General features: G+C 71.7%; 51 protein-coding genes and 1 pseudogene (1 of these 52 cut by a window edge). 31 read left to right on the top strand and 21 right to left on the bottom strand.

Annotated elements, in window-relative coordinates:
• A protein-coding gene (aepY, locus tag ABD224_RS08980; protein ID WP_344048776.1) for a phosphonopyruvate decarboxylase crosses the window boundary here: on the top strand, window positions 1–324 show its end. 780 nt of this gene lie to the left of the window's left edge; the window shows 324 of its 1104 coding nt (coding positions 781–1104); its start codon lies beyond the left edge, outside the window; its stop codon occupies window positions 322–324.
• Window positions 325–408: 84 nt separating this feature from the next.
• Here the strand turns inward: aepY and ABD224_RS08975 are convergent, their stop codons facing one another.
• Both ABD224_RS08975 and ABD224_RS08970 read right to left on the bottom strand, forming a co-directional pair.
• Window positions 409–810, bottom strand: coding sequence for an ArsR/SmtB family transcription factor (locus ABD224_RS08975; RefSeq protein WP_344048838.1), 402 nt, complete (start codon window positions 808–810; stop codon window positions 409–411).
• 111 nt (window positions 811–921) lie between these two features.
• The gene (locus ABD224_RS08970; RefSeq protein WP_344048774.1) at window positions 922–2487 is read right to left on the bottom strand and encodes an MFS transporter; all 1566 of its coding nucleotides are present in this window, start codon (window positions 2485–2487) and stop codon (window positions 922–924) included.
• 787 nt (window positions 2488–3274) lie between these two features.
• Here ABD224_RS08970 and ABD224_RS08965 point away from each other — a divergent pair.
• The 8 genes from ABD224_RS08965 (at window position 3275) to ABD224_RS08930 (ending at window position 13734) form a co-directional block, all read left to right on the top strand.
• On the top strand, window positions 3275–3991 hold the full coding sequence (locus ABD224_RS08965) for a glutamine amidotransferase-related protein (RefSeq protein WP_344048772.1): 717 nt from the start codon (window positions 3275–3277) through the stop codon (window positions 3989–3991).
• A 111-nt stretch (window positions 3992–4102) separates the two neighbouring features.
• Window positions 4103–6622: a molybdopterin-containing oxidoreductase family protein gene (locus ABD224_RS08960; RefSeq protein WP_344048770.1), complete on the top strand. Its 2520-nt coding sequence runs from the start codon at window positions 4103–4105 to the stop codon at window positions 6620–6622.
• Window positions 6623–6671: 49 nt separating this feature from the next.
• Window positions 6672–7994, top strand: a complete 1323-nt coding sequence (aroA, locus tag ABD224_RS08955) for a 3-phosphoshikimate 1-carboxyvinyltransferase (RefSeq protein ID WP_344048768.1) — start codon at window positions 6672–6674, stop codon at window positions 7992–7994.
• The gene (gpmI, locus tag ABD224_RS08950) at window positions 7991–9526 is read left to right on the top strand and encodes a 2,3-bisphosphoglycerate-independent phosphoglycerate mutase (protein WP_344048766.1); all 1536 of its coding nucleotides are present in this window, start codon (window positions 7991–7993) and stop codon (window positions 9524–9526) included. Before aroA ends, gpmI begins: the two co-directional genes overlap by 4 nt.
• Window positions 9527–10050: 524 nt before the next feature.
• Window positions 10051–10287, top strand: a complete 237-nt coding sequence (locus ABD224_RS08945) for a hypothetical protein (RefSeq protein WP_344048764.1) — start codon at window positions 10051–10053, stop codon at window positions 10285–10287.
• A 40-nt stretch (window positions 10288–10327) separates the two neighbouring features.
• A complete protein-coding gene (locus ABD224_RS08940) occupies window positions 10328–11242 on the top strand; it encodes a phosphate ABC transporter substrate-binding protein (RefSeq protein WP_344048762.1) in 915 nt (304 codons plus the stop codon).
• 3 nt (window positions 11243–11245) lie between these two features.
• Window positions 11246–13057 (top strand): phosphate ABC transporter permease subunit PstC, encoded by a 1812-nt coding sequence (gene pstC / locus ABD224_RS08935; RefSeq protein WP_344048759.1) that lies wholly within the window; start codon window positions 11246–11248, stop codon window positions 13055–13057.
• A complete protein-coding gene (locus ABD224_RS08930) occupies window positions 13045–13734 on the top strand; it encodes an ATP-binding cassette domain-containing protein (RefSeq protein WP_344048757.1) in 690 nt (229 codons plus the stop codon). Before pstC ends, ABD224_RS08930 begins: the two co-directional genes overlap by 13 nt.
• A 26-nt stretch (window positions 13735–13760) precedes the next feature.
• On the opposite strand, the gene ABD224_RS08925 is transcribed toward ABD224_RS08930, so the two are convergent.
• Entirely contained in the window at window positions 13761–14231 is a 471-nt protein-coding gene (locus ABD224_RS08925; RefSeq protein ID WP_425580945.1) for an ArsR/SmtB family transcription factor, read from the bottom strand.
• A gap of 600 nt (window positions 14232–14831) precedes the next feature.
• Here ABD224_RS08925 and ABD224_RS08920 point away from each other — a divergent pair.
• Complete coding sequence (locus ABD224_RS08920) at window positions 14832–15290, top strand: ArsI/CadI family heavy metal resistance metalloenzyme (RefSeq protein WP_344048755.1); 459 nt, start codon at window positions 14832–14834, stop codon at window positions 15288–15290.
• A gap of 17 nt (window positions 15291–15307) precedes the next feature.
• On the opposite strand, the gene ABD224_RS08915 is transcribed toward ABD224_RS08920, so the two are convergent.
• Complete coding sequence (locus ABD224_RS08915) at window positions 15308–15529, bottom strand: universal stress protein (RefSeq protein WP_344048836.1); 222 nt, start codon at window positions 15527–15529, stop codon at window positions 15308–15310.
• Between the two features lie 943 nt (window positions 15530–16472).
• Here ABD224_RS08915 and ABD224_RS08910 point away from each other — a divergent pair.
• The 7 genes from ABD224_RS08910 to ABD224_RS08880 all read left to right on the top strand — a co-directional run bounded on the left by ABD224_RS08910 (window position 16473) and on the right by ABD224_RS08880 (window position 23574).
• On the top strand, window positions 16473–17126 hold the full coding sequence (locus tag ABD224_RS08910) for a CBS domain-containing protein (protein ID WP_344048752.1): 654 nt from the start codon (window positions 16473–16475) through the stop codon (window positions 17124–17126).
• 451 nt (window positions 17127–17577) lie between these two features.
• Window positions 17578–17817 (top strand): hypothetical protein, encoded by a 240-nt coding sequence (locus ABD224_RS08905; protein WP_344048750.1) that lies wholly within the window; start codon window positions 17578–17580, stop codon window positions 17815–17817.
• A gap of 4 nt (window positions 17818–17821) precedes the next feature.
• Window positions 17822–18280 (top strand): CBS domain-containing protein, encoded by a 459-nt coding sequence (locus ABD224_RS08900; protein WP_344048748.1) that lies wholly within the window; start codon window positions 17822–17824, stop codon window positions 18278–18280.
• Entirely contained in the window at window positions 18270–21119 is a 2850-nt protein-coding gene (locus ABD224_RS08895) for a cation-translocating P-type ATPase (RefSeq protein ID WP_344048746.1), read from the top strand. Before ABD224_RS08900 ends, ABD224_RS08895 begins: the two co-directional genes overlap by 11 nt.
• On the top strand, window positions 21116–21775 hold the full coding sequence (locus tag ABD224_RS08890) for a potassium channel family protein (protein WP_344048744.1): 660 nt from the start codon (window positions 21116–21118) through the stop codon (window positions 21773–21775). Before ABD224_RS08895 ends, ABD224_RS08890 begins: the two co-directional genes overlap by 4 nt.
• Window positions 21772–22443 carry a potassium channel family protein gene (locus ABD224_RS08885; RefSeq protein WP_344048742.1) on the top strand — a complete coding sequence of 224 codons (672 nt, stop codon included), beginning with the start codon at window positions 21772–21774 and terminating at the stop codon, window positions 22441–22443. The genes ABD224_RS08890 and ABD224_RS08885 overlap by 4 nt, the downstream gene beginning before the upstream one ends.
• 312 nt (window positions 22444–22755) lie before the next feature.
• Window positions 22756–23574 (top strand): universal stress protein, encoded by an 819-nt coding sequence (locus tag ABD224_RS08880; protein WP_344048834.1) that lies wholly within the window; start codon window positions 22756–22758, stop codon window positions 23572–23574.
• A 195-nt stretch (window positions 23575–23769) separates the two neighbouring features.
• Here the strand turns inward: ABD224_RS08880 and ABD224_RS08875 are convergent.
• The 3 genes and pseudogenes from ABD224_RS08875 to ABD224_RS08865 form a co-directional block, all read right to left on the bottom strand.
• Window positions 23770–24445 (bottom strand): annotated as a pseudogene (locus ABD224_RS08875) (CBS domain-containing protein).
• A gap of 198 nt (window positions 24446–24643) precedes the next feature.
• Window positions 24644–24922 (bottom strand): SHOCT domain-containing protein, encoded by a 279-nt coding sequence (locus ABD224_RS08870; protein ID WP_344048740.1) that lies wholly within the window; start codon window positions 24920–24922, stop codon window positions 24644–24646.
• 297 nt (window positions 24923–25219) lie between these two features.
• On the bottom strand, window positions 25220–27550 hold the full coding sequence (locus ABD224_RS08865; RefSeq protein ID WP_344048738.1) for a heavy metal translocating P-type ATPase: 2331 nt from the start codon (window positions 27548–27550) through the stop codon (window positions 25220–25222).
• A gap of 861 nt (window positions 27551–28411) precedes the next feature.
• Between ABD224_RS08865 and dhaK the strand changes: the two genes are divergently transcribed.
• The 3 genes from dhaK to ABD224_RS08850 are packed head-to-tail and all read left to right on the top strand — an operon-like array spanning window position 28412 to window position 30483.
• Window positions 28412–29404, top strand: coding sequence for a dihydroxyacetone kinase subunit DhaK (gene dhaK / locus ABD224_RS08860; protein ID WP_344048736.1), 993 nt, complete (start codon window positions 28412–28414; stop codon window positions 29402–29404).
• 46 nt (window positions 29405–29450) lie between these two features.
• Window positions 29451–30056, top strand: coding sequence for a dihydroxyacetone kinase subunit DhaL (gene dhaL, locus ABD224_RS08855; RefSeq protein WP_344048734.1), 606 nt, complete (start codon window positions 29451–29453; stop codon window positions 30054–30056).
• Between the two features lies 1 nt (window position 30057).
• Window positions 30058–30483: a PTS-dependent dihydroxyacetone kinase phosphotransferase subunit DhaM gene (locus ABD224_RS08850; protein ID WP_344048732.1), complete on the top strand. Its 426-nt coding sequence runs from the start codon at window positions 30058–30060 to the stop codon at window positions 30481–30483.
• Window positions 30484–30516: 33 nt separating this feature from the next.
• Here ABD224_RS08850 and ABD224_RS08845 read toward each other — a convergent pair whose 3' ends face one another.
• Window positions 30517–31416 (bottom strand): glycoside hydrolase family 75 protein, encoded by a 900-nt coding sequence (locus tag ABD224_RS08845; RefSeq protein ID WP_425580943.1) that lies wholly within the window; start codon window positions 31414–31416, stop codon window positions 30517–30519.
• A gap of 389 nt (window positions 31417–31805) precedes the next feature.
• Here ABD224_RS08845 and ABD224_RS08840 point away from each other — a divergent pair, with 389 nt between their 5' ends.
• Together ABD224_RS08840 and ABD224_RS08835 are read left to right on the top strand one after the other, a co-directional pair.
• A complete protein-coding gene (locus ABD224_RS08840) occupies window positions 31806–32813 on the top strand; it encodes a fibronectin type III domain-containing protein (protein WP_425580942.1) in 1008 nt (335 codons plus the stop codon).
• A gap of 316 nt (window positions 32814–33129) precedes the next feature.
• Entirely contained in the window at window positions 33130–33672 is a 543-nt protein-coding gene (locus tag ABD224_RS08835; protein WP_344048730.1) for a hypothetical protein, read from the top strand.
• A 49-nt stretch (window positions 33673–33721) separates the two neighbouring features.
• On the opposite strand, the gene ABD224_RS08830 is transcribed toward ABD224_RS08835, so the two are convergent.
• A complete protein-coding gene (locus ABD224_RS08830) occupies window positions 33722–34285 on the bottom strand; it encodes a PadR family transcriptional regulator (RefSeq protein WP_344048728.1) in 564 nt (187 codons plus the stop codon).
• Window positions 34286–34375: 90 nt separating this feature from the next.
• Window positions 34376–36391, bottom strand: a complete 2016-nt coding sequence (locus ABD224_RS08825; protein ID WP_344048726.1) for an oxidoreductase — start codon at window positions 36389–36391, stop codon at window positions 34376–34378.
• Between the two features lie 425 nt (window positions 36392–36816).
• Between ABD224_RS08825 and ABD224_RS08820 the strand changes: the two genes are divergently transcribed.
• Window positions 36817–37185: a hypothetical protein gene (locus ABD224_RS08820; protein ID WP_344048724.1), complete on the top strand. Its 369-nt coding sequence runs from the start codon at window positions 36817–36819 to the stop codon at window positions 37183–37185.
• A 213-nt stretch (window positions 37186–37398) separates the two neighbouring features.
• Here ABD224_RS08820 and ABD224_RS08815 read toward each other — a convergent pair whose 3' ends face one another.
• Window positions 37399–38262: a putative protein N(5)-glutamine methyltransferase gene (locus tag ABD224_RS08815; RefSeq protein ID WP_425580941.1), complete on the bottom strand. Its 864-nt coding sequence runs from the start codon at window positions 38260–38262 to the stop codon at window positions 37399–37401.
• Window positions 38263–38576: 314 nt separating this feature from the next.
• Complete coding sequence (locus tag ABD224_RS08810) at window positions 38577–39422, bottom strand: universal stress protein (protein WP_344048720.1); 846 nt, start codon at window positions 39420–39422, stop codon at window positions 38577–38579.
• A 447-nt stretch (window positions 39423–39869) separates the two neighbouring features.
• On the opposite strand from ABD224_RS08810, the gene ABD224_RS08805 reads away from it, so the two are divergent.
• On the top strand, window positions 39870–41036 hold the full coding sequence (locus ABD224_RS08805) for a serine hydrolase domain-containing protein (protein ID WP_344048718.1): 1167 nt from the start codon (window positions 39870–39872) through the stop codon (window positions 41034–41036).
• 129 nt (window positions 41037–41165) lie between these two features.
• Complete coding sequence (locus ABD224_RS08800; protein WP_344048716.1) at window positions 41166–41957, top strand: GntR family transcriptional regulator; 792 nt, start codon at window positions 41166–41168, stop codon at window positions 41955–41957.
• Window positions 41958–41988: 31 nt separating this feature from the next.
• Here the strand turns inward: ABD224_RS08800 and ABD224_RS08795 are convergent, their stop codons facing one another.
• Window positions 41989–42714: a class I SAM-dependent methyltransferase gene (locus tag ABD224_RS08795; protein WP_344048714.1), complete on the bottom strand. Its 726-nt coding sequence runs from the start codon at window positions 42712–42714 to the stop codon at window positions 41989–41991.
• 301 nt (window positions 42715–43015) lie between these two features.
• On the opposite strand from ABD224_RS08795, the gene ABD224_RS08790 reads away from it, so the two are divergent.
• Complete coding sequence (locus ABD224_RS08790) at window positions 43016–44272, top strand: D-alanyl-D-alanine carboxypeptidase family protein (protein WP_344048712.1); 1257 nt, start codon at window positions 43016–43018, stop codon at window positions 44270–44272.
• A 107-nt stretch (window positions 44273–44379) separates the two neighbouring features.
• Here the strand turns inward: ABD224_RS08790 and ABD224_RS08785 are convergent, their stop codons facing one another.
• Window positions 44380–45216, bottom strand: coding sequence for an undecaprenyl-diphosphate phosphatase (locus ABD224_RS08785; protein ID WP_344048710.1), 837 nt, complete (start codon window positions 45214–45216; stop codon window positions 44380–44382).
• Window positions 45217–45532: 316 nt separating this feature from the next.
• Here ABD224_RS08785 and ABD224_RS08780 point away from each other — a divergent pair, with 316 nt between their 5' ends.
• Window positions 45533–45922: a MarR family winged helix-turn-helix transcriptional regulator gene (locus tag ABD224_RS08780; RefSeq protein ID WP_344048708.1), complete on the top strand. Its 390-nt coding sequence runs from the start codon at window positions 45533–45535 to the stop codon at window positions 45920–45922.
• A gap of 51 nt (window positions 45923–45973) precedes the next feature.
• Here ABD224_RS08780 and ABD224_RS08775 read toward each other — a convergent pair whose 3' ends face one another.
• Together ABD224_RS08775 and ABD224_RS08770 are read right to left on the bottom strand one after the other, a co-directional pair.
• Entirely contained in the window at window positions 45974–46381 is a 408-nt protein-coding gene (locus ABD224_RS08775; protein ID WP_344048706.1) for an SseB family protein, read from the bottom strand.
• 228 nt (window positions 46382–46609) lie between these two features.
• Entirely contained in the window at window positions 46610–47371 is a 762-nt protein-coding gene (locus ABD224_RS08770) for an ANTAR domain-containing protein (protein ID WP_344048704.1), read from the bottom strand.
• A gap of 143 nt (window positions 47372–47514) precedes the next feature.
• On the opposite strand from ABD224_RS08770, the gene ABD224_RS08765 reads away from it, so the two are divergent.
• Window positions 47515–47838 carry a helix-turn-helix transcriptional regulator gene (locus tag ABD224_RS08765; protein WP_344048702.1) on the top strand — a complete coding sequence of 108 codons (324 nt, stop codon included), beginning with the start codon at window positions 47515–47517 and terminating at the stop codon, window positions 47836–47838.
• On the opposite strand, the gene glpK is transcribed toward ABD224_RS08765, so the two are convergent.
• Window positions 47832–49367: a glycerol kinase GlpK gene (gene glpK, locus ABD224_RS08760; protein ID WP_344048700.1), complete on the bottom strand. Its 1536-nt coding sequence runs from the start codon at window positions 49365–49367 to the stop codon at window positions 47832–47834. The genes ABD224_RS08765 and glpK overlap by 7 nt on opposite strands.
• An 84-nt stretch (window positions 49368–49451) precedes the next feature.
• Window positions 49452–50216, bottom strand: coding sequence for an IclR family transcriptional regulator (locus tag ABD224_RS08755; RefSeq protein ID WP_344048698.1), 765 nt, complete (start codon window positions 50214–50216; stop codon window positions 49452–49454).
• Between the two features lie 175 nt (window positions 50217–50391).
• Between ABD224_RS08755 and ABD224_RS08750 the strand changes: the two genes are divergently transcribed.
• The gene (locus ABD224_RS08750; RefSeq protein WP_344048696.1) at window positions 50392–50817 is read left to right on the top strand and encodes an ATP-binding protein; all 426 of its coding nucleotides are present in this window, start codon (window positions 50392–50394) and stop codon (window positions 50815–50817) included.
• A 32-nt stretch (window positions 50818–50849) separates the two neighbouring features.
• On the opposite strand, the gene ABD224_RS08745 is transcribed toward ABD224_RS08750, so the two are convergent.
• On the bottom strand, window positions 50850–51857 hold the full coding sequence (locus tag ABD224_RS08745; RefSeq protein WP_344048694.1) for a LacI family DNA-binding transcriptional regulator: 1008 nt from the start codon (window positions 51855–51857) through the stop codon (window positions 50850–50852).
• Between the two features lie 133 nt (window positions 51858–51990).
• Between ABD224_RS08745 and ABD224_RS08740 the strand changes: the two genes are divergently transcribed.
• Window positions 51991–53145, top strand: a complete 1155-nt coding sequence (locus ABD224_RS08740; protein ID WP_344048692.1) for a Gfo/Idh/MocA family protein — start codon at window positions 51991–51993, stop codon at window positions 53143–53145.
• 235 nt (window positions 53146–53380) lie between these two features.
• Window positions 53381–54406, top strand: coding sequence for an alcohol dehydrogenase (locus ABD224_RS08735; protein ID WP_344048690.1), 1026 nt, complete (start codon window positions 53381–53383; stop codon window positions 54404–54406).
• 44 nt (window positions 54407–54450) lie between these two features.
• Here the strand turns inward: ABD224_RS08735 and ABD224_RS08730 are convergent, their stop codons facing one another.
• Together ABD224_RS08730 and ABD224_RS08725 are read right to left on the bottom strand one after the other, a co-directional pair.
• Window positions 54451–55257 carry an alpha/beta hydrolase gene (locus ABD224_RS08730; protein WP_344048688.1) on the bottom strand — a complete coding sequence of 269 codons (807 nt, stop codon included), beginning with the start codon at window positions 55255–55257 and terminating at the stop codon, window positions 54451–54453.
• Between the two features lie 202 nt (window positions 55258–55459).
• Window positions 55460–56104, bottom strand: coding sequence for a class I SAM-dependent DNA methyltransferase (locus tag ABD224_RS08725; RefSeq protein WP_344048686.1), 645 nt, complete (start codon window positions 56102–56104; stop codon window positions 55460–55462).
• Window positions 56105–56106 lie beyond the last annotated feature (2 nt).

Below are 56106 nucleotides of genomic sequence, written 5' to 3'. Positions count from 1 at the left end.
TCGATGATCGGCCATGCCGCTCCCGCGAACCTGATCCATGTGGTGCTCGACAACCGGATCCACGAGTCGACCGGAGGGCAGGCAACCACCTCGGCCACCACCTCGTTCCCGGACATGGCCCTGGCGGCCGGCTACGCAAGCGCGGTCACCTGTGACAGCGAGGACGCGGTGCGAAGCGCGATGGCACAGGCCCAGGCCGTTCCGGGTCCGCACCTGATCAACGTGAAGACGCTGCCGAGGACAGGGACGATTCCCCCGCGTGCGACGAACGCGCTCAGCACACTGGACATACGGGACCGCTTCCAGGACTGCCTCCGGCAGTGACCCGGCCCCCGCCGGATGAAGGGGGTGGTGCCCCGCACCGGACGCACGGGGCACCACCCCCTTCATCGACTCGTGCCCGTGCCGTCAGGCACCCTGTGCCGGGGCGGGACGGTCGGCCTCCGGCTGGAGACATGCCGCCACGGTCTCGGGGTCCGTCGCGGCCAGGCTGGCGAACATGCGCAGAGGTTCGGCCAGGGTCTGGCAGCACATCACGTATTGGTTGCTGCGCCCTTTGGGGATCGCCTGGACGAGCTGCTGTTCCCTCAAAGGGGCCAGATGATGACTGACCAGCGTCTGGCTCAGGCCCGTGGCCTCCTGCAACTCCTTGACGGTCCGGGGACGCTGCGCGATCAGCAGGATCAGCATCAGACGGGTCTCGTCCGCCAGCGCCCGGAGTTTGGGGGCCAGCATCCGGGCCCGTTCGCGCTCGCTGAGCCACTGGGCGGGATCACTGACCGCAACCCTCAGCTTCGACGGCCGGGCCATCGCCACCTCCCTCTCCACGCCGGCACCGCCCTCCGGTCCCGGCCCGTCCTTGCCGGACAGGCCCGGCCGGACCGCGGCTTCGATCCTACGCATGGTGCCGAGCCCGGGTGATCAAGAAGCCGCGGGAGCGTCGGTGCTGTTGTGCACAACGGCTGTTTCGGCCTGTCCGATGCCCTCGCCGTCGACGATGCGGGCTCTGGGCAGAATGAAAGCCGTGGCCAGTGCCCCGGCGACTGCGACACCGACGGCGATGATCAAGGTGGGGGCAAACCCGTCGACGAAGGACTGCTGGGCGGCTTCCAGCACCCGTCGGCCGGTATCGCCGCCCAGCTGCTGGGCGACGACGGATGCTCCCGCCAACGACTCGCGTACCGCCTCTCCGGCCTCACCGGGCAGCTGCGCCGCCTTCGGAAGATCGTCGCGGTAGAACGTGGCGATCACGCTGCCGCTGACAGCGATACCAAGCGCACCGCCGACCTGCATCCCCACGTCCGCCACAGCGGAGCCTGCGCCTGCCTGGCGGTCGGCGGAGACCATCAGGATGGCGTCGACGGCGGCCGGCAGGGCGATGCCCATACCGAAACCGAACACGGCCAGCCCCCACAGCGCCTGGGCCTCGTCCTCGACCTGCAGGCCCGCCAGAACTCCCAGACCGGCGGCGCACAGCAGCAGGCCGAACACGACCGTACTCTTCAGCCCGGTGCGCTCCACCAGCTTCGCGGAGAGGGGGGCGCCGATCATCATGGTGCCGATGGCGAGCATGCGCACGCCCGCGCCCAGCGGGTCGAGCTCGAGCACCGACTGCAGGTACTGGGTGAGCAGATACAGGCCGCTGTAGAGACCGAAGGAGGTGCAGGCGATCGCCAGGGCTCCGCCCCCATAACGCGAGTTGAGGAGCAGGCCGACGTCGAGCATCGGGTAGGTGGTGCGTCGCTCCCACACCAGGAAGGCGACCATCAGGCCCACACCCACGAAGAGCGAACCGAGCGTGATGATGTCGCTCCATCCGTTGTGCGGGGCTTCGACCAGACCGTAGACGATGGCCACGAGGCCGGCCACCGACAGCAGGGCTCCCACAAGGTCCAGGCCGGGGTGACCGGCAGCCTTGGACTCGGGGATCAGTCTGGCGCCACCGATCAGAGCGACGGCGGCCAGCGGCACGTTGATGATGAACATCGAGCCCCACCAGAAGTGTTCCAGCAGCAGGCCGCTGACCAGCGGCCCGAGCGGAACGCCGATGGCCGCCGCACCCGACCAGATGCCGATCGCCTTGCCCTGCTCCTCGGGCGGGAAGACGTCCTTGATGATGGCGAGGGTCGCGGGCATCATCAGTGCCGCCGAGACACCCATCAGAGCCCGGAAAGCGATCAACAGCTCGGCGTCGGACGCGAACGCCGCGCCCAGGCTGGTCAGCGCAAAGGCCGCCAGACCGAGGGACAGCAGCCGTTTGCGGCCAAAACGGTCGGACAGACCACCGGCCATGAGCAACAGCCCGCCGAAGGCCAGCGCGTAGGAGTCGACCGTCCACTGCAACTGGCTGCTGGTGGCGTTCAGATCTTTCTGGATGCTGGGCAGGGCAAGGTTCAGGATCAAGGTGTCCAAGCCGATCAGGACCAGGCTCAGACACAGGATGCTCAGGATCTGCCATCGTCGGGGATGGCCGGCGGAGTTGTTCACTCACGTACTCCTCAAACGCGTCACGTCGACGCCCGGACAGGGCTTCCGGAGGCCGGCCGTGACTGCGGGGGATGTGGGACAGGCCGGCCTCCGGCCACCCCCACATTAAGCAGCACATCCTGATATCAACAGCGATCGCTGTTGATAACGGCTGAGTTTGTGCGTCAGATTCAGCCATCTGCCCGGTCTCTCCACAACCACCCTTCCCGGCCGGGAAACCGCTCCCACGAGGTGCGCACATCTCGAGCAAGACCTGCACAGGCACTCACCTCACCCATTCGGGTGCCATCTTGCCGAGCTCTCCGCGTGCACCAGCCACACATGACAACCCCCTGCTCAGCTCGCTCCTCAACGCACCAAACCCATCGAGGACCACACACCCGGGGACGGACTGCAGAGTTGGCGCAAAACGTCTCCCACAAGCAGAGAAACCCTCGAACACTTAGACCGTCATCGATACATTTGGCGGGAAGCAGCACGGGGGCCTGCGCAAAAGGCCCCACAACGGGGTATTCAACGGGGCATTCAGGGGGCTGGAGCACATGCGTACATCCGGCAAGCGAACACATACAGCCACGCCCTCGCCGGCACGGCGATAGGGGCCCTGCTCCTCGTCTCACATCCGGGGTCCGTGCGTGGCGGCACGGTCCTGACATCACCTCAGAAAACACCTGATCCATGCGCGGTATGACGCGTCGGCACGCTGCCTGCTGCGCTCACGAGGCTGGAACCGCCGCTGGCGACGGCTGGTTCCAGGCCCTTCCCGAAATCCTCGAAAGGGAAAGCGATGTCAGTCTCTGCTCAGCCACGCCTGGCCCTGGTGGGCGACCGCGGCAACCACAACGAGCCATCCCATCCGAAGATCGACGCGATGCGTGAGCAGTGGGATCTGGCCACTGAATGGGTTCCGACCACCGACATCCACGACGCCTCCCCGCTGGAGAGCTTCGACGGCATCTGGGTGGTGCCCGGAGCGCCGTACGTCAACCAGAGGGGCGTGCACATCGCCGTGCGGCACGCACGTGAGAACCGGGTGCCGTTCCTGGGCACCTGCGGCGGCTTCTTCAGCGCCCTGATCGAATACGCACAGAACGTGCTGCACCTGCCCGAGGCGGAAGGCGCGGACGAGAATCCCGAGAAGCTGATGCCCCTGGTCACGCCGCTGAAGTGCTCCTTCCGCGGTGAAAAGGCACCTTTGAGGGTCAAAGAGGGTTCCCGTCTCGCCGCGCTTTACGGCACGACCGAGGTGGAAGAGATCTTCCACTGCGACTACGGGCTGTCCGACGCCTTCATGAGCGCCGCCGACCAGGGCGCCCTGCAGATCAATGCCTGGGACGTCGACGGTGCACCCCGTGCCCTGGAGCTCATCGGCCACCCGTTCTTCATAGGCAGCCTCTTCCAGCCCGAGCTGTCCTCCGCACCGGGCGCCGAGCACAAGATCCTCAACGCGTTCCTGTCGGCCGTACGCACCAAGGCAGGTGCCGTACCGACGTCGACGGGCTGACGACCCCAACCCCTCTGCGGCCTTGCGAGACCGTGCGTCGTGTGTGCGCACGGCCCGGGCATCGCCGTGCCCACCTCGTCCCGCACCGTGCGGAAGGATCCCCAGCTCGCCATGAAGTCCGACCAGTACGGCCTCTCCCGGCGCGGTTTCGTCCGCGGCAGTGTCATCGGCGGTGCCGGTCTCGGTGCCCCCGCTCTGCTTCCGGTGCTCTCGACGCATGCCGCCGACGGTCCCGCGGCAGCGGACGCGACGGCTTCCGGCGGCGCTCCGCGGGCGGCTTTCACCGATCGCGCCGCCGCCCTGAGCCCGGACAGGACCGTCGCCACGGCCTGCCAGTTCTGCAACTCCAACTGCCGCCTCCATGTCGACCTCAAGGCCGGCCGCATCCTCGCTGTGCGCGGCGAGGACAAGGACCCCGTGCAACAGGGTCAGGTCTGCGTCAAGGCGGAGCTGATGCCCCAGCTGGTCTACAACGCGGAACGACTGACCCGGCCGCTGCGTCGCGTCTCCGGCGCAAAGGGGTCGCCCAGCTCAAAGTTCGAGGCCATCAGCTGGGACGAGGCCCTGCGCACCATCGCCGGAAAGCTGTTGGCCCTGCGCGACGCCGGCCAGGCGCACACCATCGCCAACCGGACCACAGGCCGTCTGCCCCGCGGCACCGGATCGCTGGTGGCCCGTCTGTTCGCGATGCTGGGCAGCCCCAACAACACCGATGTCGGCCCGGTCTGCAACGACGCGGGGGGCAACGCCCTGGCGGCAACCTTCGGTCTGGGCACCTTCACCAACGGCTACGGCATCGACGGTGCCACCGGCAGGGACGACCTGGGCTCGGCCCGCCACTATCTGCTCCTGGGCACCAACCAGGCCGAGACCCACCCGGTGACCTTCGACTACCTGCTGCGCAGCCGCAAGAGGACCAAGGCCACCCTGACCGTGGTCGACCCGCGTCTGACCCCGACCGGAGCGGTGGCCGACCGGTGGGTGGCACCCAAGCCGCACACCGACTTCGCGCTGCTGCTGGCCATGCTCCACCACATCGTGGAGGAAGGCCTGTACGACAAGACGTTCGTCGAACGGTGGGTGGTCGGCTTCGACGAGTTGCGCACGCACCTGAGGAAGCACCGGTACACCCCCACGTGGGCGGCGAAGGTGACCGGTCTCGATGCCGCCACCATCAGGGAGATGGCCAAGGAGTACGCGACGGCGAAACCAGCAGCGATCTTCTGCAACGCAGGCATCTCCCACCAGCTCGGCGCGTTCGACACCTACCGGGTGGCAGCGTTCCTGGCGGCGGTGACCGGCAACATCGGCCGGCCGGGCGGTGGCTGCAACTTCATGCACAACACCTGGCCCGGCGACCTGCACCTGCCGCCGCTGAAGGCCGAGGTGCCCGAGCGGCGCGAGGCACTGCCGGTCGGTCCGGACTACTTCGCCGAATCCATCCTGACCGGCAGGCCGTACCGGCTGCGCGCGGTGATCACGCAGGGCAACCCGCTGGTGTCCTCCGCCAACACCACCAAGGTGAAGAAGGCGTTCGAGCAGCTCGACTTCTACGTCTACACAGGCCTGTTCATGGAGGAGGCCGCGTACTACGCCGACATCATCCTGCCGGTGTGCAGCGGGCTGGAGATGGAGGGCGTCTACATGCGCCGCGACGACCGGGCCGTCCGCTGGCAGGAGCAGGTCGTGGACCGGGTGGGTGAGTCCCGGCCGGACTGGGAGATCTGGATCGGCCTGGCGCACGCCCTGGCGGAGCTGGACACCCGCCGCCCCGCCGCCGAGTGGCGCGAGGCATTTCCGAAACGCTGGATGGACTACAAGGAGTTGTGGGACGACTTCGTCGCCCACACCCCCGGCATGGGCGGCATGACCCGCGCCCGGATGCGGAAACGCGCCGAGCCGCTGCGCTGGCCGTGCCCCACGCCCGAGCACCCCGGGGTCAGCACCCTGTATCTGGACCACCCCAGCTGGTACGAGGCAGCGGAGTCGCTGGACCCGGCCCACCGGGGCAAACGCTTCCTCACCCCCAGTGGCAAGGTCGAGCTCTTCACCCCGGAGCTGGAGAAGAAGCTGGCCGTCACCGGGCACAGCGCCCTGCCGGTCTTCTACACGCATCCCGAGGTCACGGGGAGAAACCCCACTCTTGCCTACAGCCGCACGTTCGTCACCAATCCCGTCAACCCCCAGGCCGTCACCCACCCGGTGCGCCTGGGGGTGCCCGGCGACGACGCGGTGCACCGCGCCTTCCCCCTCATGGGCATGACCGGTCGGCCCAGTGTCGTGCACTTCGCCGAGGTCACCCACTGGACGCCCACCGGAAAGCAGCTCAACGGCATCCGCTTCATCCAGATCCACCCCGACACCGCCCGCCGTGCCGGCATCCGCGACGGCGACGACGTCCGCGTCGAGAGCCCGCGCGGCTCGGTGACGGGCACCGCACTGCTGTGGAGGGGAATCAGGCCGGACACCGTGTTCGTCCCCAATACCTTCGGCCCCGCCCAGAAGGCCGGCGACCTCTTCGACGACCCCCGCTACGAGGCGGCCAACACCCTTCTCGACGACCGCTACTACGACAACCTCTCCGGCCAGCAGGCCTTCAAGTGCTTCGCCTGCCGGGTCGTCAAGACCTGACCCGCCGCTCGAGCCCGGCACCATCCGTTCCCACCACTGGAGGCAGTGCATGACCGCCGCATCCGACCCTCGTCTCGAGGCCGAGTCCGTCACCGTCAGGACATTGCCCGCCTTCGACGAAACCGTCCGCGTCCTGGGCTCCAAGAGCTACACCAACCGCTACCTGGCCATCGCCTCCCTGTCCGGGCAGGAGACGGTCATCGACAACGCGCTGCTGTCCGACGACACCGTCTACCTCGCTCGCGCCATCGAGGCGTTCGGCCACGTCACCTGTGACATCGACCGGTCGGCCGCCCACATCCGCGTCACTCCCACGGGCAAGCCGATGCGTGCGCCGGACGAGGAGATTTTCGTCGGCGGCGCGGGCACCCCGCTGCGGTTCCTGATCTCCATGGCCGGGCACGCCGAGGGCACCACCGTCATCACCGGCAATGCCCGCATGCAGGAACGTCCCATGGGCGACCTGCTCAAGGCGCTGCCCGCACTCGGTGTGAACGCCACCGCGGTGCGCGGCAACGGCAGCCCGCCCATCCGCGTGGTCGGCGGCTCCTTCAAGGGCGGCTCCACCTCCATCAGCGGCGCCGTCTCCAGCCAGTTCACCTCCAGCCTCATCATCAACGCGCTGCGCGCCCGGACCGACACCGAGATCGTCATCAGCGACGAGCTGATCTCCAAGCCGTACGTGGACATGACCCTCGCCGCGCTGAAGGAGATGGGCGTGCGCGTCGACCGCGACGGCTACCGGCGCTTCACCGTCCCGGCCGGACAGCAGGCCCGCGGAGGCCGGGTCACCGTGGAGCCGGACGCCTCGGGCATGTCCTACTTCCTGGCTGCCGCCGCCATCCTCCAGTCGCGGGTCGTCATCCCCGGCATCGGTGCCGGCTCCCACCAGGGCGACGTCCACCTGGTGGAGGCACTGGAGCGGATGGGCTGTCGCACCGAGGTCACCGACGACTCCATCACCCTGACCGGCGGGCCGCTGCGCGGCATCGACATCGACATGGAGGCCATGCCCGACGTCGTGCCCTCCCTGGCGATCGCCGCCGCCTACGCCGAGGGCACCACCCGCATCACCAACATCGCCTCCCTGCGGGTGAAGGAGTGCGACCGCATCGCCGCCGTCACCACCGAACTGCGCAAGATGGGCATCGAGGTGGAGGAACACGCCGACGCCATGTACATCACCGGCGGCACCCCGCACGGCGCGGTCATCGACACCTACGACGACCACCGCATCGCCATGGCCTTCGCCATCGGCGGCCTGCGCACCGAGGGCGTGGTCATCAAGGACCCCGGTTGCGTCGCCAAGTCCTTCCCCACTTTCTGGCAGACCCTCGACACCCTCCACCCCACCCTGGAGAGCACCGTATGAGCGCATCCGAGACGGCATTCGCCGGCCCGGGCATCCTGCTGGTGCTCGACGGCTGGGGCCGGGCTCCCGCGGCCGACGACAACGCCCTGGCCCTGGCGCACACCCCGGTCCTGGACGAGCTCGTCACCCGGTTCCCGAGCACGCTGGCCGACGCCTCCGGCGAAGCGGTCGGCCTGCTCGCGGGCACGGTCGGCAACTCCGAGATCGGCCACATGGTCATCGGTGCCGGACGCCCCCTGCCCTACGACAGCCTGCTGGTCCAGCAGGCCATCGACAACGGCACGCTGCGCACCCACCCCCGGCTGGGCGCCGTCCTGGACAAGACGGCTGCCGCAGGGCGCGCCCTGCACCTGATCGGGCTGTGCTCGGACGGACAGATCCACGCCCATGTCGAGCACCTGGGTGATCTGCTGACCGCCGCGGCCACCCACCAGGTGAAGCGGGTGTTCATCCACGCCATCACCGACGGGCGGGACGTGGCCGACCACACCGCCCCGGCCTATCTGGCGCGGGTGGCCGAGCTCGCCGACCGCGCCGGAACGGGACGGCTCGCCACCCTCATCGGCCGCGGTTACGCCATGGACAAGGCCGGAAACCTCGACCTCACCGAACAGGCGGTCGCCCTGGTCGCCGACGGCCGCGGTATGCCCGCCGACAGCCTCGACCAGGCAGTGGCCGCCTCCGGGCGCGGCGACGAGTGGGTGCCCGCGAGCGTACTCACCGCCGCCGGAAGCACGGCCATCGCCGACGGTGACGCGGTGGTGTGGTTCAACTTCCGCAGCGACCGCATCCAGCAGTTCGCCGATCGTCTGTACGAGCACCTCGCGGCCACCGGACGCTCGGTGGACATGCTCAGCCTCGCCCAGTACGACACCCGCGCCGCCATACCCGCTCTGGTGGAGCGGGCGGACGCCTCCGGTGGCCTGGCCGACGAACTCGCCGCGGCCGGACTGCGCAGTGTCCGCATCGCCGAGGCCGAGAAGTTCGAGCACGTCACCTACTACATCAACGGCCGCGACACCTCAGTGCGCGCTGTCGAGGAACACGTGCGGATCACGGGCGAGGGCAAACCCGACTACATCGCGCGTCCGCAGATGAACCTCGACCGTGTCACCGCGGCCGTCGTCCGGGCCGCCGGCCGCGCGGACGTCGACCTGGTCGTCGCCAACCTGGCCAATATCGACGTGGTCGCGCACACCGGTCATCTGGCCGCCACCGTCACCGCCTGCGAGGCGACCGACGCCGCGGTGGGCCGGATCCTCGACGCGGCCCGCGACAACGGCCGGTGGGTGCTGGCCGTCGGCGACCACGGCAACGCCGAGAAGATGACCAAGCGGGCCCCGGACGGCACCGCCCGCCCTTACGGCGGGCACACCACCAACCCGGTGCCCCTGGTGATCGTCCCCGCACGGGAAAACCGGCCGGTGCCGTCGCTGCCGGAACAGGCCACGCTCGCCGATGTCGCTCCCACCGTCCTGCGTCTTCTGGGGCACAAGCCCGGATCCGCCATGACAGGAAGGCCCCTGCTGTGAGCCCGCTCGCCCTTCCTCCTGTCCAGGCCGCACGGCACCCGACACCCTGCCCGACCAGATGCCCGGGCAGGCCTCACCCCGTGACGGTCCTCGCCGAGGAGGCCGCCGTCCGTCTGCCGGGCGCCGGCATCGAGGCCATGCTGTGTGAGCCCGCCGCCTGCTTCGCACAGCCCTGGGCCCGTACATCCCGTCCGCAGACGAGGCCCGCATCACCCTCCATGGCCTGCCGCCCGATCCTCCGGGAGCACCTGGTGCTTCATCAGCGGGTCCCCGCACACCGGTCACACCGCCGACGGGATGTGCGCCCCCTCTCGCGGCGTCCGGTCATGTCCGGTTCACCGCACCCCCGCCAAGGGAAGCCCCGGAGCCCGGACCACTGAACCCGGTTCCTCACTCCGGCACACCGGCGTCGAAGAGCCGCCGTCCATCTGCGCCAGATCCACCGCAGCCTGCGCGGGCAGCCCCCTCAGGGCACTGCTGTCTCGCGTTCACCTCAGGGCACCGCCACCCCCGAAGGATCTGCCATGGAAGTACTCGTATGCGTCGTGCTGCTCGCCCTGGCCACCGCCGGGCGAGCCGACGGCGTTCCCCGTCTCACCGCTGCCGCTCTCGTCGGTACCGGCGCCTTCCGCAGAAGGCCGGCACCGGCCGCTCAGGTGTCCGCCGGTGCCGGCTCCGGCACGGCGCGCACTGGTCCGTCCCGCACACCGCAGGACTTCGCGACCGCCTGGCGGACATTCCCCCAGTCGTCGCCCCCGTGACCTTCCAGGACTCAGGGACACCCCACTCACCTCATCACACATGCCGCGATCACGCACGACGAAAGAAGGTCCCCCAGTGGTGTTCAGCAAGAAGCGCCGTCTCGTATGTCTTGCCTCAACGGCTTTGATGGTCATGTCCCTCGCGACGGCGTGCGCGGACAAGAAGGGCGGAGCAACAGGTGCTCTCCAGGTCAGCGGGTCGACCACGGTAGCACCCGTGGCCGCGGATGCGGCCCAGGCACTCAAGGCCGAGGGGCTCGACATCACCGTGGCCACCCAGGGCGGGTCCGCCGGCGGCATCTCCCAGCTCGCAGCGGGTCAGATCAACATCGCGATGACCTCCAAGCCGTTGGCCGACGAGGACAAGGCCGCCCACCCCGACACGGACTTCCACCCCATTCAGATCGGTGCGGACGCCGTCGGTGTCATCGTCACCAAGCAGGTCGCCGACGGCGGCGTGAAGAACCTCACCGCGACGCAAGTACGCCGCCTGTTCGAGGGGAAGATCACCAACTGGTCCGAACTCGGCGGCCCGGACCTCAAGGTCTTCGTGTACGACAAGGAACCCGGGCGCGGTACGCGGGAGGTGCTCGACAAGTACCTCTACGGGGAGGAGGAGCCTCCGCCGCCGCCCAAGTCGGGCAACTTCGCCATCGTCGGCGGCAATCTCGAGACCCGCAACAAGCTGAAGTCGACCCCCGGCGCTGTGGCACCGCTGTCCACCAGCTTCATCGAAGGACACAACGATCTGCAAGCGGTGACGCTGGACGGCGTCGCACCGACCGCCGAGAGCATCGCCTCCGGCAAGTACCCCATGTCCAGGCCGCTTTACTTCCTGACCGACGGTGAGCCGAAAGGAAATGCCAAGAAGTTCATCGACTACGTCCTGTCCCCCAAGGGCCAGGCGCTGATGACCAAGCACGGCTACCTGACTCTCGAGCAGATCGGGAAGTAGCCGATGAGCACCAGCACACTGACCCGGCAACCGGTCACGCCGGATCCGGACACGCGCCCTCATCCGTCGAAGTGGGTCTGGGGTTGGGTGTACGCCGGAGCCTCGTCCGTGGCAGCCCTGCTCCTGGTGCTCGTCGGGTACCTCGGTACAGGAGTCGGCAGTGGCGAGGTCGACTGGCCGACGCTGCTGACCGAATCCGCTTGGAGCCCGGCCAGTTCCGTTTACGGCGGCCTGGCGATGATCTACGGCACAGCCGTCGTCTGCGTCCTCGCCCTCGTCCTCGCCGTACCCGTCGGCTGGGCAGCCGCTGTCGCGCTGTCGGAGTACCTCCCGCCCCGCGTGGCCCGGCCGTTGCGCCTGTGCGTGGAACTGCTCGCCGCTGTGCCCTCCATCGTCTACGGTCTCATCGGCATCATCGTCATCCGCCCTGTCATCGCCCGGCTGGCCGACGTACCGGGCGGTGACAGTCTCGTCGCCGCCGGCATCGTCCTCGCCGTCATGATCACTCCAACGATCGTGGCCGTCAGTGTGGACGCGCTCGCCGCAGTGCCCGACCGCTACCGGGAAGCCGCCTTCTCCCTCGGTCTGACCCGTCGCGAAGTCATCCGCTCAGCCGTATTGCCGCTCGCACGGTCAGGCATGCGGGCAGCCGTTCTGCTCGGCATGGCCCGAGCGCTCGGCGAAGCCATCGCGGTCTTCCTGGTCGTGGGCAGAGCCGACGGGCGGCTCCCCACCAGCTTCGGCAGCTTCCTCGACTCGTTGGTCCATCCTGGTCAGACGCTGACGACGAAGCTGGCCGGGCCGGAACCCGTCCTGGCCGGCACCTCCGGCCCCCACTTCGCGGCTCTGTGCGGACTCGGTTTCATCCTGCTGGCGCTGGTGGCCGCGGCGACGTTCTGGGGCACGCGAGGCCAGAGGCACAGCACGACGGCCAAGCGCACCCCCCGGTACCGGGCCTCGACCCGGATGCGTGCGCAGCGGGATCAGCTCGCGAAGGCACTGCGGCTGGGAGCCTTGTTGCTGCCCGGCGTCCTTCTCGTGGGCATGCTCGCTCTTCTGGTGACGCGAGGAAGCAACGCGTTCCATCCGTCCTTCTGGTTCACCTCGGCAACAGGGGCGGCCGGTGGAGGCGTGCGCGACCAGATAGCCGGCACACTCCTGCTGGTCGTCACGGCGGGCCTTCTCTCCCTGCCGCTCGGCTTCGGCGCCGGCATCCTGATCGGTGTCCACGCGTCCACCCGCACCGCACGGCTGCTCCAGACCCTGACGGTCGTTCTCGGAGGTGTGCCGACCATCCTGCTGGGACTGGCCGGATTCGTCATTCTGTCCACCGCCATGGGGTGGGGCAGGTCCTGGTTGGCAGGAGCCATTGTGCTCGTCCCCGTCGTCGTGCCTGTGATCGCGCTGTCCACCGCCGCCCGGGTCAGGAGTCTGCCGTCCGAATTGAAGGAAAGCGCGCTGTCCCTGGGTCTGACCCGTGCTCAGCTCATCCGGTCGGTCGTCGTTCCCTACGCCTGGCCCGCCACGGTCACCGGCCTGCTCCTCGGTCTGGCCCGCGCGGCCGGCGAGACCGCTCCACTGCTGTTCACCGCCACCGTCTTCTTCGGGGCTCCCACGCTGCCGAGCGGCATCGTCGAGTCTCCGGTGCAGGCACTGCCGACCCACATCTTCACCCTCTCCCAGGACTCGGGTGATCCTCAGGCGGTCGCCCAGGCATGGGGAAGCGCCATGGTCCTGGTCCTCATCACCGCAGTCCTCCTCAGCGCGGCGGTCGCGCTGCGCAACCGCTTCGAAGGAGAGCGATGGACAACATAATCACCGTGCGCCAGCTCCGTGTGCACAGCCGTGACAAGACCCTGGTCGGTCCTGTCTCCTTCAGCCTCGGGCCAGGGTCCACCACCGGCCTGTGCGGGCCATCGGGCGCCGGCAAGTCCACCGTTCTGCGTGCTCTGGTGGACCTGCTTCCGAACGGGCTCACCAGAGACGGTGACCTGCAGGTGCTGGGACGGACGATCGCACCGGGCAAGGGAGACGCCAACCTGCGGGCCAAGGTGGTGCTCGTACCCCAGACACCCGTGGTTTTCGGCGGCAGCATCATCGACAACGCGCTCTTCGGGCTGCGGCACGTCCTGCGGGCTCCTCGAAAGGTTCTGCGTGAGCGAGCGGAACAAGCGCTGCACGAGGCCGGGTTGTGGAAGGAGGTCTCCGACAGGCTCGATGCACCGGCCCACACCCTGTCCGTGGGACAACGGCAGCGGCTGTGTCTCGCGCGTGCACTGGCCCTGGAGCCGGCAGCGCTTCTCCTCGACGAGCCCACCAGCGCACTCGACGAACAGAGCCGGGACACAGTCGAGGAATCGATAGCAGCGCTGCACGGGCGCCGCGCGGTCCTTCTGGTGTCCCACGACCCGGCCCAGGTGGAACGTCTGTGCGACACGATCATCCGTCTGGACCAACCCACGGCAACTTCCCCCACCGTCACGGTCTCCTGATCGCCACAAGCCCGGGAGGGCACCCCTCAACACCCTGTTCTCCCGGTTCCTCCAGCCCCGCACCGCAGTGCCTCGGCCGCCATGGTGCGGGGCTGGAGTCTGCCCCCACGGCGCGATCCGGCCTGTTGAACACCCATCTGACTGCGCTGATGCAGGATCTGCCTCAGCACTGAGCGGACCCCTTCACTCAGGCGGCAGTGGACGAGGCGGCCCTCACGCCGGCTCTCGATCAGACCGGCGCAGCGCAGCCGCTTGAGGTGGTGGCTCACCGTCGCCTGTGACACCCCGACATCGGCCAACTCGTGCACGGCGACCTCGGTACCTCGACGCTCGGCCAGGTGCATCAGCAACCGCAGGCGGACCGGGTCGGACAGCGCCTTGAACAGGGCGGCGATCTTCTCGGCGTCAGCAGCGGACAACGGCTCCTGCCCCAGCGGCGGGCAGCACTGCAAGGGCGTGGAGACATCGGCCACGGAGCGCGGAGCCAAATTAGACATGCCTCTATATTGAAGCCCATCAAATCAACTGGCAAGAGTGCCGCACACCCCGCCACGAACGCCACGAAGAAGATTTGACAAATGTCTATATTGACAAACATCAATCAAGGAGGCGTGCTGATCTGTATCGACGAACATCAACGACCCCACCGGTCCGGCCGCCGGCGCCGTCGTGCACGAGGGGACACGCATACGCTTGTCCTCCCTGCGGGGAGCACGGCCGCCCCAAGCTTGCTGTCCGCCCGGTCGGCATCAAGAGCCACGGCCACGCCCCCGCTTTCCTGCCATGACCGGCTACGAGCAGGTCCGCTCCGCGGCGGCCGCCCTCACTGGCGGCACGGACACCGCCGACCGTATGGAACCGCCCCTGCCGGAAACCCGCACATGCGACGGCACGGACTGTTCGGCACCCCGGCACCGCCGGGGCGGACATGAGAAGGCTGCTGCGCCGTCCCGACCCTGCAGCCGATCCAGCTCGCTCTCGCCTCCGTCGGCCCCACCGTCTGACAGGCAGTTGCCGTGACGCCTGATCGCGCCCCGCCTCGGGATCGCCTCGATCCGAGGATCCGTCCCTTCCGAAACCAGCAGGAGGAATGCCTCGTGTCCCGAATACAGCTCGCTCTGCGCGTCCCCGACCTGCGCGCAGCCATCACCTTCTACAGCAAACTGTTCGGCGTCGAGCCGGCCAAGCTCCGCGACGACTACGCCAACTTCGCCATCGCCGACCCCCCTCTCAAGCTCGTTCTCATCGAAGGAACAGCAGGCGAGGACACACGCCTGGACCACCTCGGCGTCGAGGTGGCATCCACCCAGGAAGTGAAGGAGGCAGCCACTCGGCTCGCTCAGGCCGGGCTGGCCACCGTCGAGGAGAGCGACACCACCTGCTGCTACGCACTCCAGGACAAGGTGTGGGTGCGCGGTCCCGGCCAGGAACCATGGGAGGTGTATGTCGTCAAGGCAGACGCCGACACCCTCGCCAAGCAGCCGGCCGACCCCTGCTGCACCCCGGGCGACACCGCCGTGCCCGAGCAGCAGCCTGCGACAGCGAACTGCTGTTGACCATCCGATGACTCGTCTCAATGCCTGACAGCGCGCGGATGCGGCCGACTTCGATCAACGGCTGCATCCGCGCGCGCCACGGCAAAGAGGCCGACGGAACCCAAGGCGAAGCCGTCGGCAGCACCCAGGGCCCGGAAGCTCAGCACCAGCAGGTCGGCGTCCTTCGCCGCCTGGCGGAGCACTTCGACGGGACGGCCGGGCACACGCTCGATGATCACTTCAACACCGGCATGGCGCAGCCGCAGGCCTTCGGCGGATTAACCGAACAATTGCTCGATCCAATCCCGGTCGGTCTCCGCACCGGGGAACGGTACCTGCGCCAGAAGCTGCCGGACATGGAAGTTTCAGCGGTACCCCGCACGGCCCGGCCTCGCGCGCGCCCATCCGGCAGCGGCCCGGCTCTCGGATCTCGGACGAGCCGTCGAGGCCCACCGGTGACGGTGCGCGGCATGGTCTCCACCTCCTGCCGCAGGTGCGGACAGGCCCCGGTCACCCGCGTCTCGCCGGCTCTCCCGCAGTCCTCCGACAGGCCCGGCCAGGTGGGGCCGAACGGCCCCAAGGTGGTCCGAACGTCCTGATCCGCCCCGGCGGAACCCCCTCGTCCCGCGGACCGCCCCCTTGGCCGGGCACCGAGCGCTGCGGGCCGATCGGTCCTCCTCTCCCGCGGGCGGGTCCCTCGAAGCCGGGAGGGGAGGAAGAGTTCGGGCTGGTGAGCAGCGCAGGACCGGGCCGTGGGTGCGGCCGGGCCGCGGAGCCGGGAAGAACGGCTGTCGTGTCTCCGCCCTTCTCGGTCCTGTCCCCGCATTGGGGCCGACCGGCCCTGGTGGACCAGAGGTTCCGGTGGTGTACTGGTATCAGCGGGAAGGACCAATGGGAGACGCGGAGAAGCGGCCGGCAGCCGCGCACCGCGCAATCCGGATCCACGAGAAGCGGATGTCCTTCCCGCCTCGTCCTGTCGCCCTCGCTTCGCCCGGCAAGGACACCCACCGCGGTGATGAAGGGACCCTCCCGGTCCCGGCGAGACGCCGGTGGCCCCGGCGGCTCCCGCCGTGCGGATGCGGCCGGGGTACGAAAAGCACGGACACTTGCGACGCTCTCCCTTCACCGCGGTTGCCCTCGGCATGCGGAGGAGGCGGACCGCACAGGCGCCCGGCCCAGCCGGGGAAGTTCGAGGAGGAGAGCATGCACAGCAGCCCGCACCAGGTCGGCGACGTGATGACACGCGCCGTCGTAGCGGTGGGCCGCAAGGCTCTGTTCAAGGACATCGTCGAGCGCATGGTGCGGTGGAAGGTCAGTGCCCTTCCGGTGCTGGAGGGCGACGGCCGGGTGATCGGGGTGGTCTCCGAGGCCGATCTGCTGCCCAAGGAGGAATTCCGGGACAGCGCCCCGGACCGGTTCACCCAGCTGCACCGGGCGACCGACCTCGCCAAGGCCGGGGCGGTCTCCGCCGAGGAGCTGATGAGCACGCCGGCTGTCACCGTCCACACGGACGCCACGCTCGCCGAGGCGGCACGCATCATGGCTCTGCGGCACGTCAAACGGCTGCCCGTGGTGAGCAGCGAGGGTGTGCTCGAAGGCGTGGTCAGCCGGGGTGATCTGCTGAAGGTGTTCCTGCGCACGGACAACGAACTCGCCGACGAAATCCGCCGTGACATCGTCGACGTCCTCTTCCCGGCCCCGGTCGAGCCTGTGCACATCATGGTGACCGACGGTGTGGCGACCCTGACCGGGCGCGTCGGGGACTCCGCTCGCATTCCGCTGGCCACGCGCCTGGTCCGGGGCGTCGAAGGGGTCGTGGACGTGGACTGTCATCTCACCGCCGCCGACACCGAATGATCTGCTTTTTCCCCCACACACCCGATCTGCTTGATCCCCTCTGGTTCTCTTGGCCTTTGGATTCTCTTGGCCCTGAGGAGGCCGGCGGCTCGGGTCAGGCGTGGACGACCCGCAGGGGCTTTCCGGCGTGCGGCGGCGTCGAAGGCGAACTCCAGCAGCGTGTCGTCCGGGCCGATCGATGTCGAGGCCGAGCACGACGGGCCGGAAGAGGCCGTGGTGGACGGCACGGCCGTGGACCTGCGCCACGAAGCGGTCGTCGGGTGTCCCGTCCACGTGCCCGCCGACGCCTCGGCGCATGTGCGGGGCCCGGTGGTGGTACCCGGGGGCGCGGAGGCTTCGCCGGCACGCTGCCGGGCTGGGCCGGCCAGGGTGTGCCGCACCGCGCCGGTCGCCCTGTCCTCGCCGTCCCGGCACATGGATGGGCCGCCCGACGGCACGGAGGGAAACCACCATGCCCGCACACCCCCCTGAGGTCAACACCGTCAAGGCGCTCGTCGCGGGCGCCGCCGCGACGCCCTTGCCGCACAACGCGCAGCCCTGGCTCCTCCGCTGCCCGCCGGTCGTGGGCGTCCCGCGCCCGTACGCCGGCCCGGAGCGCACGCTCCCGCGCACCGCCCCCGGGAAGCGCGCCCCGCACACGGGATGCGGCGCCGCACCGCTCGACCCGCGCGTGGCCGCCGCGGAGGAGTAGCCGTATGAAGGTCTCCGACGTGATGACCGCCCCTCCGGTGTGCGTGGCACCCCACGACCGGCTGGCCGAGGTGACCCGGCGGATGGCCGAGTGCGCCGTCGGGTCCGTCCTCGTGGTCGAGGACGGAGCACTGCACGGCATCGTCACCGACCGCGACCTCGCCATACGGGGCATGGGCGGCGGCATGGGCGCGAAGGCCCGGGTGGACGCGATCATGTCGCCACACGTCGTCACGGTCGAAGCCGCCGACGACCTTCAGGTGGCCTACCGGATGTTCCGTCGCACAGGGGTCCGCCGGCTTCCGGTCCTGGACGCGGGCCGGGTGGTCGGTGTGCTGACGATCGACGACCTGTTTCTCGACGTATTCCGGCGGCTCGCCGACCTGCTGGGCCCGGTCGCCTGGAGCATCCTTCAGGAACCGCCGGGGCCTCCTTCGGAGCCTGGAGCCCCGCATGCGCCCTGAACCGGCTCGGCAGGAGGCGGCCGCGCTCCGCGGGGGCGGCCCGCCGGCGGGCGTCACGGCGACGGCGCCGCCCCCGGACCGGCAGGAGGTCTCCCCGTCGTCCATCCCCGCCCTTCCGGTTCCCGACGTCTTCGCCGCCCTGGGGAGCTCCCCGCGCGGTCTTCCGCCGGACGAGGCCGCCGCACGGCTGAACCGCCACGGCCCCAACGACCTGCCCAGCGCGGGTCACGGTCATGTGTGGCACCGACTGGTCGCGCAGTTCACCGACCTTTTCGCGGTCGTCCTGCTCGTCTCCTCGGCGATCACGTTTCTCGCGTATGTGCTGGGGCGGCCCCGGGACCCGGCCACCCTCCAGCTGGCCCTGGCGATCCTCGGTGTGGTGCTGCTGAACGCCGGCATCGGTTTCGCACAGGAGTACTCCGCCGAACGCACGGCGGAGTCCTTGCAGGCGATGGTGCCGCACACCTGCCGTGTGCTGCGCGGCGGGGAGCGGCGGGAGCTGTCCGCGCGGGATCTGGTGCCGGGCGACGTGGTGATTCTGGAGGCAGGGGACGCGGTGCCGGCCGACTGCCGGCTGGTCGAGGCGCAGGAAGCCGCCGTCAACAACGCCGCGCTCACCGGCGAGAGCGATCCCGTCGCGCGGGTTGCAAAGCCCGTCCCGCCGGGACCGCCGCTGGAGGCACGCAACTGCGTCCTCATGGGCACCGACCTGGTCGCGGGCACGGGAAAGGCCGTCGTGTTCGCCACGGGTACGGCCACCGAGTTCGGGCGGCTGTTCCGGCTCACCGCCGCCGCCCCGAGGCAGAAGACCCCGCTGCAACGCCAGGTCGCCGTCATGGCCCGCCGGGTCGCGGGTGTCGCACTCGCGACGGGAGCGGTCCTGTTCGCGGTGCGCGCGCCCAGCGGGCAGCCGTTCGTCGACACGTTCGTCTTCTCGCTGGGCGTGATGGTCGCCCTCGTGCCGGAGGGGCTGCCGGCCACGCTCTCCGTGTCCCTGGCGATCGGTGTCCGCCGCATGGCCCGCCGGCACGCGCTCGTCAAGCAGCTGCTCGCGGTGGAGGCACTGGGGTCGACCAGCGTGATCTGCACCGACAAGACGGGCACCCTCACCCGGGCCGAGATGACCGTCGTACAGCTGTGGGCGGACGGTGTGTCGCACGCCGTGACCGGGGTGGGGTACGCGCCGGCCGGCGAGGTGACCGACGCCGGGCCCGTACGGGAGCTGCTGCGGGCGGCGGCCTTGTGCGGCAACGCCCGGCTGGTGCCGCCGGCCGGGCGGGACCAGTGGCGGGTGCTGGGAGACACCACGGAGGGAGCCCTGCTGGTGGCCGCACTGAAAGCCGGTCTGGATCCGGCGAAGGAGGAGGCCCTGACGCCTCGGGTGGCGGAACATCCCTTCGACTCCGCGCGCAAGCTGATGAGCACCGTGCACCGCGACGGTGACGGTACGTACTTCGCGTACGTCAAAGGCGCACCGCTCGAGCTGCTTGCCCGCTGTGCGGCCGTCGACCGGGGCGGCACGCGAACGCCTCTGACGGACGCCGTCCGCGCCCGTGTGGCGGCGGCCGCGGACGGCATGGCCGCACAGGGCCTGCGCGTCCTGGCGGTCGCCCGCCGACGGGTCCCCGGTCCCCGACCGCCGCAGGGGGAAGTGGAGTCGGAGCTGACGCTGCTGGGGTTCGCCGGGATGTACGACCCGCCCCGGCCGGAGGTCAGGGACGCGGTGGACGCGTGCCGGCGGGCCGGCATCCGCATCGTCATGGTCACCGGCGACCACCCCCTGACCGCGGAGGCCGTCGCCCGCCGCGTCGGCATCGTGCGCCGGGCGACCCCGACCGTGGCGACCGGCACCCAGCTGGACGGGCTGGACGCCGACGGCCTGGACGCCCTGCTGGCAGGTTCCGCCGAACTGCTGCTGTGCCGGGTCGGTCCCGAGCACAAGGCACGGGTGGTCACGGCGCTGCAACGGCGCGGTGAGGTCGTCGCCGTCACCGGCGACGGGGCCAATGACGCCCCGGCCCTCAAGCACGCCGACATCGGCGTCGCCATGGGCGCCTCCGGCACCGACGTCGCCCGTGAGGCCGCCGTGATGGTGCTGCTCGACGACTCCTTCGCCTCCATCGTCACCGCGGTCGGACTGGGCCGCTCGGTCTACCGGAACATCCGCAAGTTCCTGATCTATCTCTTCAGCCACAACATCGCCGAACTCGTGCCGATCCTCGCGGCGACCTTCGCCGGGTTCCCGCTGGTGCCGATCACGGCCGTGCAGATTCTCGCCATCGACCTCGGCTCGGACGTGCTGCCCGCCCTGGCACTCGGGGCGGAACCGATGGAACCCGACGTCATGAACAGCCCGCCGCGGCCCCGCCGGGAACGGCTCTTCTCGACGGCTGTCATGGGCCGCGTCCTCTTTCTCGGCGGCATCCAGGCCCTCGGCGTGTGCGCCGTCTTCTTCTGGCACATCCACGCCTCCGGCGTCCCCTACGCGGACTTCACCAAGAGCGACCCGGTCTACCGGCATGCGATCACCATGGTCCAGGCCGGCATCGTCGTCAGTCAGTTCTTCAACGCGCTCGCCGTGCGCACCTCCCGGCAGAGCGTCTTCCGGGCCGGCCTGCTGACCAATCCCTGGCTGCTGGCCGCCGGCTGCTCCGGCATCGGGCTGATGGCCGCCATCAGCTACGCGCCACCGCTCCAGGCGGTCTTCCGCACCGCGCCGCTGACACCCACCGACTGGGCGGTCCTGGCCGCGTTCGGAGTGCTGCTGCTGGCCGCCGAGGAACTCCGGAAATGGGCGTTGCGGCACCGGAGGACATCCCCGAAGGGAGGAACGCGATGAGAGTGATCATCGCGGGCTGCGGCCGGGTCGGGGCCACCCTGGCCATGCGGCTCGTCACCGAGGGCCACGACGTACGGCTCATCGACCGCCGGCCCAAGGCGCGCACGATGCTGCCCCCGGGCTTCCCGGGCGCCTTCCACGTGGGCAACGGCTTCAGCCGCTCCGTACTGGAAACGGCCGGGATCGTCCACGCGGACGCCTTCGTGGCGGTCACCTCCGGGGACAACAGCAACATCGTCGGCGCGCGGACCGCCAAGGAGACCTACCGGGTTCCGGTCGTCCTCGCCCGCATTCACGATCCGCGCCGCGCCGACCTGTGCGGGGAACTGGGAATCCCGACGATCTCCAGCGTCCGCTGGACCGTCAACCGCGTCCACCAGATGCTGCTGCACCGCCATCTCACCCCCGACGTCTCCTTCGGCAATGGCGAGACGCTCCTCGTCCGTTCCCGGCTGCCGTCCTACCTCACCGGGCGGCAGGTGACCGAGTTCGACGTCGACGGCGAGATCCGCGTCGTGGAGATCACCCGTGCGGGCCGCTCGCTGCTCCCCGCCCATGGTGTCCTGGCCGAACCCGGTGATCTGGTCACCTTCGGCGTCGCCGCGACCGCGCTGGGCCGGCTGGGCGGCTTTCTCGGCAGGGAGCTGGGAACGTGAAGGTCCTGATCGCGGGCGCGGGCCGTCTCGGCACCCAGATCGCCCAGGTGCTGTCCGCGGCCCACAACGACGTCACCCTCGTCGAGTACGACGACGGCCGTGTGGCCGAGCTCGAGGACCTGGCGCGTGTGCGCCTGGCGCATGTGCGCCTCCTGGCCGGGGACGCCTGCGAGCCGGATCTGCTGGAGCGCGCGGGAGCCTTCGCCAGCGACCTCGTCGTCGCCGTCACCGGCCGCGACGAGGACAACCTCGTCATCAGCCTGCTCGCCAAGCGGAGGTTCGGGGTGGAACGAGTGGCCGCGCGCGTCAACGAGGCGGAGAACGCCTGGCTCTTCGACCAGCGGTGGGGCGTGGACGTGGCCGTGCCCGCGGCCACCCCGCTGATCTCCCTCATCGAGGAGGCCACCGGTGCCACGGACACCGTGGCGCTGCTGCGGCTGAGCAGGGCGGGCGTCGAGGTCATCGAGACCGCGATCACCGAACGGTCCCGGGCCGCGGGGCGCGCACTCGGCGAGATCACCCTGCCCGCCGGCACCGTGGTCGCCACCGTCGTACGCGGCGGCCGGCCCACGGTCCCCGGCCCCGGGCTGCGGCTGCTGCCCGGCGACGAGCTCCTGCTCGTGTCGCACGAGGCGACCGAGCAGGAGATCCACGCGGCCTTCCAGTGAGCCGGGCCCGGCCCGGTCAGGGGCCCCTGACCACTGCCTCCCGGAGCGCACGATCACGACCGGGCGGGCCGTCGAGGCCCACGGTGACGGCCGGTTGCATGGCGGCGGCCTCCGTCCCGTAAGAAGCTGAAGGGGAAGCTGAAGGGGAGGGTGCACGGGTCCGACTGCGCGGGTGGTCCGGGCGCCGCCCGCGTGCTCGGCGCGGTGGTTCTCCCGCCTCGGGTTTCGGGGATTCCCCGGCCCTCGCCACGGCGTACGGGGCCCCGGAAAGGGGTCGGAGCCGTGGCACGGACAGGAGAGGAGACGGGCGCGGTGACGATTCCTCTCGTGGTGGGTGTCGACGGATCCGAGGCGAGCCTGGAGGCGGTCGACTGGGCCGCCGCCGAGGCGGCCCGGCACGGGGTCCCGCTCCGTCTCCTGCACGCGGCGGCCGGTGAGCGGAAAGCGTCCGACGTGATCAGCACTGCCTCGGAGCGTGCCGGTAAGAGCGCACCAGCGGTGCGGCTGTCCGGCGAGGTGTCGCACGAGGACGCGGTCTCCGCCCTCGTCGGCCATGGGCACGACGCCTTCGCACTGGTGCTGGGGCACAGGGGACTCGGAGGTCTTTCCGGCATGCTCCTCGGCTCGGTCGGCCTCGCCGTGGCGGCACGCGCCGGCTGCCCGGTCGTGGTGGTCCGGGGTGCCCCGGAGCATCGCAACGCCCGTTTCGGATGTGTCGTCGTGGGGGTCAAGGACGGGGAGGGCAGCGGCACAGCCGTGGACTTCGCACTGCGCGAGGCCCATGTGCGACGCTGCCGGCTCGTGGCGCTGCACGCCTGGAGCGCACCGTCCGGTGCCTGTACGACGCCGCAGGCCTCGTCGTGGCAGCTGGAGGCCCACCGGCGCCCGCCCGCCCAAGTGCTCGACGACGCCCTGCGCCGCCCTGCGGAAAAGTACCGTGACGCCGAGGTGAGCCGGCGGCTGGTCGAGAAGCCGGCACGTCCGGCCCTGCTGGAGGCCGCGTCGACGGCGGATCTGCTGGTCGTGGGGGCCCGGCGACGACTTGGCCACCCGGGCCTGCAGCTCGGCCTGATCAATCACGCACTGCTGCATCACGCACCGTGTCCCGTCGCTGTCGTCCCCCAGAGGTGACCGCAGCAGGACGTGGAGACGACGCAGAGCGTAGAGAGCGTAGAGACGGAGTGTCGTCGGCCTCCAGGCCGGTCGCCGGTCCCGCAGGGATCTTCAGTCCTGTGGCGGGGCCGGCGGACACGCCCTCCGGGGCATGGCTGTCCTCGGCACAGCACCTGTCGGTTCGCCGGACAGCCTTCGCGAACCCGCACGGAGTCAGGGTGTCCCGGTGGGTGCGTTCTGGGTGTCGTCCGTCCGGACGGCGATCCGTGCGGTGACCGAGACCACGCCGTCGACGCCCCGGCACAACTGCTCGACGACGGGGATCAGACTCCTCTGCTCCACGGTGCCCGTGAGAGTGACCCGCCCCTCGCGCACTTCCGCGGTCACGTCCCGGGGATCGAGCCCCAGGGTGCGGTGCAAAAGATCCTCGGTGATCTCCTCGCGAAGGGCCTCGTCACGGCGGAGGAAGATCCGCAGCAGATCACCGCGGCTGACGATGCCCAGGAGCCGGTCGGCTTCGTCGACCACGGGCAGCCGCTTGACCTCTTGGGTCTCCATGAGACGGGCGGCCTCGGCCACGGTCCACTCGGGCCGCGCACACCGCGGGAGCGGACATCAGCTCCTCGGCCCGAGCCCCCTCGGCCTTGGCACGCTCCCACGCCTCAAGACGAGGAACGGGGATCCTGCCCGACGGGCCGGCCCGGTCGGCACTCTTGCACAGCAGATCGGCCTCGGACACCACGCCCATCGGGCGGTCGAGCTCGTCCACCACGGGCACGGCGGTGACGTCGTTCTCCTCCAGCAGCCTGACGATCTCCTTGAACGGTGTGTCAGGCCGTGCCCGGACGACGTCCCGGGACATGAGCTCCCCGACTGTTCGGTGGTGCATGGCGCCTCCCGGGTGCGGGACACCCGCCTCGCCGGCACGGGGCCGTCGCTCCGTGCGGCGGTGCGGCCCGCGGGGCAGGTCGGATACAGCACCATTCCGGGGAGAGGGCGGCGATCGCGCGAACTCACCTCGGCGGCCGGCTCGTCATCGAGAGCCCGGCGGGCCGGCGCGGCCGGACGCGAACGACCGGCCGCACGGTCACTGCGGCCTCGGCCGGTGGGCGGCGAGCCGTTCGCGCGCCTCGGTGTAGGTGTCCGCGTCGATCTCTCCTGAGGCGTAGCGACGGTCGAGGATCTCCTCCGGGGTCTCCCGGTGCTCGCGGTCCTCCCAGCCGTGGCCGCGACCGGAGAAGTCCCCGGACGAGCCGCGCGTCAGGCGGATCACGGCCCATACGACGAGGCCGATCAGCGCGATCCACAGCAGGGGCATGAAGGTGATCCAGGCCCAGCCGCCGTTCCAGTACATCACGGTGTCCACCTCCGTTTGCGAGGTTTCGAACGGCGCCTGCCCTCTGTGTTCATGGTGGGCCTTGCAGGGCGGGAAACCCAAGGGCTCTTCGGTCCCGCTCCTGGACCACTCGGCACCTCATGCCGCCTGCCGGCAGGGGACGGCCCCCCGTCGGCCGGCTGGGGCCCGGCGCGGAGAGTACGGACGCCGGCGAACGTCGGGTGAGGGGCCCGAAGTCCCGGCCGGAGCCCCGCGTACGGCAGTCCTTCTCATGCCGTCTCGCGCCGTCCTCACGCCGTCCTCATGCCGTTGTTCACGTGCCGTTGTTCACGGAGCGAGGGAGAAGTAGTTCTCCTCCTCCTGGGCGAAGTGGAGGCGCAGCACGGTGTTCAGGCCGTAGAGGCACGAGCGCAGGTCGTCGAGTTGGTCGGGGGAGAGGCCCCCGCCCGCGTGGGCCAGGTGCACATGGGTGGCGACACGGCGGGCGAGGCGTTCGATCTCGGTGTGGGCACGGCTCATGGTGGCGGTCGCCTCGGGGCCGCCGAGCGCCGGCGCGAGCGCGGGGTAGAGCTCGTGCTCCTCGGCGTGCTCGTGCGGCAGCAGCCGTTCGGTCAGCAGCCGGTGGGTCTCCTCGACGGCTGCCAGGGCCTCGGGGCCGGGGCTGTCGGAGAGGCGGTCGGCGGCGTCGCGTACGGACTCGAGGACATCCTGGAGATCGTCGTGTTCGGCGGCGAAGCGGCGGATGAGGTCCTCGGCGTCGGGGGTGAGGGCCGGTCGTGCGGCCTGGCCGACGCGCAGGGCGCGCAGGGCGTTGACGATGACGGCGACGTCGATGCCCTCCTGGAGCAGAGCGCCGACGGCGGGCGGGAGGAGGCCGGCGGCGGCCACGGCCATGGCGGCCAGTGACATCAGCATGCCGCCGAGAGCGCTCTGGACGGCGATGCGCCGGGCGCGCTGGGCGATGACGACGGCGTCGGCGAGGCGGTCGATGCGATCGGTGGTCAGCACGATGTCGGCGGCCTCGGAGGAGGCGGTGGAGCCGCGGGCGCCCATGGCGACGCCGATGTCGGCGGCGGCGAGGGCGGGGGCGTCGTTGACTCCGTCGCCGACCATGACGGTGACGGCGCGTTCGCGTTCGGCGCGTACGGCGGCGACCTTGCCGGCGGGGCTGAGTTCGGCGTGCACGCCGTCCAGGCCGAGGACGGCGGCGACTTCATGGGCGGGTGCGGCGCGGTCGCCGGTGAGCATCAGCAGGCGTTCGATGCCTGCCGCGCGCAGGTGGCGCAGGGTGCGGGGCACGTCGTGGCGGAGGGGGTCGCGCAGCAGGACGGCGCCGGCCAGACGTCCGTCGACGGTGAGCCAGGCGACGGCCGCGCCGTCGAGGAGGGCACGGTTGTCGACCGCCCTGGCCCAGGCCGGCCGTGCGTCCGTGGCGTCCGCACGGCCGACGGAGACCCGGTGCCCGTCCACGTTCCCGGTGGGGCCCCGGCCGGGTTCCTCGGTGACGTCGGTGGGGACCGACAGAACCAGTCCGCGTTCCCGGGCGGCGTCGACGATGGCCCGGGCCAGGACGTGAGGCGAGTACTGGTCGAGCGAGGCCGCCAGGCGGAGGACCTCGGCGGGTTTGGCGTCGGGGGCGGCGGCGACGTCGACGACGCGGGGGCGTCCCCCGGTGAGGGTGCCGGTCTTGTCCAGCAAAAGGGTGCGGGCCCGGCCGAGGTTCTCCAGCGCGCCGCCGTCGCGGATGACGACGCCGAGGCGGGAGGCACGGGAGAGGCCGGAGACGATGGCGACCGGGGCGGCCAGCAGCAGCGGGCAGGGAGTGGCGACCACCAGGACGGCGACCGCGCGCACCGCGGAGCCGCTGATCAGCCAGGCCAGTCCCGCCACCGCCAGCGACAGGGGCAGGAACCAGGCGGCATAGCGGTCCGCCAGCCGTACGACGGGCGCGGACTCGGCGCCGGCCTGCCGCGCCAGCCGCACGATCCCGGCGTATGTGCTGTCCTGCTCGGTGGCCGTGGCGCGCAGCTCGAACGCGCCCCCGGCGTTGACCACGCCGCTGCGCACTCTCTCGTCCCGGGCCCGCTCGACCTGGAGGGGCTCACCGGTGAGCACCGATTCGTCGAGAACGGCAGCGGCGCTCTCCACACGGCCGTCGACCGGGACCACCTCGCCCGGGCCGACGACGAGAAGATCGCCGACGGCGACCTCGGCCAGCGGCACCGTGACCACGTCGGTGCCGGTGCGACGGCGTGCGAAACGCGGCGCGTGTTCCAGCAGGGCACGCAGATCGTGGGAGGCCCGGCGCTGGGCCGCGGCCTCCAGGGTGCGGCCGGTGGCCAGCATCAGCGCGATCAGGGCACCGGCCAGGTATTCGTGGACGGCCAGGGTGCCGCCGAGCGCGAGTACCGCGATGAGGTCCACACCCGCGTGTCCGTGGCGCAGCGCGGTGAGCACCCACACCACCGCGGGGACGACGGCGGAGAGGGTGCCCAGGGCCCAGAAGAGGTCGGCGAGGGGGCCGGCACCGGCGAGCCAGGCGATGCCGCCGGCGGTCAGGGCCGCCGCGGTGACGGCCAGGAGGACGGATTCGAGCCGTGGCGGCACGACCGCCGCGGTCGGACGGCGCAGCCGTGCGGTGAACGTGCGATGGGTCATGGCGTACCTCGGTCCGTCCGGTGCGGCGGTCGGCCCCCTCTCCATCCCACCGCGCCGCCGGGCAGTGCGGCAGGGGACGTACGACCCTGCTTCAGGGCCATGCGGACGGTGCACGCACGTGCTGGTCGTGTCCGGTCCCGGCCGGTGCGAGGAGCCGGGCGGGGCAGGCGGCGACGGCTCGGCGGGCAGGGGCGCGCAGGTGGCCGGGCACGGCCCGGTCCTTCAGGACGGGGTAGCCCCATTCACCGGGATCAATCGGCTCGGGGAGCAGTTCGGCGCACAGCCCCTGGCCGGTCCAGGTGACGCGGTCGGTGCACGGGCTTCGGGTGCGGGTCGTCGCCGGGTCTTCGGGAGTGTCGCGGGCGGCAAGAAGACACGGGGTGGCCCGGGGCGGCGGGGCGGATCATCGCGGCCGGCACCTCGCAGGCCGGTCCCCGGCGGGCGAGAGGCCGCACCCCGGACACCACCCGGCAAAAGAGCCCCTCCGCCGCACCGGGATCCGCCGCTCGGCCGGGCCCGATCCGCCCTGCCTGACAGGTACGGGCCGGCCAAGGGAAACGGCCGGTGGCCCGTGGGCGCCCGTTCCCCCGTCCGCCCGTGCGGTCGTCACAGGTGTCCTTCACTGCCGCAGGGCCGATACTGCCGGTAGAAGCGCTCCGGCTTCCCTGTCCGCCCGGCCGGGTTTTCTTGACGGTTTTTCCCAACGATCCGTCAGTAAAGTCGGCACCGGATCAGCACCAGTACCGCCGGACACCGCTTCCGACCACCACGGACCACCACGACCGACAACCGCCCCTATGTGTCCTGACCAGTAAAAACGCAGGTTGCGGCTACACCCGCTGCGCTCACCGGGAGGTACCCATGAAGATGCTCATCAACGTTCCCGAGACTGTGGTCGCGGACGGGCTGCGGGGCATGGCGGCCGCCCATCCCGAGCTGACGGTCGACGTGGAGAACCGGGTGGTGGTACGGCGGGACGCGCCCGTGGCCGGGAAGGTCGCCCTCGTCTCCGGCGGCGGGTCGGGGCACGAGCCGCTGCACGCGGGGTTCGTGGGACCCGGGATGCTCTCGGCGGCCTGTCCGGGGGAAGTCTTCACCTCTCCGGTGCCCGATCAGATGCTGCGGGCCGCGGCGGCCGTGGACAGCGGGGCGGGTGTGCTGTTCGTCGTGAAGAACTACACCGGGGACGTGCTCAACTTCGACATGGCGGCCGAGCTCGCCGAGGACGAGGGCATCCAGGTGGCGAAGGTCCTGGTCAACGATGACGTGGCGGTGACCGACAGCCTGTACACGGCGGGGCGGCGCGGCACCGGTGCGACGCTGTTCGTGGAGAAGATCGCGGGCGCGGCGGCCGACGAGGGGCAGCCGCTGGAACGGGTGGAGGCGATCGCCCGCCAGGTCAACGAGAACTCCCGCAGCTTCGGTGTCGCCCTGAGCGCGTGCACCACCCCGGCCAAGGGCAGCCCCACCTTCGACCTGCCTCCCGGGGAGCTGGAGCTGGGCATCGGCATCCACGGGGAGCCGGGACGGGAACGGCGGCCGATGATGACCTCGCGGGAGATCGCCGACTTCGCGGTCCACGCGATCCTGGAGGACCTGCACCCGAGCGACCCCGTGCTGCTGCTGGTCAACGGCATGGGCGCGACCCCGCTGCTCGAGCTGTACGGCTTCTGTGCCGAGGTGCACCGGGTGCTCGCCGAGCGAGGCGTGGCCGTCGCCCGCACCCTGGTGGGCAACTACGTCACCTCGCTGGACATGGCCGGCACCTCGGTCAGCCTCTGCCGGATCGACGAGGAACTGCTGCGTCTGTGGGACGCACCTGTGAGTACGCCGGGCCTGCGGTGGGGCATGTGAGTCCTGGAGACCGTCTCCACCCCACCCACCACACAAGGGAGATCCCGTGCTCGACGCCGACTTCTTCCGCCGTTGGATGATGGCGACCGCCGCCTCCGTGGACCGCGAGGCGGAGCGGCTCACCGCTCTCGACTCCCCCATCGGGGACGCCGACCACGGCAGCAATCTGCAGCGCGGGTTCGCGGCCGTGCGGGCCGCGCTGGAGAAGGAGGCACCGGGCACTCCCGGTGCGGTCCTGGTCCTCGCCGGGCGTCAGCTGATCTCGAAGGTCGGCGGTGCGGCGGGGCCGCTGTACGGCACACTGCTGCGCCGTACCGGCAAGGCGCTCGGGGACGCCGCCGAGGTGAGCGAGGAGCAGCTGGCCGAAGCGCTCAGGGCCGGGGTGAGCGGGGTCATGACGCTGGGCGGGGCGGTGCCGGGCGACAAGACCATGGTGGATGCGCTGGTACCGGCCGTGGACGCGCTCGGTGACGGCTTCGCCGCGGCGCGCGCCGCCGCCGAGGAGGGGGCCGTGGCGACCACGCCTCTGCTGGCCCGCAAGGGCCGGGCGAGCTATCTGGGCGAGCGCAGCATCGGGCACCAGGATCCGGGGGCCACGTCGTCCGCCCTGCTGATCGCCGCACTGGTCGAGGCCGCAGCGGCGGAGGCCTGACATGGGTGCCGGCAAAACGAGTGAGGACAAGACCGTCGGGATCGTGCTGGTGTCGCACAGCGCCGAGGTGGCGGCGTCGGTGGCCGAGATGGCGAAGGGGCTGGCCGGAGGGGCCGCGGGGGTGCCGGTGGCCACGGCCGGTGGTCAGGAGGGCGGCGGGCTGGGCACCAGTGCCGAGCTGGTCCGCGCGGCGGCCGCGTCCGTGGACCGGGGTGGCGGGGTGGCCGTTCTCACCGACCTCGGCAGTGCGGTGCTCACCGTGAAGACGCTGCTCGCCGAGGGCGACGAGCTGCCGGACAACACCCGCCTGCTGGATGCTCCGTTCGTGGAGGGCGCGGTGGCCGCGGTGGTCACGGCGGCAGCGGGGGCCGACCTCGACGCGGTGGAGGCGGCGGCGACGGAGGCGTACGGCTACCGGAAAGTGTGAGCGGCGGCCGAGGGCGTATGACGGCGGCACGGATCATCGTTCCCGCACCGTCCCGTCGCTCTCCTGGGCCGTCCGCCCGTCCCCCTGCGCCGGCTCGTCGCTCTCCCGTGCCGGTTCGCCGTCCCCCCGCACCGGTCCGCCGTTCTCCCACGCCGCGCCGTCGTTCTCCCGCACCGCCCCGTTCGCCGCCCCGTCGCTCTCCCGCTCCAATCCCTTGTTCACCAGTCGGCGGGCCAGCCGTTCGCCGGTGACCACGGCGGCCGCGTGGTCCTCGATGGCGTCGATCCGGGAGTTCTTGAACACGATGTAGGTCACGCCCGAGCTCACGCCGCCGGTGCTGGGATGGGCGGGGATGCCCAGGCGCCGGGCAACGGCGTACGAGGCCTCGCCGATGATCTCGCGCGGCCCGATGTCGCCCACCACCGCGTACTCCACGCGGTCCTGGTAGACGACGGCCGCGACCGATCCCCCGCCCACGCCGTGGGCGCGATGGTCCCAGATGCGGCTCGCCGCGGGCAGGACGACGTACGGCAGCCGCTCGGCGTCGAGGCGGCGGCCGTCGGACTGTCTGTAGGCCGTGGCCGGGGAGAAGTGCGGGTCGGTGCGGCGGTTGCAGCGGACGGTGGGGCGCCCGTCGCAGTCGATGTCCATGTCGGCCTTCCAGAAGACGGCATCGTCCAGTCCGCAGACGGCCACGGTGGGCGGCGCGCCGGCGTCGAGCCGATAACGACCGCGGGAGACCGGTCTGCACTGCCGCACCACGGCCAGCAGGTCGGCGGCCCGGACGGGGCCGGTGCCGTCGCTCCGGGCCACCGGCGCCGACTCCTGGCGGGAGCGGGGGGACACGGTGGGGACGGGAGCGGGGGCAGGCAGCGTCGTCGGAGCGAGCAGGACGCTGCTCGCCGCGACGAGGGTCAGCGACTTGGCACGCACGATGAGGAACCCTCTCCTCGGGGGCATTCTGGACATTCACCCCATGGGTGACAAATTCGATCACGCGCCCACGTTAGGTGACCGGACGACGCATGGCCCGTAACGCCCTCCAGGCGGCCGGGGGACCGCATCCCGCGGTCGACTCGGCCCTCCGACCGCCCGCGCCGGCACGGGAACAACGACGACAGCGCCCGTGCCGCAGCGCGAACTTCCCTTGCACTCCAAGGAAGTTCAGCCCAGGAGAGGTTCCAGCATACGGAACGCTCCGCACCCCTTCCGGACGGCACCCCTCTTGATGCGACCCCGCCGGGGCGCCATATTGGTCCGGACCAATATTCACGCGGCGTCCGGGCCGTCTGCGCCGCTGCTGGAAAGGGGAGTCCGACCTCGTGCGACGCGTTCCCGCCCCCGCTTCCCGCCGTCATCGCGCGCTCGGGCGTGTCGTGGCCCTGTGCGTCGCGTCGGCGCTGCTGACCGCCTGCGGCCAAAGCGCCGCCGACGGCGGCGAGAGCGGCCACGTGCCCGGGGCGCCGACCGGCGTCACCGCGACGGCCGGGAGCGCGACCAGCGTGCACGTCATGTGGAACGCGGCGCCCGCGGCCTCGGGCATCGCCGGGTACGAGGTGTACCGGGGCACCACGAAGGTGAAGGACGTGCCGGCCTTTGAGCGCATGGTGGACATCACCCGGCTCAGCCCCTCCACCACGTATGTCTTCACCGTGCGGGCCCGGGACGCCGAGGGCCGGCTCAGCCCGCACAGCCGGTCGGTGCGGGCGACGACCCCGGCCGCCGTCGCGGACCGCTCGGCCCCGTCCCGGCCGCTCGACGTGCGCGGCCGGGTGGTGGGCAGCCGGGCCGTCCAGCTGTCCTGGTCGCCGTCGACGGACGACCGCAAGGTGGTCTCCTACGAGATCCACCAGGCCGGCACGAAGATCCACAGCGTGGGCGGAAACCAGACGGCGACCGTGATCACGGGCCTGCGGCCCGGCACCCGCTACTCCTTCACCGTGCGGGCCCGCGACGCCGCCGACCACTTCTCCCCCGCCAGCGCCTCCGTCCGGCTCACCACCGCGCCGGGCTCCGACGACGGCCGGGCCACCGCGCCCTCCGCCTTCCGCGCCACGACACACCAGGCGGACGGTTCCCACTATCTCGACCTGAGCTGGGTTCCGCCGCGTGCCGACGGGGTGGTGACGCAGTACCAGATCCAGCTCGACGGGCAGCCGGCCACCTCCCTGGTCTGGGGCGGCACCGCCCCGCGGGAGAAGGCCTCGTACAGCTTCTACATCGGGCGTGAGGCCGGGGTCACCCATCGGGTGCGGATCCGGGCGATGCTGCCGGACGGCACCTGGGGCGCGTTCTCACCCGAGCGGACGGTGACGAAGGGGCAGCCGTAGGAGGGCGCCGCCGGGATCCCGCCCGTCCGGCGGCGCCTCCCCGGCCCGGCGGCCGGGGTGCCCGGGCACGCTTCCCGGGCTTCGCACACGGAGCTCCGCCGCCACCGCGGGACCTGCTCTTCGCCGTGACCGGGCCCCGCGGCCGCCGGCACGCGCGGAGCCTGCACCCGGGCGCGAGAATCACCCGAATGGACGCGCCCTGCGTGCCTTCCGCAGGCACGGGAGGTTCGCTGGCAGCAAGGCAGCACGGGCGATTTTCCTATCCCCGGCGGTACCACGGGATGGCCCGCCGACCGTGCCGCCGGAGGACAGTCCCATGCGTCATACTCAGTCGCTCCTGCGCTCGGGCTCGGTCGCGGTGGCCGCCGCCGCACTCACGGCCGGTCTCGCCGCCGGGCCCGCTGCCGCCGATCCGGGAATCACCGTCAGCACCAGCGGCTCGACCGTGACCGTCACGACCAGCACGTGCACCCAGGTCGACGGCCGCTGGGGCACGGCCTCGCTGCTCGCCAGCGGCCAGACGGACTTCGCCCAGGGGCGTCAGGTGGCACTGACCGGGACGAGAACCACCCAGACCGCCGCCTGGCAGAGCGTGAGCCCGGGCACCTACACCGTGGCCGTCGTGTGCTCCAACAACATCAGCGCGGGCACCCAGACCATCACCGTCACCGGTGCCGTCCGCGGCACCCCGACGATCTCGGCCACGTCCGCACCGCCCCGTGGGGTGGCGGGCGGCCTGGGCGGGAGCATCAAGGACTACGGGCCCGTCACACTCGCGGTGGGCGGGGCACTGGTCGGGGCCGCGGTGATCACCACGGGCTGGGTGCTGCGCCGCCGTTCGAAGCCGTACCGGCTCTGAGCGGGCCGTGCCGGCTCCGAGCGGCCGGTGCCGCCGTCACCGGGGTCCGTCACCGGGGTCCGTCGCCGGGGCCCGTCGCCGGCAGTTCGGAGAACTCCTCCAGTGCGTGCCGCAGCCACTGGATCCAGAAGGTCTCCAGGTCGATGCCGGCCTTGAGCACCAGATGCCGCAACCGGTCCTCGGGTCTGTTCCTGTCGGGCGGGAAGTCGCGCCGCTCGATCTCCAGATACTCCGCCAACTGCCGCTCGTGCAGTTCCAGATGACGCCTGAGATCGGCCTCCAGCCCCGCGGTGCCCACCACGGCCGCGGCACGCAGCCGCAGCAGCAGGGCGTCGCGGTGCGGCTTCGGGTCCTGGGCGGTGGCGGTCCAGCGGACCAGTTCGGCGCGGCCCGCGGGAAGGACCTCGTAGCTCTTCTTCTGCCCGCGGGCCGGCTGCTCGGACGGCAGGGCGCGGATCAGGCCCTCCGCCTCCAGTTTTCCCAGCTCGCGATAGATCTGCTGATGCGTCGCCGACCAGAAGTAGCCGATGGACCGGTCGAAGCGGCGCGTCAGCTCGAGCCCCGACGACGGCTTTTCGAGCAGGGCGGTGAGGATCGCGTGCGGGAGTGACATGGGGGTCATCCTAGGGACGGGCCGGACGCCCGCCGGCGTCCGGAACCCGCCCGGGACCCGGGGAACCCGGGGAACTGTCCGTCCGGGTCCCTACAGGGCCGCCGCCAGCTCCGTGCCCTGCTTGATGGCGCGCTTGGCGTCCAGCTCGGCGGCCACGTCCGCCCCGCCGACGAGGTGCGGGCGGCGCCCGGCGGCGACCAGCTTCTCGTACAGTTCGCGCCGGGGCTCCTGCCCGGTGCACAGCACGATCGTGTCCACCTCCAGGACGGTGCTCGCGCCGTCGACGGTGATGTGCAGCCCGGCGTCGTCGATGCGGTCGTAGCGGACGCCCGGGATCATGGTGACGCCGCGCTGCCTGAGCTCGGTGCGGTGGATCCAGCCGGTGGTCTTGCCGAGCCCGGCACCGACCTTGGTGGTCTTGCGCTGCAGCAGGTGCACGGTGCGCGGCGGTGCGGGCCGCTCGGGTGCGACGAGTCCGCCGGGCGTGCGGTGCTCCATGTCGACGCCCCAGTGGCGGAAGTACGTCGCCGGGTCCTCGCTCGCCCCCTCCCCGCTGTCGGTGAGGTACTCGGCCACGTCGAAGCCGATCCCGCCGGCGCCGAGGATCGCCACCCGGTCGCCGACGGGGGCGCCGTCCCGCAGCACGTCGAGATAGCCGAGGACGCTCGGGTGGTCGACGCCGGGGATCTCGGGGATGCGAGGAGTGACGCCGGTGGCGACGACGACCTCGTCGTAGCCGTCGAGGTCGCCGGCGTCCACCCAGGTGTTCAGACGCACGTCGACGCCGTGCGCGTCGAGCTGGTGGCGGAAGTAGCGCAGGGTCTCGTCGAACTCCTGCTTGCCGGGGACCTTGCGGGCGACATTGAGCTGGCCGCCGATCTCGCCCTCGGCCTCGAACAGGGTGACCTGGTGGCCTCGTTCGGCGGCGCCGATCGCGCAGGCCAGCCCGGCCGGCCCGGCGCCGACGACGGCGATGCGCTTGCGCCGCCGGGTCGGGGACAGGACCAGTTCGGTCTCGTGGCAGGCGCGCGGGTTGACCAGGCAGGAGGTGATCTGCCCGCTGAAGGTGTGGTCCAGGCAGGCCTGGTTGCAGCCGATGCAGGTGTTGATGGCCTCGGGGCGGCCGGCGGCGGCCTTGTTGACGAAGTCGGGGTCGGCGAGCATCGGACGGGCCAGGGAGACCATGTCGGCGTATCCGTCGGCGAGCAGCCGCTCGGCCACGTCCGGGGTGTTGATGCGGTTGGTGGTGACGAGGGGGACGGTGACCTCGCCCATCAGCTTCCTGGTGACGAACGCGTAGGCGCCGCGCGGCACGGAGGTGGCGATGGTGGGGATGCGGGCCTCGTGCCAGCCGATGCCGGTGTTGATGATGGTCGCCCCGGCAGCCTCGACGGCCTTGGCGAGGGTGACGACCTCCTCCAGGGTCGAGCCGTCGGGCACGAGGTCCAGCATGGACAGCCGGTAGATGACGATGAAGTCCTCGCCGACGGCCTCGCGCACCCGGCGCACGATCTCGACCGGGAAGCGCATCCGGTTCTCGTACGAACCGCCCCAGCGGTCGGTGCGCCGGTTGGTCCGGGTGACGATGAACTCGTTGATGAGGTAGCCCTCGGAGCCCATGATCTCCACGCCGTCGTAGCCGGCCCGGCGGGCGAGGCGGGCGGCGCGGACGTAGTCCTCGATGGTCCGCTCGATGTCGGCGTCGGTGAGCTCACGCGGGACGAAGGGGCTGATGGGCGCCTGGAGGGGACTGGGGGCGACCAGGTCGCGGTGGTAGGCGTAGCGGCCGAAGTGCAGGATCTGCAGGGCGATCCGTCCGCCCTCGCGGTGCACGGCCTCGGTCACGACCGTGTGCTGCTCGGCCTCCTCCTCGGTGGTGAGCTTCGCCCCGCCCTCGTACGGCCGTCCCTCCTCGTTGGGGGCGATGCCGCCGGTGACGATGAGTCCCACTCCTCCGCGGGCGCGGGCGGCGTAGAACTCCGCCATCCGCTCGAATCCCCGCTCGGCCTCCTCCAGGCCCACGTGCATGGAGCCCATGAGCACGCGGTTGGGCAGCGTGGTGAATCCCAGGTCCAGCGGACTCAGCAAGTGCGGGTAACGGCTCATCGGCCCCTCCGTAGGCGGTCTTGTGCCTGTCCAGGTGCAGAGGACACGAGCCAGTTGTAGAGGACACGAGAGACTTTGTGCAACTAGTTGCATAACCGATGTGTCCGGCCTCTCATCGCGCAGTGTCCTCGCCCGTCCGGGTGATACGGATCCGGGCCGGAGGCAGGCGCCCGGCGCCGCTGATCCGGCACTGCCGCGCGTGCGGGTCGTGGACGGCGTACGGAGCAGGCGGTGACGGAGGGATCGGTCCGGGCCGCCGGTGATCCGGTCGAGGTGTCCGGCCGCCGCGCGGGATCGGGCACGGGAGCCGCCCCGAGATTGTGGGGAACCGCCGGTGGTGTTCTCCTGGGAGATGGTGCTGTGCCGACGACAGGGGGTGGAGCGCCGAACGCGGTACGCGGCGCTCCGCGAGAGGAGCGATCACGATGGACAGCGAACGAGCGCACCCCGAACCCGTCTCAGTGGAACTGAGCGGATGCACCAAGGAAGACGCCCGGATCGTGTTCGACGCCCTGTGCGCCCGCTTCCCCTCCGACCGGTGCACGGACGACGTGCCCCGTGACCACCACGAGGTGCGCCCCACGGTGTGGCTCGGCACCTTCGACGTGGCCGAGGCCCATGAGGGCGGCCGTCCCGCCCGGCTCGGAGCGTCCGTCACAGCCGACGTACAGGGCGGCTACTGGGCGATCGACCGCTTCCGTACGACCCTGGACTCCCTGTTCAGCGTCCAGGACCTGTGCACGACCTCGGGCGACCAGGAACGGGAACTCCACGTCCGCCTGGAGAACCGCTGACCCCCCGGCCCGGGGCCGGACCTTGCGCCCCGGGCTTCCCGTGTCCGCCCGGAGGGCGGGCCGCGTGGCGTCACGGGCGTCGTGCGGCGTCACGGGCGCCGTGCGGCGTCACGGGCGCCGTGCGGCGTCACGGGCGTCGTGCGGCGTCACGGGCATGGCACGGCGGGCGGGAGTGCGACGGCGGGGCCTGCCGCCTGGACCTGCCGTCTGGATCTACTGTCTGGTTCCCACGACGACGTGCGCGCAGAGGTCCTCCGAGACCGCCAGGCAGGCCGTCAGGCCGGCTCGAGCGAGGACCGCCAGGGCCTTCGGGGCCTGGCGTCCGCTCGTCTCGGCGAGGAGACAACCGCCGGGGGCGAGCCAGGCGGGGGCCTCGGCGGCGACACGGCGCAGGACGTCGAGGCCGTCGGCACCGCCGTCGAGGGCGATGAGCGACTCGTGCTCGCGGGCCTCCGGCGGGAGGAGGCCGATCTCGCGGGTGGGGACGTAGGGGACGTTGGCGGCGAGGATGTCGACACGGCCGCGCAGCTCCCCGGGGAGCGCCGCGAACAGGTCGCCGGTGTGGACCGTGCCGTTCACGGGGGCGGCATTGCGCCGGGCACAGCGCACCGCGACCGGATCGATGTCGGCGGCGTGCAGTTCCAGCGGGCCGAGCACGGCGGCCAGCGCCACGCCCACCGCGCCCGAGCCGCAGCACAGGTCCACGACGACGGAGGCGTCCGGGACCCGGGCCGCCGCCTGGTCGACCAGGAACTCGGTCCGGCGTCGCGGGACGAAGACACCGGGTTCCACGGCGATCCGCAGGCCGTGGAACTCCGCCCAGCCCAGGACCTGTTCGAGGGGCAGCCCGGCGACACGCCGGGCCACCAGGGCGGCGAGCTCGTCCGGCGTCCGGGCGTCGGCGAGAAGCAGTTCGGCTTCCTCCTCGGCGAACACGCACCCGGCGGTGCGCAGCACGGCGGCGACCTGGGCACGCGAGGGCAGGCCGGAAAAGAAAGAGGAAGGGGAGGAAGAGAAGGGGGAGGAGAAAGAAGAGAAGGAGGAAGAGGAAGGGGAAGGGGAAGGGGAGGTGGGCATGGGGCCGAGACCTTTCGGGGGCCGTAGGGCGCTCCCGTGGTCACCTGCCGGCAGTGATCCGTGCGTTCCGGGATGAGAGCGCCCGCTCTGACGCAGCGGTAACGGGTCTCACCTCCTCGGCCGTCCGCGACCGGGACCGTCCACGGTCGCAGGCCACCTTACCCCGGCGCCGCCTCCCCGGCGGTCTCCTCGGCCTCCTCCCTCGGCGCCCCTCACCGATGTCCGGCTGCACCGGGTGCTCCGCGGCAGGGGCGGAACCGGGACGACGCCTGTCGCACTCCGGTGACCGCGCCCCGCCCGTCGCCCGTGCGGCGTCAGTCGTACGGGACCACCGCCACCGGGCAGGTGGCGTGGTGGACCAGGGAGTGGGCGACCTCGCCCAGGCCCCGGCCGGGGCCGCCGCGGCGCCCGATGACCAGCAGACCGGCCCGGGCGCATGTCCTGAGGAGTTGCTGCACGGGACGGCCCAGGACCACCTCGGTCTCGACCGCGGTCCCGGGGAACCTGCGCTGCCACGGCCGCAGCCACGCGGCGAGCAGGTGTTCGCGGGTGTCCTCCTCGACGGCGGTCTCCGCGGGGGAGGTGAGCCCGGCCGGTGCGTCCCGGTCCGGGCACGGCGGCGTCCAGGTGTGCACGGCGTGCAGCGGGGCGGGGCGGACGGCGGCCGTGCGGAAGGCATGGCCGACGAGTGCCTCGGCCGGCCGTTCCAGATCGACGCCCAGCACGACGGGCAGATAGGGCGCCTCGTCGGGCGGGATGCCGGGGACGGCGTCGCGTTCGTCCTCGGGCCGCTCCCCCGAGCGGACCAGCACCACCGGGCAGGAGGCGCGAGCCGCCGCGGCGAGTGCGACCGAGCCGACCGGGAACCCGGCGAACCCGGTGAAGCCCCGGGTGCCCAGCACCAGCAGCTCGGCCTCGGCCGACGCGGCGAGCAGCGCCTCCGCCGCGGGGCCCTGCGCACGGACGCCGATGATCTCCACATACGGGTATGCGCACGCCAGTTCCTCGGCTGCTCGCTCCAGGACGGAAGCCGCCCCGGCGTGCAGCAGACGCAGCGGCAGTCCGCGGCGCCGGGCCTCCCGGGCGGCCCAGGCGGCGGCGTCCTGTCCGGCCCGGGAGCCGTCGACGCCCGCGGTGACGCTGCCGGTGTCCTGGCCCACGGTCACCGCCCCCGGCTGCCGGCGGCCGTCGCCCGCGTCCGCCGGTCCGTCCCCTCGCGACCGGTCCGGGGCCCCGGCGAGAAAGCGCCCGCTCCCCCACGGTCGGCGTGCCGCGCTGCGGCCGGGTCCTTCGTCATGGGTCTCCTCGGCGGTGCCCGGCGTGGCACCGCCCCGCTGGCGGACGGCGTGGAGGACGGGTTCCACAGGGCTCGCGGACCAGTCACCCGGCGCCGCCCGTCCCTGTCCGCTTGTGGTCCGCTTGTGGTCCGCTTGTGGTCCGCTTGTGATCCGCTTGTGCCTGTTTCCCTTGTCCGCCGGGCGGACGGAGCCGCACGCGTCGGACGCCTTCCCTCCAGTCCGACCAGTCGGTACGTTCGGAGGGTCCGGGCCGTGCCGCGACGGTCCGGAATCCCGGTCCCGGCGGGCGAGGCGAGCGACGGAGGGTTCATGTCCGAGTACGGCTTCCGGATCCACGGCCACTGCGACCCGCGCTTCGCCGCGGTGCGCGCGGCGTTCGAGGAGAACTTCCGCGACCGGGGCGAGCTGGGTGCCGCGGTGGCCGTCACCGTGGACGGCGAGACGGTGGTGGACCTGTGGGGCGGCTGGGCCGACGCGGCGCGCACCCGGCCCTGGGAGCGGGACACGCTGGTCAACGTGTGGTCGACCACGAAGGGTCCGACCGCGCTGTGCGCGCACCTCCTCGCCGACCGGGGGCTGGTCGACCTCGACGCGCCGGTCGCCGCGTACTGGCCGGAGTTCGCCGCGGCGGGCAAGGAGAACGTCCTGGTCCGGCATCTGCTGTCGCACCGGGCGGGCCTGCCGGGTCTGCGTGAACCGCACTCGTTCGCCGACCTCTGCGACTGGGAGCTGACCTGTGCGCGGCTGGCGGCGACGGAGCCCTGGTGGGAGCCGGGGACCCGGTCCGGGTACCACGCGCTGACGTACGGCTTCCTGGTCGGGGAGGTCGTACGGCGTGTCACGGGACTGCTGCCGGGCGCCTTCCTGGAACGGGAGGTGACAGGGCCGCTCGGCATCGACTTCACCATCGGACTGCCCGGGAAGGAGGCGGGGCGGGTCGCCGAGCTGGTGCACGCGCCGGCGGCGCGGAGCAGCGAACGGGCCTCTTCCCTCGCCCGGCTGACGCCCGTGGCCGTCGCGGCGCTGACCAATCCGCTCGTGGGCGCCGCCGAGGCCAACACGCCCGCCTGGCGGGCCGCCGAGATCCCCGCCGCGAACGGTCACGGCACCGCGCGGGCCGTCGCCGCGCTGTACGGCGTCCTCGCCGGTCGCGGAACGTACCGCGGCCGCCGTGTGCTGTCGCCCGAGGCGGCCGAGCGGGTCCGTGAGGGGCAGGGCAGCTGCCTCGATCTGGTGCTGGGCGCCGGGCTGGGACGGGAGACCGAGGCCGGGCTCGGCCTGTGGCTCAGCGGCCCGAACGGCTCCTACGGCCCCAACCCGCGGGCTTTCGGACACGACGGCCTCGGCGGCTCCTGCGGTCTGGCGGACCCGGAGGCGGGGGTGTCGCTGGGCTATGCGATGAACCTGCTGGGTCCTCACATCGCCGACGACCCTCGGAAGACGGCTCTGGTGGACGCCCTGTACAGCGCGCTGTGACCGACGACGGGACGGGACGGGTTTCGGCCGAACCACCGAACCGCCCTTCCCACTGGTTTAGGCCAATGCTAGAGGTGATAGCGCAACGAGCTCATACGACTACCGTATGCCACCAACAGGAGGCGCGGCATGACCCGCACCATTCCCCATGAGCACCTGACGGCGAACGGGGAGAACGGGGACAACGGGGAGAACGGGGAGAACGGGGACCACGAGGAATGGCCGCTGTACCGGAGGATCGCCACCGAACTGCTCGGCGAGCTGCGCGACGGCACCATTCCCCCGGGTGAACGTCTGCCGAGCGAACGGCGGTTGGCCGCACACTTCCGGGTCAGCCGGGAGACCGTGCGGCAGGCGCTGGAGGTGCTGCGCCGCGACGGTCTGGTCGCCACCTACCGGCGGGGCAGCCACGCCACGCTGACCGGGCTGCCGATCGAGGCGCCCTCCTGCCTGACCTTCCCGGTCGGTGCCCGCACCACCGAACCGGACGCCGTCCGCCGGGCCACGGTGACCTGGGAGGCGCCCCCGAAGGAGCACGCCACGGCCCTGGGGCTCGCCCCGCGGCAGCCGACCCTGGTGCACCGCTGGCGGTCCGCGGCGGCCGACGGCACCGGTCTGCGCACCGCGGTGACCTCCTTCTCCGCCGTGGCCCTCGCCGAGGTGGACGAACTGGGCCGCTACCGCGACCGCGCCGACGGCTCGTGCGCCGCACAGCTGCGACGGGTCTACGACTGGATGCGGCGCGCCGGGCTGACCCTGCATCACCGCGACACGATCACCCGGCTCGAGGGCAGCGCCTCCGTCCGCGTGACCCGGCGCGTCCACGACCAGTACGCGCGCCCCCTGGAGATCACGGACCTGTACGCGGACGCCGGACAGGAGGCGCTCGTCTACGAGTTCACCCTGCCCGCGGCCGTCTGAACCGCGGTCCGCCCGGCCGGGAGCCGGTGCGTCAGGGCAGCCTGCGGGCCGCGATCATCCGGACCCGCGGGCTGCCGTCGGCGCGCCGGCCGAACTCCTCGAGCGGGCACAACTCCACCTGGAAACCGGCCCGCTCCAGCTCCCGCCACAGGTCGCCGAACCGGAAGGCGCGGTAGTACATGACGAACGGCGGACGCCACACCGCGTTGCGCACCCGCATCACCGCGTCGAAGGCGAGCAGCGTCCAGAACGCCGCCGAGCGGGGGCGCGGCGGAGCGGACACCGGGAAGGCGAACAGGCCGCCGGGCCGCAGCACCGAGTGGACCTGGCCGAACAGCCGGGGCAGTTCCCGCGGCAGGAAGTGCCCGAGCGCGCCGAAGCTGACGACCAGGTCGAACGCGGCGGCGAAGGGCAGCGCCCGGGCGTCCCCGCGCACCCAGCCGAGCCGGGGACCCTCGGTCGGCACGCGCTCCCGGGCCACGGCCAGCATCCCGGTACTGAAGTCCACCCCTGTGACACGCTCCCGGCACACCCGGGCCAGCACCTCGACTCCGGCCCCCGTACCGCAGCACAGATCGAGTCCGCTCTCGAACGGCCCCCTCTTCTCCAGAGCCGACGCGACGGCGTCCAGCACCGGATCCGGCGTCCGGAACGGGGTGTGGTCGAACTTCGGCGCGAGCAGGTCGTAGCCGCGTTCGACGGAGGACAGCGCCTGAACGGCGAGCTCACGCAGGGTGGGACCTTCGGGACTGAACACCCGGGTCAGCTTAGACACCCTCCTCCGGCCGGACATCCCTCTCGGTCTCCCTCCGGCCGCCCCTCCCCCTCGGTCTCCCCCCGGCCGGACCTCCTCCTCGGTCTCCCCGGGCGGCAAGGACGCGGTCCGGGCTCCGAACCGGGGCGTGAGGGGAGCGAGGTGTCGTCGGCGCGGACGGACGCCCTGCCGGCGGCGCCTGTCAGCCGTTCGCCGGGACACGGCTAGGACAACCGAGTGCTCACCATCCCGTTCGGCTCCCGGAAGCGTCCCTCCTTCGCCGGTCCCTCCCTACGTTTGCGCTATGAAGACCGGACTTCGCTCCCGGGCCGTCGCGTCCGCCTGCGCGCTCTGCACGGCAGGCGTCCTGGCACTGGCACCGCCGGCCGCGGCCGTGGACCCGGCTCCCGTACGCCCGAGCGCGCCGGGGCAGCGGAAGGCGACGGTGCCGCCGCCGGACCTGTTGCAGAAGGGAGGCACTCAGGTCCGGCTCCGCGCCGGGGCACCGGCCCTGCCGGATGTCTCCGCGCTGTCCTGGCTGGTGGCCGACGCCGACACCGGCGAGGTGCTCGCCGCGCACGACGCGCATCGCAGACTGCCGCCCGCCAGCACCCTGAAGACCCTGTTCGCGCTGACCGTGCTGCCGGCCTTTCCCGCCGGGGTCCGGCACACCGTCAGCGCGAAGGAGCTGGCGGGAATCGGGGAAGGCAGCAGCCTGGTCGGGGTCGTCGAGGGCCACACGTACCGGGTGGCCGATCTGTGGCACGGAGTGTTCCTCAACTCCGGCAACGACGCCGTGCATGTGCTGGCCGCGCTCAACGGCGGCTGGGAGCACACGGCCCGGCAGATGGAGCGCAAGGCCCGCTCCCTGGGCGCCCTCGACACCACGGTCGTCTCCCCGGACGGATACGACGCCGAGGGACAGGTGTCCTCCGCGTACGACCTGGCCGTGTTCGGACGGGCCGGGCTGCGCGACCCGGATTTCACGCGGTACTGCTCCACCGCCTATGCCTCCTTCCCCGGCCACGACGGGACGACGTACCGGATCGCCAACACCAACCGGCTGCTGACCGGCGCCGACGGCGTGGAGCCGTATCCGGGGCTGCTCGGCATCAAGAACGGCTACACCAGCAAGGCGGGCAACACGCTGATCGCCGCCGCCCGCCGGGGCGGACGCACCCTCGTCGTGACCGTGATGAACCCTCAGAAGGGCAATGGGCTCACCGTGTACGAGGAGGCCCGGGAGCTGCTGGACTGGGGGTTCGACGCGGCCGGGCACGTCGATCCGGTCGGCTCGCTCGACGCCCTGCGGCCGGTGTCGCACGCCGGTGCGGAGGCCGTGGGGTCGGCGGGGTCCCGGGCGGCTTCCCCCGCCGGGTCGGACTGGCGGGGGCCGAGCACGGTCGCGAGTGCGCTCGGGGTGAGCGCCGGGACCCTGCTGCTCGGTCTGGTGGGGGTCACGGCCCGCCGGTACGTGCGCAGCCGGCGGGACGGCGACGGAACGCGGAGGACCGACGGGCCGGGGCCTCGCACCCACGGCACGCACCGGCCCGGTGGGTGAAGTCACCGGGCGCGTGGTACGTCCCGCGGGCCGGCGTGATCACATCGGTCCGCCCGCACCGGCGGCGAGGCGGGCCGGGCCGGCGCCGTGATCGCTCCTGGGCCGGCTCAGGCCTCGATGACTCCGGTGCCCAGCAGGCCGAACAGCAGCACACCGATCACGACCCGGTAGAGGACGAAGGCGTTGAAGGAGTGCCTGGCGACGAACTTCAGCAGCCAGGCGATGGAGGCGTAGGCGACCACGAAGGACACGAGGGTGCCGACGGCCAGCGGAAGGGCGCCCTCGGCCGTGCCCAGCGCGTCCTTGAGTTCGTAGAGACCGGCGCCGGTCAGGGCCGGAAGGCCGAGGAAGAAGGACAGCCGGGTGGCGGCGACGCGGTCCAGGTCCAGCAGGAGCGCGGTGGACATGGTGGCGCCGGAGCGGGAGAAGCCGGGGAAGAGCAGGGCGAGGATCTGCGAGGAGCCGACCAGCATCGCGTCCTTGAAGCCGGTGTCGTCCTCACCGCGCTTGTGCCGGCCCCTCCGGTCCGCGTACCACATCACACCGCTGCCGGCGATCAGCGAACCGGCCACCACCCACAGCGAGGCGAGCGGCCCTTCGATGAGGGGCTTGGCGAGCAGGCCCACGGCGACGATGGGGAGCGTGGCGCAGATGATCCACCAGGCGAATCTGCAGTCGTGGTGGCAGCGCTCCTCTTTGTCGGCCAGGCCCCGGAACCAGGCGGAGGCGATCCGCACGATGTCCTTGAAGAAGTACACGAGCACGGCGGCGATGGCACCGACCTGGACAACGGCGGTGAACCCCACCACCGACGTGTCGTCGACGGGGATGCCCATGAGCCCCTGAGTGATCTTCAGGTGGCCGGTGGAGGACACGGGGAGGAACTCGGTCACCCCCTCGACGATCCCGAGGACGACGGCCTGACCGACGGAGATGGCGCTCATGGGTTCCAGTTCCGGGATATCGATCGACAGGGGTATGGACACTCTTACGGTGCTCGGGCGAAGACCGGGTGACCGACACCCGGAGCTTTCGGCAACCCTCGGAGACTTCTGTCGATCCGCACCCTGGTGAACGCGGCTCCGGACCTGTCGCCGCGCCGGCGGGCGACGTCGGCGGCGCGGCGGCAGAGACGGGCAGGCCATGCGCGGGAAGCAACGGTGGGCGGGTCACGCGCGCGAGGCAGCAGTGGGCGGGCCATGCACGCGAAAGGGCGCCGTGACCAGCCGTTTTCGGGAAAGGCGCATTACCATGCGGTGCATGGAAAAGGATGCGGCCGGGGCGCGGCTCGCGCAGCGGTGGCGGGGGATCCTGGCGGTGCACGCACGGACGATGTGCGAACTCGACCGCGTGCTGCATCCCTACGGGCTCGGTGCGAGCGACTTCGAGGTGCTCGACCTCCTGGCGTCCGAGCCGTCCGAGGAGGGCGGGCAGTGCCGGGTGCAGAGCCTCGCCGACCGGGTCCATCTCAGCCAGAGCGCGCTGTCCCGGCTGATCGGACGGCTGGTGAAGGAAGGCCTGGTGGAGCGGTCGGTGTGCGCGGAGGACCGCCGCGGGGTGAGCGTGTGCCTGACGGCCAAGGGCCGCGCGCTGCATGCCGAAGTGCTTCCGCTGCACCGCGCGGCCCTGGCCCGTGCGCTCGACGGCTGACAGCCGGCGGCCGGCCACGGCTGACGGCCGGAAACCGGAAAAGGGGCCGGCTCAGTCCTGGGGCCGGGCCAGCAGGGTGCGTACTCCCTCCGCGGTGAGCGTGAGGCCGTGCGGTGAGCCGGCGTCTATGGTCAGCGACAGATCGTCGGCCGGCCACTGGGACGCGAGGGCTCCGAGGGGCACGAGGCGGTAACGGGAGACGAAGGGCAGCAGGTCGGACATCTCCAGTTCGGAGGTGAACACCGGCACTACCGGCACTCCGCCCGGTTGTTCGAGGACGGGCAGAGCCACCGTCGAGGGGTTGGCGGCGTCCTCGTCACTTGCGTCGTCCGGCACGGGGACCAGCACGTCGCTGCGTGCGAGCGTGTCCAGTGCCACCGCGTCCTCGGCGTTCTCGGCGAGCACGTCCAGCGCGCGCTGGGCGGGCGTCGCGGTGTTGTCGTTCGCTGGTGTCTCCATAGCAGATTCCCTGATGGCGGTGGTTGTGCAGCCGGCTCGGGACACTTCTTCCCGGGCGCGGTCCTGCTCGCGTACCCGATCGCTCGCACCGCAATCACAACCGGCCGGGCCGGATACGGCGGGCAGGCGGAGAGCGGGCCCTTCGCGGTGCGCGCGAGGGGCCCGGGGGCTCACTTCCGAACCCGGCTTCTGGGTAACCACTGGCCCGGAACCGATGCACCGTCTCCGCTACGGTGTGCCGCCGGTCCCGCCCGCCGAGGCCCGCACCTCGGTCACGGCGGCGGTGAGCTGTTTCCGTACCGCCTCCGGCAGCGGGTCGCCGTGCACCGCCGTCACCACGTCCCGGGCGACGTGGTGCAGTTTGGTGTTGGTGTTCTGGGAGGCGATGACCAGCACCGACCAGGCCTGCTCCGGGGTCAGGCCGAAGGAGGCCATGAGGATGCCGCGGGCCAGGTCGATGGCGGGGCGGGTCTGCATGGCGCGGCGCAGCTGGACGACCTCGATGCGCAGGTCCTGCTCGGTGTCCCCGGTCCGCGTCCCGTGCCGGGCGGCGGGCGCCCCCGCTCCCGCCTCGTCCGCCTGCGGCCCGTCGGGCGTCGGGGCGCCGAACAGCGCGCGGGTGCCGGTGCGCAGAAGCAGCCGTTCGGTCGCGGGGCTGGTGGCGCGTACGACGATCGTCTTGCCCTGTGCCAGGGCCCGCTCCCGCAGACCGATCAGGATGTCGAGGGCGGAGCAGTCGCAGGACTCCACGCCGCTCAGGTCCAGGTCGATCCCCCGGGCCGAGCGGCCGAGGGCGTCCTTCAGGGCGCGCCGGAAGTCCTGGCCCGCGTCGAGGCCGAGCTCGCCGCGCACCGTGACGCGCACACGGTCGCCGTCGGGGCCGGTGCCGATCGCCGGTCCGCGCCCGGACCGCGCCGCCGGTACGCCGCCGCGGCCGTCGCGGACGGCGGTGCCGGTGGTGGTCCACGCCTCGTGCACGGGCTCCGCCATGACTGCCTCTCCTGTGCTCTCCCGTGTGCGTTCGTCCGTTCCCCCGCTCCCAGACTCACCCCGCTGTCCAAAATACGTCAAGATATACCGGAAATCCTTTTCAGGTTCTTGTATGCCGGAAAGCCGGATCCTAGGCTGGCCGCATGGACGCCGTGCCCGAGTCGCATGCCGGATGGACGTTTCTGACCAATCACGCCCGGGTGCTGGCAGCCATCGCCGACGATCACCACGCCCGGATCCGCGACATCGCGGCCCACTGCCGGCTCACCGAACGCACCGTCCAGAAGATCATCACCGATCTGGAGCGTGACGGGTATCTCTCCCACACCAGGGAGGGGCGCGGCAACATCTACCGGATCGACCCGAGCAAGGTCCTGCGGCACCCGGCCGAGGCCGGGCTGACCGTGGCCTCCCTGCTCTCGCTGCTCGTCCGCGCGGAGGCCGGCCACTCCCCGTCCGCTCAGTGACCGCTCCGGCGGGCCCCGGCGGCGCCGTCCGGGCGGATCCAGCCCAGGGAGCGTTCCACGGCCCGCTTCCAGGACTCGTACTCGTACGCGCGCCGCTCGGGGTCCATGTCCGGCAGCCACTGTCCGGCCCGGTACCAGTTGCGGCGCAGGACCTCCATGTCCGGCCAGTAGCCGGCCGCGAGACCGGCGGCGTAGGCGGCGCCCAGGGAGACCGTCTCGGCCACCAGGGGCCGTACGACGGGGACGTCGAGCACATCGGCCAGCATCTGCATCAGCAGGTTGTCCGACGTCATGCCGCCGTCGACCCTGAGCTGCTTCAGGGCGAGCCCGGAGTCGGCGTTCACCGCGTCGACGACCTCCCGGGTCTGCCAGGCGGTGGCCTCCAGGACGGCCCGGGCCAGGTGCCCCTTGGTGATGTACGAGGTCAGGCCCACGATGACACCGCGGGCGTCGCTGCGCCAGTACGGGGCGAACAGGCCGGAGAAGGCCGGGACGATGTAGCAGCCGCCGTTGTCCTCCACCGTGCGGGCCAGCGTCTCGATCTCGGGTGCGGTGCTGATCAGGCCGAGCCGGTCGCGGAACCACTGGACGAGCGAGCCGGTGACGGCCATCGGCCCTTCCAGGGCGTAGACCGTGGGCTCGTTGGAGATCTTGTAGGCGACGGTGGTGAGCAGGCCGTTGCGGGAGTGCACCAGGTCGGTTCCGGTGTTCATCAGCAGGAAGCTGCCGGTGCCGTAGGTGCACTTGGCCTCGCCCGGCGAGAAGCAGGTCTGCCCGAACAGGGCCGCCTGCTGGTCGCCGAGGGCGGCGCCGATGCGTACGCCGGGCAGCAGGGCGCGGGCCTCGCCGTAGCTCTCGGCCGAGGAGCGGATCTCCGGCAGCAGCGGGCGCGGCACACCGAAGAAGTCCAGCAGCTCGGGGTCCCAGGTCAGGGTCCGGATGTTGACGAGCATGGTGCGGCTGGCGTTGGTGGGGTCGCTGATGTGCAGGCCGCCGTCGACGCCGCCGGTGAGGTTCCAGATCAGCCAGCTCTCCATCGTGCCGAAGAGCACCTCGCCGTTCCGGGCCCGTTTTTCCAGGTCCTCCACATGGTCGAACAGCCAGCGGATCCGGGGCGCGGAGAAGTAGGTGGAGGGAGGCAGGCCGCAGCGGTCGAGGAAGAACTCGTCGCCGGGCCGGTCCCGCAGCGCGTCGACGAGCGGCGCCGTGCGGGTGTCCTGCCAGACGATCGCCCGGCCCAGGGGGATGCCGGTGCGCCGGTCCCACAGAACGGTGGTCTCCCGCTGGTTGGCGATTCCGACGGCGGCGATCCGCGTGGCGTCCGCACCGACGCCGGCCAGGGCCTCGGGGACGACGCGCTGCACATTGCGCCAGATCTCCATGGCGTCGTGCTCGACCCACCCGGGCCGGGGGAAGTACTGCCGGTGCTCGCGCTGGGCGACCGACACCAGGCGTCCGCGATGGTCGAACAGGATGCATCGCGTGGACGTGGTGCCCTGGTCGATGGACATCACATACCGCTCAACCATGATCGGGACCTGCCTTCCGACGCGTCCTGCGAAGGAGACCCGCCGACCGGGACACCTCGACCGGGACAGCGGGATCCGCCGTGCCTACCAGCGGGCGGCTCCCAGATCCCGGGAGATCGCCCGTGCGGCGTCCCGGAGCAGCGCGACCAGTGCGGGCAGCGGCCGGCCCCGGGTGTCGCAGATCCGCTCGACGGGACCGGACAGTCCGATGGCGCCCACCACGAGGCCGCCGTGTCCGCGGATCGGAGCGGCGATTCCGGCGTCTCCCATGCTCATCTCCTGCACCTCGGCTCCCCATCCGAGTTCCCGGATTTCGGCGAGTGCCCGGTTCAGTTCCCCGGGGTCGACCAGGGTGTGCCGGGTGTACGCCCTCAGGCCCTCCTCGGGCGGGTCGAGGGCGGCGGTCCCGAAGGCCAGCAGGACCTTGCCGAGGGAGGAGGCGTGCAGCGGCAGCAGCGTGCCCACGTCCAGGGTCTGCAGGGTGTCGTCCGGGCGGAAGACGTGGTGGACGACGAGGACCTGACCCTCCAGGGGCGTTCCCAGGCGGACGGCCTCCCCGCTGCGGGCGGCCAGCGCGTCGGCCCAGTTCAGGGAGCGTGAGCGCAGCTCGTTGACGTCGAGGTAGCTGGTGCCCAGGTGCAGCAGCGCCGCCCCGAGCTGGTACTTTCCGGTGGTCTCGTCCTGCTCGACGAAGCCCACGCCCTGCAGGGTGCGCAGAATGCCGTGGGTGGTGCCCTTGGCCAGCCCCAGGGCCGACGCGATCTCGCCGAGCCCCAACCTACGGGAACCGCCGGCCAGCAGCCGCAGGATCGCCGCCGCTCTTTCGATGGACTGGACGGGTCCGGCCATGGGGCGATCTTAGGACCCGCCCTCCGTTTTTGCCCTTATATGCCCCGTTCGGCCTCTTCATTGGGCTTCGTTCGACAATGTCGACCGTTGTTCATTGACCGCCCCTTTTTCGTTTCCTAGCGTTCACAGCACGTTCGCCCTTCGGCCGACGGCCCGTCCGGAAGAAGGAGACCACATGACCGCCGCGCAGCTCGTCGCCGCACCCCACGGGGAGACCGACCAGGTCCTCCCGCTGCCGCACGCCGCGCGTGTCATGCCGGCCGTACGCCGGCACGTCCGCAGGGTGCTGAGCGGCTGGGGCCTGCCCGCGGACGCGGCCGAGGATGTGCTGCTGGTGGTGTCGGAGCTGGTCACCAACGCGCTGGTGCACGCCCGGCCGCCCGCCACCCTGCGGCTGCGGCGCGTCCCGGACGGCGCGTGCCGGGCCGTCCGCGTGGAGGTGACCGACCAGGGCCCCGCGGCACCGCCCGAGCCGTGTGCCGCGCCGGACCCGGACGAGCACGGCCGCGGTCTGGGCATCGTCGCCGCCCTGTCGGCCCGGTGCGGCGTACGGGCGTACGCCGGTGAGGTCAACCGGTGGGCGGAGGTGCCGGTGGGCTGAGAAGCCCCTCATCGAGCGGGCCGGGAGCCCTCTCAGGCGTCGCCGGGCGGCGGGGCGGTCGTGGCACGCACCTCCAGGTACGGGGTGGTCAGGTCGACCGTGCGCGGGCGGCCCGGGTCGTCGATCCGGTCGAGCAGCCGCTGCGCGGCGCGCCGGCCCACGTCGTGGCTGGCGTTGTCCACGGTGGTCAGCCACAGATGCCGCAGCCGCGACACGGAGGTGTTGTCGTAGCCGACCAGGGAGAGGTCGTGCGGCACCCGAAGGCCGCTCTCCTCGGCGGCCGACAGCGCGCCGACGCAGGCCATGTCGTTGACGGCGAAGACGGCGGTGGGGCGCCGGGGGCGGCTGAGCAGCCGCACGGTGGCCCGGTAGCCGCCTTCCTCGGTCAGGTCGCTCTGCTCCACGACCGCCGTGCCGGCCAGTCCGTGCTCGCGTACGGCGGCCTCGAAACCGCGGCGGCGCAGCTCGCCGACCGCGCCGTGGCCGGCGATGTGGGCGATGTGCCGGTGGCCGAGGGCGATGAGGTGCTCGGTGGCCAGCCGGGCGCCGTGTTCGTCGTCGCCCGTGACGATGTCCACCTCCGGCAGGTCCGGCTCGCGGGTGCCGGCGACGACGGTGGGGATCCGGCCGGCCGCGGCACGCAGCGCCTGCGGATCCTGCAGGGTGCCGACGGCGACCAGGCCGTCGACGCGCAGCTCGGCGAAAGTACGGGTGAGGTCCTCGCCCAGGCGCCGGTTGAGACGGCCGTCGGCGAGCAGCGTGTGCAGACCGCTGTCGTACAGACGGGAGTTGAGGCCGTCGAGGAGTTCCACGAACCAGGGGTTGCGCATGTCGTTCAGCAGCACGCCGACGGTGCGGGTGCGCCGTTCGCTGAGGCTGCGGGCGGCGGCGTTGGGCCGGTACCCGAGCTCGTCGATCGCGGCGAGGACCGCCTGCCGTTTCTCGGGACGCACACTGCCGGAGCCGCGCAGCACCAGGGAGACCAGGGACTTGGACACACCGGCCCGCGCGGCGACGTCGCGAATGGTCGGGGGTCTCACACGATGGACCGTTCCACAAGGGAATGCTCTTGTAAAGGCCGGGAGGGGGTCGGCGACAGGGGTTGACACCAGGTGGGAGCAGCCTTCATCGTGGGCCGGCAAGTTTTTTGGAGCGGTCCAAAGAGGGGCTGTCATGGTGGACATGCTCGGCGTCGCCGTCATTGGATTCGGCTGGATGGGGCGGGTGCACACCCAGGCGTACGCACGCGTGCTCCACCACTTCCCGCAGCTCACGCTGCGCCCACGTCTGATCACCGTCGCCGACGAGGTGCCCGGCCGGGCCGAGGAGGCCGCCGGGCGGTACGGCTTCGAGTCCGCGACCCGGAACTGGCGGGAGATCGTCGCCGACCCCCGTGTCCAGGCGGTCAGCATCACCGCCCCGAACTATCTGCACCGTGAGATCGGTCTCGCCATGGCCGAGGCCGGCAAGCACCTCTGGATCGAGAAGCCGGTGGGCCTGACGGCCGACGACGCCCGCGCGGTCGCCGGCGCCGCCGCCAGGGCCGGCGTGCACGGCACGGTCGGCTTCAACTACCGCAACGCGCCCGCCGTCGCCGCCGCCCGCGAGATGCTCGCCGCCGGTGAGATCGGCCGGGTCCTCCACGTCCGCATCCGGCTGTTCAGCGACTATGCCGCCCACCCCGAGGGCGCCCTGACCTGGCGCTACGAGCGCGAGCGCGGCGGCAGCGGAGTGCTGGGCGACCTGGCCTCGCACGGGGTCGACCTGGCCCGCCATCTGATCGGCGAGATCGAGTCGCTGACCGCGGACACCGCCGTGTTCGTGCCCGAGCGGGCCCGTCCGACCGGCGCCACCTCCGGTCACGCCCGGGCCACGGGCGGCGAACTCGGCCGCGTCGAGAACGACGACTACGTCAACTGCCTGCTGCGCTTCGCCTCCGGCGCACGCGGGGTCCTGGAGGCCTGCCGGGTCTCGGTGGGCGAGCAGAACAACTACGGCTTCGAGATCCACGGCACCGAGGGCGCGCTCTTCTGGGACTTCCGCCGCATGGGCGAACTCGGCGTCAGCCGCGGCACCGCGTACCAGGACCAGCCGGTCAGCACCGTCTACGTCGGCCCCGGTCACGGCGAGTACGAGGCCTTCCAGCCGGGGGCGGCCAACGCCATGGGCTACGACGATCTGAAGGTCATCGAGGCGCACCACTTCCTGCGCTCGATCGCGGAGAACCAGCCGCACGGTGCCACCCTCGCCGACGCGGTGGCCGCGGCGACGGCGCTGGACGCCATGACCCGCTCCGCCGAGCAGCGTGCGTGGGTGAGCCTCGCCTGAAGCCCGTTCCTCACCCCGGCTCCCGGCCGGTGCGCGGACCGGGACGGCCCTCGCCGCCGCACGGGTCCGCCCCGGTCCGCCGCCCCAGGTCCGCCCCCGGGTCCGCCGCCCCGGGCAGCCGCAGGCAGGCCGCCACCGCCCTTGTACGGCGCGCGTGATCCGCCCTGAGCTGATGTGCTGGTTGTGGGGGGTCGTTCTGTCCGCCCTTCTCGGGAGAGACGTGGGGAGAAGGCCCATGACCACGTACAAAGTCGCACAGGTGACAGCCTCCGGCGGTCCCTTCGAGATCTCCGAGCGCGAGGTTCCGGAGCCGGGTCCCCGCCACGTCAGGATCGCCGTGGAGGCCTGCGGGGTCTGTCACAGCGACAGCTTCTTCGTGAACGCCGCCCTGCCCGGCATCGACTTCCCGGTGGTTGCCGGGCACGAGATCGCCGGGCGGATCGAGCAGCTCGGCGAGGGGGCGCAGAACTGGGGCTGGCAGGCGGGCGACCGGGTGACGGTGGGCTGGTTCGGCGGCAGCTGCGGCCACTGCGCACCCTGCCGGCAGGGGGACTTCATCGTGTGCACCAACCTCAAGGTGCCCGGCTGGTCGTACGACGGCGGCTTCGCCGAGCGGGTGATCGCACCGGTCGACGCCCTGGCCCGGATCCCCGACTCCCTGGCGGCGAACGACGCCGGGCCCATGGCGTGCGCGGGGGTGACCGTGTTCAACGGGCTGCGCCGCAGCTCCGCCCGCCCCGGCGACCTGGTCGCGGTGCTCGGCATCGGCGGCCTGGGGCATCTGGGGGTGCAGTACGCGGCGGCCATGGGCTTCGAGACGGTGGCGATCGCGCGGGGAGCCGCCAAGGCCGACCTGGCCAAGCAGCTGGGTGCGCACCACTACGTCGACAGCACCGCCGGCACGCCCGTCGCCGACGCCCTGACCTCGCTCGGCGGCGCCAAGGTCGTCCTGGCCACCGCCGGCGACTCCGAGGCCATCGCGGCGACCGTGGACGGGCTCACGCACCGCGGCGAACTGGTGGTCATCGGGGCGACGCCCGAACCGCTGGGCATCTCCCCGTTCCAGCTGATCACGGGCGGCCGGGTGATCCGCGGCCACCCGTCCGGGACCTCGCGGGACGTGCAGGACACCCTGGAGTTCAGCGCCCTGCACGGGATCCGTCCGGTGACCGAGCCCGTGCCGCTGGACCAGGCCGGCGAGGCGTACCAGAAGATGCTCTCCGGTGCCGCCCGCTTCCGCATGGTGCTCACCACCGGCTGACGCACGGGCGGGGAAGCGGCCCCGTGCTCCCGGCCGCCGGACCGTCAGGCCGTCAGGCTGCCGGGCCGGTCGGGAGCGGCCCCGGTCACGAACCGGTCGAGGATCGCGGTCAGTTCCGCCGGCTTCTCCAGCGGCAGTTCGTGGCCGGCGTCGACGATGCGGACCTCCGCGTCCGGGTACGCCTTCGCCATCCGCAGCATCTGCTTCACCGGCAGCTGGATGTCGTGGTAGCCGTGCACCAGCAGGACGGGCACACGGACCTCGCCCGCCCGGTCCAGGACGTCGAAGGCCCGCATGGCCGCGTAGCAGGTCATGACCACCTCGCGCGGGGTCGCGGCGGAGGCCCGGATGTGGCGCCGGATCTCCTCGCGCGGATGGCCGGGGGCGAAGGCGCGCCGGATGTTGGCGGCGACGAACAGCTTGAACGGCACCAGCGTCGACACGGCCATCAGCAGTGCTCTTCCCCGGCTGTACGTCATCCGGCCGATGGAGCAGACCAGCACCAGCCGCTCGATCCGCTCGGGGTGGGCCAGGGCGACGGTCTGCGCGATCATGCCGCCCATCGAGTGCCCGATCAGCACGCACCGGTCGATGCCCAGATGGTCCAGGAGCGCGACCACGTCACGGGCCAGCTCCTCGATCGTCCGTGCCCCCGCACCGCTGCTCTCCCCGTGCCCGCGCAGGTCCAGCCGGACCACCCGGCACTTGGCCGAGAAGTGTTCCATCTGGTGGTCCCAGCGGTGCCGGTTCGCCGTCCAGCCGTGGACGAACACCAGGGGCACGCCGTCGCCGTCGCGTGGACCCTCGTCGTCGTACGTCAGCAGCGCGCCGTCGACCTCGAGCTGCGGCATGGAGCACCTCCGGGAGCACAGTCAGGTTACCGGCCAGTACGGTAGCGGCGGTCCGGTCGTCCGTCACCGTCTTCGGCCGGTTTCGCGGTACGGCAGCCGGCAGTCGGCCCGGCGGCCCGGGTCCGCCGCCGTCGCACACCCGGCCGAAGGCGCGCCGTCACCGGTCGCGCCCTCTTACGCCCTCGCGCCCGCGGTACGGCCGTCAGGCCTTGCACGCCAGAAGACAGGCGCAGGGCCGGGGCGACTGTTCATCGGGCTCCTGCACCAGCCGCGCCACGACCCTCAGCCCTGCCCGCTCCAGCAGTCCGGCCACACGCTCCACGGGCAGCAGATGCCAGGCGTAGGACACGGGGTGGCCGTATGCCCGGGTGAGCCGCCGCTGTTCGTCGCCGATGTGACATCCCCACAGCAGGTGCCCGCCGGGCGCGAGCGTGCGCTGGAACCCGGCGAAGAGCAGCGGCAGCTCCGCGGGCGGCGTGTGGTGGGTGGAGTACCAGGCGAGGATGCCGCCGAGTACGCCGTCGCCCACCCCCAGCGCGGTCATCGAACTCTGCACGAACCGCAGATCCGGATGGGCACGCCGGGCCGGCTCCACCATGCCGGCCGACAGGTCGACACCGAACACCGGAAGCCCCAGGCCGGCCAGATGGGCGGTCACATAGCCGGGTCCGCAGCCCAGGTCCGCGACCGGCCCCAGGGCGGAGCGCCGTACCGTCTCGGCGAACGCCGCCAGCATGCCGCGGGAGAAGGGGTCCAGCTCGGAGGGCCGCAGGACGCGTTCGGCGTAGGCGGCGGCGACGGTGTCGTAGGAGGCGCGGACGGCCGTGAGACAGGAGGACTCGGGCACGG

Origin of the sequence: Streptomyces thermoalcalitolerans, assembly GCF_039525155.1 — a bacterium.
Lineage (GTDB): Bacteria > Actinomycetota > Actinomycetes > Streptomycetales > Streptomycetaceae > Streptomyces > Streptomyces thermovulgaris.
This window is presented reverse-complemented; position numbering and strand designations above follow the sequence as displayed.

What these genes read in the sequence shown, in the direction of transcription:
- ABD224_RS08735 (WP_344048690.1), top strand. Translation starts at nt 53,381, where the DNA reads ATGACCACGTACAAAGTCGCACAGGTGACAGCCTCCGGCGGTCCCTTC.
- ABD224_RS08890 (WP_344048744.1), top strand. Translation starts at nt 21,116, where the DNA reads ATGAGAGTGATCATCGCGGGCTGCGGCCGGGTCGGGGCCACCCTGGCC.
- ABD224_RS08865 (WP_344048738.1), bottom strand. Translation starts at nt 27,550, where the DNA reads ATGACCCATCGCACGTTCACCGCACGGCTGCGCCGTCCGACCGCGGCG.
- ABD224_RS08770 (WP_344048704.1), bottom strand. Translation starts at nt 47,371, where the DNA reads ATGGCGGAGCCCGTGCACGAGGCGTGGACCACCACCGGCACCGCCGTC.
- ABD224_RS08900 (WP_344048748.1), top strand. Translation starts at nt 17,822, where the DNA reads ATGAAGGTCTCCGACGTGATGACCGCCCCTCCGGTGTGCGTGGCACCC.
- ABD224_RS08830 (WP_344048728.1), bottom strand. Translation starts at nt 34,285, where the DNA reads ATGTCACTCCCGCACGCGATCCTCACCGCCCTGCTCGAAAAGCCGTCG.
- ABD224_RS08755 (WP_344048698.1), bottom strand. Translation starts at nt 50,216, where the DNA reads ATGGCCGGACCCGTCCAGTCCATCGAAAGAGCGGCGGCGATCCTGCGG.
- ABD224_RS08780 (WP_344048708.1), top strand. Translation starts at nt 45,533, where the DNA reads ATGGAAAAGGATGCGGCCGGGGCGCGGCTCGCGCAGCGGTGGCGGGGG.
- ABD224_RS08815 (WP_425580941.1), bottom strand. Translation starts at nt 38,262, where the DNA reads ATGCCCACCTCCCCTTCCCCTTCCCCTTCCTCTTCCTCCTTCTCTTCT.
- ABD224_RS08800 (WP_344048716.1), top strand. Translation starts at nt 41,166, where the DNA reads ATGACCCGCACCATTCCCCATGAGCACCTGACGGCGAACGGGGAGAAC.
- ABD224_RS08835 (WP_344048730.1), top strand. Translation starts at nt 33,130, where the DNA reads ATGCGTCATACTCAGTCGCTCCTGCGCTCGGGCTCGGTCGCGGTGGCC.
- ABD224_RS08945 (WP_344048764.1), top strand. Translation starts at nt 10,051, where the DNA reads ATGGAAGTACTCGTATGCGTCGTGCTGCTCGCCCTGGCCACCGCCGGG.
- ABD224_RS08910 (WP_344048752.1), top strand. Translation starts at nt 16,473, where the DNA reads ATGCACAGCAGCCCGCACCAGGTCGGCGACGTGATGACACGCGCCGTC.
- aroA (WP_344048768.1), top strand. Translation starts at nt 6,672, where the DNA reads ATGACCGCCGCATCCGACCCTCGTCTCGAGGCCGAGTCCGTCACCGTC.
- ABD224_RS08960 (WP_344048770.1), top strand. Translation starts at nt 4,103, where the DNA reads ATGAAGTCCGACCAGTACGGCCTCTCCCGGCGCGGTTTCGTCCGCGGC.
- pstC (WP_344048759.1), top strand. Translation starts at nt 11,246, where the DNA reads ATGAGCACCAGCACACTGACCCGGCAACCGGTCACGCCGGATCCGGAC.
- ABD224_RS08940 (WP_344048762.1), top strand. Translation starts at nt 10,328, where the DNA reads ATGCCGCGATCACGCACGACGAAAGAAGGTCCCCCAGTGGTGTTCAGC.
- ABD224_RS08905 (WP_344048750.1), top strand. Translation starts at nt 17,578, where the DNA reads ATGCCCGCACACCCCCCTGAGGTCAACACCGTCAAGGCGCTCGTCGCG.
- ABD224_RS08785 (WP_344048710.1), bottom strand. Translation starts at nt 45,216, where the DNA reads ATGAGCGCCATCTCCGTCGGTCAGGCCGTCGTCCTCGGGATCGTCGAG.
- ABD224_RS08820 (WP_344048724.1), top strand. Translation starts at nt 36,817, where the DNA reads ATGGACAGCGAACGAGCGCACCCCGAACCCGTCTCAGTGGAACTGAGC.
- ABD224_RS08750 (WP_344048696.1), top strand. Translation starts at nt 50,392, where the DNA reads ATGACCGCCGCGCAGCTCGTCGCCGCACCCCACGGGGAGACCGACCAG.
- ABD224_RS08825 (WP_344048726.1), bottom strand. Translation starts at nt 36,391, where the DNA reads ATGAGCCGTTACCCGCACTTGCTGAGTCCGCTGGACCTGGGATTCACC.
- glpK (WP_344048700.1), bottom strand. Translation starts at nt 49,367, where the DNA reads ATGGTTGAGCGGTATGTGATGTCCATCGACCAGGGCACCACGTCCACG.
- ABD224_RS08765 (WP_344048702.1), top strand. Translation starts at nt 47,515, where the DNA reads ATGGACGCCGTGCCCGAGTCGCATGCCGGATGGACGTTTCTGACCAAT.
- ABD224_RS08740 (WP_344048692.1), top strand. Translation starts at nt 51,991, where the DNA reads ATGGTGGACATGCTCGGCGTCGCCGTCATTGGATTCGGCTGGATGGGG.
- ABD224_RS08895 (WP_344048746.1), top strand. Translation starts at nt 18,270, where the DNA reads ATGCGCCCTGAACCGGCTCGGCAGGAGGCGGCCGCGCTCCGCGGGGGC.
- ABD224_RS08805 (WP_344048718.1), top strand. Translation starts at nt 39,870, where the DNA reads ATGTCCGAGTACGGCTTCCGGATCCACGGCCACTGCGACCCGCGCTTC.
- ABD224_RS08775 (WP_344048706.1), bottom strand. Translation starts at nt 46,381, where the DNA reads ATGGAGACACCAGCGAACGACAACACCGCGACGCCCGCCCAGCGCGCG.
- dhaK (WP_344048736.1), top strand. Translation starts at nt 28,412, where the DNA reads ATGAAGATGCTCATCAACGTTCCCGAGACTGTGGTCGCGGACGGGCTG.
- gpmI (WP_344048766.1), top strand. Translation starts at nt 7,991, where the DNA reads ATGAGCGCATCCGAGACGGCATTCGCCGGCCCGGGCATCCTGCTGGTG.
- ABD224_RS08850 (WP_344048732.1), top strand. Translation starts at nt 30,058, where the DNA reads ATGGGTGCCGGCAAAACGAGTGAGGACAAGACCGTCGGGATCGTGCTG.
- ABD224_RS08930 (WP_344048757.1), top strand. Translation starts at nt 13,045, where the DNA reads ATGGACAACATAATCACCGTGCGCCAGCTCCGTGTGCACAGCCGTGAC.
- ABD224_RS08925 (WP_425580945.1), bottom strand. Translation starts at nt 14,231, where the DNA reads ATGTCTAATTTGGCTCCGCGCTCCGTGGCCGATGTCTCCACGCCCTTG.
- ABD224_RS08790 (WP_344048712.1), top strand. Translation starts at nt 43,016, where the DNA reads ATGAAGACCGGACTTCGCTCCCGGGCCGTCGCGTCCGCCTGCGCGCTC.
- ABD224_RS08975 (WP_344048838.1), bottom strand. Translation starts at nt 810, where the DNA reads ATGGCCCGGCCGTCGAAGCTGAGGGTTGCGGTCAGTGATCCCGCCCAG.
- ABD224_RS08965 (WP_344048772.1), top strand. Translation starts at nt 3,275, where the DNA reads ATGTCAGTCTCTGCTCAGCCACGCCTGGCCCTGGTGGGCGACCGCGGC.
- ABD224_RS08730 (WP_344048688.1), bottom strand. Translation starts at nt 55,257, where the DNA reads ATGCCGCAGCTCGAGGTCGACGGCGCGCTGCTGACGTACGACGACGAG.